We start from the raw sequence: 57,671 nt of genomic DNA on the forward strand, positions 1-57,671 counted from the left end.
TTGACGAGAAGGCGCTGGAGATAGGGTATGGTTGAGATACAGTGACACTCTCGGAGGAAACGGAGAGAAACGGGGAACACAAACATCAACCTGTAGCCACTACGCCAGTGCTTTACTCTACAGTTATAGGCAGACTACATACAGAAATAGCAAATGGAAACTTTATGTAGTGCGATTTAGTTGCAGGTGAACTCAGCAACAAGATATTCTTGTAAAAACCACTCCCTCATTGCTACTCGCCCGTCGCCACCCTTCCTTTTTTGTATTGACACACACCCATAAGAAAGTGTAAAAAGAGCCTACTATTTTCACGGAAGGAACGAAAACGCCTATGGCAGCTGAACCGAACAAGATCATCTACTCCATGGTGGGGGTAGGCAAATTCTACGACAAGAAGCCGGTACTGAAGGACATCTATCTCTCGTACTTCTACGGCGCCAAGATCGGTGTGCTGGGCCTGAACGGGTCGGGCAAGAGCTCGCTCCTCCGGATCATGGCGGGTACGGACAAGGAATATGTCGGCGAGGCAGTGCTCTCTCCGGGCTACACCGTCGGTTTTCTTGAGCAGGAGCCGAAGCTCGATCCCGCGAAGACCGTGCGCCAGGTTGTTGAGGAGGGCGTGCAGGACACCGTAAACCTGCTGAGCGAGTACAACAAGATCAACGAGAGTTTCGCCGATCCCATGTCCGATGACGAGATGAACAAGCTCATCGAACGCCAGGGCAAGGTGCAGGAAAAGCTCGACCATCTGAATGCCTGGGAACTGGACAGCAGGCTCGAGATGGCCATGGACGCCCTGCGCTGCCCCGCCGGCGATACGGTGGTGAAGGTGCTCTCCGGCGGCGAGAAGCGGCGCGTGGCGCTCTGCAGGCTGCTGCTCCAGAAGCCGGACATCCTTCTTCTCGACGAGCCCACGAACCATCTCGATGCCGAGTCCGTTGCCTGGCTCGAGCACCATCTCCAGAAATACGAGGGCACGGTCATCGCCGTGACCCACGACCGCTACTTCCTCGATAACGTCGCCGGCTGGATCCTCGAACTCGACCGCGGCCAGGGCATCCCATGGAAGGGGAACTACTCTTCCTGGCTTGAACAGAAGGGCAACCGGCTGAAGCTCGAAGAGAAGTCCGAGAGCGAACGCCAGAAGACGCTCCAGCGCGAGCTCGAGTGGATCAGGATGTCGCCCAAGGGCCGGCACGCAAAATCAAAGGCGCGCATCACTTCCTACGAAGAGCTGCTTCGCCAGCAGACGGAGGCGCGCGGCAAGGAACTGGAGATCTACATACCGCCGGGACCGCGGCTCGGCAAGGTGGTGATCGAGGCCGACAACGTGACCAAGGCCTACGGCGACAACATCCTCGTCGAGGGCATGAGCTTCATGCTCCCGCCGGGCGGCATCGTGGGAGTGATCGGGCCGAACGGCGCGGGCAAGACCACGCTGTTCCGCATGATCACGGGCCAGGACAAACCGGACACCGGCACGATCAGGGTCGGCGAGACCGTGAAGCTCGGGTATGTGGACCAGAGCCGCGACGTGCTCGACCCGAACAAAACCATCTGGGAGGTGATCACCGGCGGTCAGGAGCAGGTCCAGCTCGGCAAGCTTTTGATGAACTCCCGCGCGTATGTGTCGCGCTTCAACTTCGGGGGCACGGACCAGCAGAAGAAGGTCGGCGTGCTCTCGGGCGGGGAGCGGAATCGCGTTCATTTGGCGCGAGTCCTGAAGGAAGAAGCGAACGTGCTGCTGCTCGACGAGCCCACGAATGACATTGACGTGAACACCATGCGGGCGCTCGAAGAGGGGCTCGAGAACTTCGCGGGCTGCGCCGTGGTGATCAGCCACGATCGCTGGTTCCTCGACAGGATCGCGACGCACATGCTTGCCTTTGAGGGCGAGAGCAAGGTGGTATTCTTTGACGGGAACTATTCGGAGTATGAGGAAGACCGGAAAAAACGGCTCGGCGCGGACGCGGACCAGCCCCACCGGATCAAGTACCGGCATTTGACGAGGTGAGACGAGTGCGGAATGCGGAGTGCGGAATAAAAAGCTGTTGGTATCTACTCCGGAAAATCTATTAGCCGCGAATGGCCTAAAAAATGAACCGGCCACTTAGAGAAGCACGCAAGGACCGCAGAGAGAATTAAAACCGAAATACATGGTTTCATGTTTCTTCTTTGAGTTCTTTGCGATCTTTTGCGGCCAATCTGAGTAGTTACGGCTGTTGAAAATATTGTATTGGCTCTTTGAGGGAGGATCTCATGTCTGAATTCAGGAACGTTACCGTAATTAAAAAGGCGAACATCTATTTCGACGGCAAGGTGACCAGCAGGACCGTGATCTTTCCCGACGGCTCGAAGAAGACCCTCGGCGTGATGCTGCCCGGCGTGTACGAGTTTAACACGACCGACAAGGAGATCATGGAGATCATATCCGGCGATCTTGAGGTGCTCCTGCCGGGGGAGAAGGACTGGATGCCGGTCAAGGACGGCGGGTCCTTTGCCGTGGCCGTCAACTCCAAGTTCACGATGAAAGTAAAAAGGCTGAGCGATTACTGCTGTTCGTTCGTCAAGAAATAAATTCAGAAGGCGAAACCGACTAAACGATAAGCTTCAGTCTTTCGCCTGTCATCGCTATCAAGGAGGAACCATGAACAAGATCATTGTCGTCGCGGTTGTGTCGTTCATAATGCTGGTGACCATCGGGTGCCGGCAGCAGGAGCAGAAGCAGAAGCAGCAGCAGCAGCAGGTAACGTATACGCCCGCGGCACCACCAGTGCAGTTTCAGGTCGACCGGCTGGAGCAGGCGGCAAAGATGGCGCCGAAGAACGCGCAGGTCTGGATCGATCTCGGCAATGCCTTGATGGATGCGCAACGCTTCAGCGAGGCAATCGACGCTTACGAAAAGGCGCTCGCTCTTGAGCCGAAGAATGTGCCCGTACTGGTAGACCAGGGGACCTGCTATCGCGGGGTCCGTAAGTTCGACAAGGCGGTTGAGCAGTACCGGAAGGCGCTCAAGATCGAACCCAACTTTCCGAACGGACACCGCAATCTCGGCGTGGTGCTGGCGTATGACCTGAACAAGAAGCCCGAGGCCGTAAAAGAGTTCAATCGGTATCTTGAATTAGCGCCGAATGCACCCGATGCGGCCGAGATAAGGCAGACAGTCCGGGAATTGACTTCAGGAAAATAGGATGGAACAAACAGGTTCTTTTCTTGAATGCGCAGGGGCGACCCTTAAAGCTTTTCTCCCCGCCTCACCCGCCACCATCCGATGCCGTACACACGGTCAAACGTAGCTTTCAACACACTCATGTCCGGCAGATTATCAGGCAGTGGTTTGCCCGGGAGCGGATAGAACTGCGGAGCCCCGGACAGATCGAGGATGAAGTCCTTCCCGATCACCCGGAACCAGCCGATGCCCAAGAATTCCTTTCTCGGGGCGAGCAGGTCTTGTCCGACTGAATAGTAGGTGAACCCTTTTGGGGCGGTGAGCTCGACGAGCGTGGGTCCGATGTCGATATGAGAGCCCGCAGCGCCCCGCGGGAGCGCGATCCCGTTCAGCGCGTCCCTGCCATAGAGGATGAGCGACACTCCCGAACGTTCGAAGAAGTCCGGGTTTGCGTTGATGAACTTGCGGCCGAAATGGTCGCCGGTGAAGGCGAAGAGCGGGCGCTTAAGTTTGCTTTCAGCCTTCTTCACGAATTCGCCGAGGCATTTGTCCGAGTACCACAAATGGCCGAGCATCTTGAGGCTCGTGGTGTTGTCGAACAGGGGAGCGATATCGGTCGGCACCTGTTTCAAGGGAAAGCCCTTGCTCTCCACATCCACGTTATAGGGCGGGTGGTAGCTCGTTGTCATGATGATGTTGAGGCTCGGTCGGCTGTCATCCACCGTGTTCACGACAAAGTCGAGCAGATATTCATCATCCACTCCCCATTCATGGGTTGCCGCGCCCAGGCTCATATGCGGCGCTCCGTAGATCTCCTCCACACCCTGGTCTTTGGCGAAATCCCCGAACCGCTGCCAGCTCAAATACCCTCCATAGAACAGCCTCGTGCGGTAACCGAGACGCTTGAACGTCTCGAACAGCGAAGACGGATAGGGCTTGCGGGCCGTGAACTGATAATTGATCTCAACGTGAGAATAGGGGATGCTCGTCATGATCGCGGTGAGCGACTGCATGGTCCCGTCCGAGGCAGGCACGAAGTTCTCGATGGAGATTCCGTTCTTCGCGAGACGGGAGAGATTATCCGTCAGGCCGAGGGACGCGTACTTCTTGATGAACGGCCAGGCATCGTAGCTTTCCATCACGACCAGAAAGATATGGCGCGGCGGCACGGACTTCGGCCCCTTCGCGTGCTTTTCCAGATATGCATCGAGGTCATTGAAAGACCGATGATCATTGAACAGCTCCTGCGCCGCCGCCCGCACATCGCGGTCCGGCAAAAATGTTTCCAGTCCTGCCAGGCCGGTCTGAAGAACATGGTCCTGAACAGCAAAAAGCAGCGAAAAATAAGGGTTCACCACCGCTTTGTTCAGGAAGGCGTCCCTGGTGCTGCCCGCGTCCTTGCGCTGCGCAGGCCTGCGGCCGATGGAGCCGCGCGCCGCTACGAAGAGCAACGACAGGATGATCAGGGAGATCGCGATGCGGGATACCAGTGAATAACGCCAGGTTGCGAGCGCGTCCGGTGAAACAGATCTCCTTTTCAGGAAGTATTTTTTTACCAGGAGCGCTATGGCCGAGATGCTGCCGAGAACCATCAGAACGGGGATGGGATGGTAATCAGCCCAGATCGTCTGCATGATGGCCCCGGTGTCGTCATAGTACAGGTTGAAAATAAAGTAATTGAACTGCTCGTTGTATTCTTTGAAATAGACGAAGGTGAAGACCCAGGCGATGGATGTCAGGAGAATAAACAGGAAGCCGAACGCTGCGCGGATACGGTCTGCCATGCGGTCGAAATTCGCGAAGCCCGTAACAATGCCCGCCAGGAGCGGGACCAGGATCCACCAGGTGGAGACCATGGAGTCGTAGCGGAGTCCGTTCAGCGCGGTCATCAGAACATCGGAGATGCCGGTGACGGTTTCGATCTTGCTCCGGAAATAGAGGATGAACGAGATGCGGAAGAAAGACAGGTAAAGCATGAAGAAAAGCCATTGCTTTACGTCTTGCCGGAATTGGAGGAGAAAGCGGTTAAAGCCTTTCATCGTGGTATCACCATGAATGAAGAAACCTTTGACAGGATTACGGGATGAACAGGATTAAAGCCTTGAGCTCAGGCTTGTCTCACACAAAGCCACGAAGCCACAAAGAGAGGCTGCGGATCTTGTGTTTAAACCAAGTTAATCTTTTTGAACTTCTTCGTGTCTTTGTGCCTTCGTGTGAGAATATGATTTTAAGTTCCTGAGTAGTGACAAGATTTTTTAAGATATCTGCGCCAGCTCGTTCAGCTGCTGGTCGAACTCTTTCGCTTTTTCGTCGTGTTCGGTGGTGATGGTCTGGAGTTCCGCGAAGCGCGCATCGATCCGCGCCTTGTTGTCGCGGAGTGATTGCGACAACCGCTTGATGGACAGGGCCTCGCCCTTGACCGATACTGCAAGAAGTTTTTGCGTGTCCTGCTCCGCATCAAATTCGAGCTTCGTGATCTCTTCTTCGAGCGCGGAGATCTTTTTTTTGAGCGCGCTCAGGCTTCGTGATTTATCCGTGAGGATGGCGGCGCGGATCTTTTTTGAATCTTTTCTGTTGCTGTTCCTATCAACGTCCTGCTTTTTCCCCTTCTTGATGCGCACCCCGCCTTCGTCGCTCCAGCCCACGCGCTCGAGGAAGTCGAAATACGTTCCTTCGAAGACCGATACGGTATCATTATCGTAGATGATCAGCTTGGTGGCCACGGCCTCCAGAATCAGCTCGCTGTGGGTCACGATCACGACGGCGCCGTCAAAGACCTCGATGGCCTCGATCAGCGAGTCAATGGATTCCATGTCCAGGTGGTTCGTGGGTTCGTCGAGGAGCAGGAGGTTGGCCGGCGAGACAAGCAGTTTACCGAGCAGTACGCGGCTCCGCTCCCCGCCCGACAGAACGCTCACTTTCTTGAGCGCATTATCTCCCTCGAACATCATGAGACCGCAGATCGCGCGGGACTCGCCCTGGGCATAGTCCGGATGCGCGTCCATGATCTCCTGCAGGGCTGTCTTGTCGGGGCGCAGGCGGTCGATATTGGTCTGTCCGAAGTAGGCGATCTTGGTATTGGGGTGCAGCTTGATCTCTCCGCCCGTGAGAGACATTTCCCGCGCCAGCAGGTTCAGCAGCGTGGTCTTGCCCTTGCCGTTCTTTCCGATCACGGCAATGCGGTCCTTCTTGCCCACGGCAAAGGAGAGTCCGTCGATCAGCATCGGGCCGTCCTGGTCGAACCCAAAGGACAGATCGTCCACGGTCATCAGCCATTTCGCTTCAAAAGGCGCGGACCGGAACTTGAAGTCGAGGTTTTTGATCTCGTCGAGCTTGCCGAGCGTCTCGTGCCGTGCGAGCGCCTTGACGCGCGACTGGACCGCGCTGGCCTTGGTTGCCTGCGCGCGGAACCGGTTAATGAACTGCTCAACCTCTTTGCGTTTCTTTTCGTCATTCTGGCGCGTCTTCTCGTAAATTTCCTCTTCCATCAGGATCTGGTCGTAGAGCTTCTGAGTGCCGCCCGCGACCTTCCGCATCTTGCAGCGGTGGATGATCATGGTATGGGTGGTGACGCTGTCCATGAAGTCGCGGTCGTGGGTGATGATGATGAGCTCGTTCCTCCACGCGCGAAGGAACTGCGTGATCCAGCGGACCGAGACGATGTCGAGATAGTTCGTGGGCTCATCGAGAAGCAGGAGGTTCGGCCCCGACACCAGTACTTTTGCGAGGTTCAACCGCACCTGGTATCCGCCGGACAACGAGGAGGGCGGCCGGTCGAAGTCATCGTTGTCGAACCCGAGTCCATGCAGGATGGCTTCCGCCTTGTACGATTCATCAATGTGGTCATCATTCTTCGGAAGTGCCAGGCAGGCTTCCTGGAGCACGGTGTCTTCGGTGAAATGGATGTGCTGGGACAAATGGCCGATGGTGTATCCCGACGGCGTTGTGATCGTGCCGGAGTCCTGATGCTCTTCCCCGAGGATCATGCGGAAGAGCGTGGATTTGCCGTGGCCGTTCCTGCCTACGAGCCCGACGCGTTCGCGCGGGTTGACCGTGAAGCTGACGCCGTCGAAGAGCAGTTGTTTGCCGTAGGATTTTTCCAGGTTCGTGATCTGCAGCATGTGTTTTCCTTGCTGATTGATAAATAAAATAATAAGTTGCTAAAACAGCTTAGCATAATAACGCGGGAGCGCAGATATGGCAAATGATATTTTCTTCGGGGCAGGATTATGAATCAGGAAAAAGGGGATATATCCGTTGCAGCGGTGAACCCGCATCTTCGTAAAAAGATATCTCGGCACGGTATTCGTCGAGGGCTACTTTCCGGAGCGCACGGGCCACACATAGAAGTAGTAGTACATCATATCTTCCATGTTCATACCGCTGTCGTACATGGAGTGGTTCCCTACGGTCATAAGCGCGGCATAGGGATACGCATTAGGTTCCCAGTAGCTGTCCGCCTGCACATTGCTGAAGCCCTGTGCAGGATCGTTTAACCAAGAGGCGGATTTTGCCATACCGTCGTTTATAAGGCTTGTCAATTCCTTTCTGCTTGGTATCCGCCAATCGGTCTTGCCGTCCCCGCAGTTGGGATATTTCCCCGCATTTATTCCGGCGACAAAGGCGAGGACGTGCCGCCAGGTAACAGCGCCGTCTCCTGTCTTGCCGTCTTTGTCGAACGACGCGTAGTTTGTCTTGATGCAATTGGCGTCCCTGAGCCACATCAGTCCTGTCTGCTGGTCCACAACCACGCTGCCGGTGATGGGCGATGTGCCGTCGGGATTGGTGAACCTTTGGTTCGGCCGAACTTCGTCGTTCCGCGAGATTCCATCATTACCAGCGCTCTTGCCTGTACTCTGACCGGTCCTGGGCAGGTCCGCTTGTTCAGCATAGACGGGACCCGACATGATAATCGCTGTTACGATTACAGCCATATAATAGATCCTATTTACCACGGTTTCCTCTCGGACTGGGGGTGCGTTTCAGGTTCATGATGTTTTCGGTTTTTTGATCTTCCTCGTTCCCTCATACAGCTCATACTCAAGCAGCCGGCACTCGATCCCGCTGTTAAAGAATTGAAAGGTCCTCGTCGGCTTCAAACTCACCTTTTTGGCGAGACCCGGATTGCCCGTGAACACATAGCCGGTAAATCCCCTGCATTTCTGCTTATAATAATCTCCGATGTCCTTGTACGTGGTTTCGAGTTTCTGGACCTCACCCATCCGTTCACCGTACTCGGGATTCATCACCATGACACCGCCGTTTTCGGGCAGGGGTGTGTCGGAAAAATTGCAGACGCTGAACTCGATGATATGCTCAACGCCGGCGGTGGTCGCGTTCTTCTTCGCTGCTTCGATTGCCTGAGGGCTGATGTCCGTGGCGATGATCTTCCCGGGCAGGCTTTTCTTTGATTCCTTCCGCGTCTTCTCGCGCAGCTCGTTCCAGCGGGCTTCGTTGAAGCCCTTGAGGTGCATGAACCCGAAATTTCCCCTGAGGAGCCCCGGCGCGCGGTCCAGACCGATGAGCGCCGCCTCGATCGCGAGCGTGCCGCTGCCGCACATGGGGTTGATGAAGTTCCCCGAGCCGTTCCAGCCCATGGCAAGCACGACAGCGGCGGCAAGCGTCTCCTGCATGGGTGCTCCCAGCGGGATCTTCCGATAGCCGCGACGCGAGAGCGGTTCTCCCGAGGTGTCGAGATACACCGAACACCGGTCTTCCTTCCAGTAGAGATGCACCACGGACCGGTCTCGTTCGGGGCCGGAGTCGGGCCGTTTCCCGCATTTTTCTTTTATGCGGTCGACAATGGCGTCCTTGCATTTCAGGCTCGCGAAGCGGGAGTCCTTGATCGTGGGGTTCTCAACGCTCGAGGTGATGCAGAGATACCCGTCCTCGGGGATGTGCTGCTCCCACGCGATGTCATGCAAGGCATGATACAGCTCGTCGGCGTTCCTGGCAGTGAATTCCTTGAGCACGAAAAGCACGCGGTGGCCCGTGCGAAGTGAAAGATTCAAACGCATGGCGTCGTCGAGGCTGCCCTCGGTCTCAACGCCGGCGATGTTCTCGGACAGCACCGGGAAGTTCCCGACGATCAGTTCCTGCTTCAGAAAAGGGGGTATGCCTTTGGGGCAGGTGATGAGGATTTTGGATTTGAGCATTTCGGGGGATACAGGAAAAAGTATTTACCGCAAAGGTGCAAAGGCGTTGTTATGCCGGTTACTGAAAATAAGGACCGATTTGTTCGACGTCCTCTGCGTCCTCTGCGGTAAAATAACGGGGTTTACTGGTTTGCCGACGCCATCAGGCGCTCTTTGTCCTTGAAGAGCATGTCGCACTTGTTCAGATAGAGCTTCCTGACGATACCTTTGCCAAAGGTGCTATGGAGTACGATATCACCTACCCGGTATTTTCCGGACATGTCGTATGCACGCTCTTTGCCCTTTGTCTCGGACAGGCTGGTTTCCCACAAGGTTTCGGCTGTTTTCACGGCATCTACCTTCTTTTTCACTGTCCGGGGCTTTTTAACATCCGCGGGGTCCTTGAACTTGTGCACACTGCTGCAGGTCTTGCATTTTACCTTGACGATGGTATCGCCGGTCACGGCCACGATCGCATGATCGAGGTTCAACTTGCACTTGGTGCAGTACGAAGCAATGTTCTCCCCCGCTTTAACTTTTTCGAGCATAGTGTTCTCCTTTTCATTGATTGGAATTATCTGCTTGCAGTGAACTGCGGCTTGTTTGTCGAGAGGGATGATCCGAAGGACCTGTCTGAAACAGACATCTTCTCAACAAGTGGATATTATACACCTTTTTGAAATAAAAAGCGCTATCTCTTTTTGAGGACATGCAGGGCTAAATCATAGCGCATGACAACACCATGAAGGATAAGCAAAAAATCCATGGTTCCGCATGAGCCGCCACCCTACCGCCATTCCGGACGTGCAAGCCTGCCCCATACTTGACACGCGGGAATCCAGCGTTTTGTTTTATCTGGATTCCCGTGAGACAAACGCATCCCCACCCCTGCACCTTCCCTTCAGGGGAAGGGAAACAGGGGATGGGTGTACATTCGGGCATGACGTTACCATAACGGGCGACGTTGACGGGACCGTGGGGGCCAGGCGCATCATCGTTCATCGAATGGGTGGCGCGCAGGGCCCTGTTTTAACCCTCTCTTGAGGACCCGGGCTTTTTTAGTCTTGAAATACATTTTTTATTCTGATAGTATGAGTATGAGCACGTTCAGGAGGCTCATTGCAAAGGGCAGACCTTACAACCAGGGCAGTCGCAGGACTTGTCGATCTACTGCTTATCATCGGCCTGGCAAGACTGCCGGATGTCATCGGTTTTTTGTCCGCGGCAGGATATATCCTCATTCGCGATGGGCTGTTTGATCGCCGCAGCATCGGGAAAAAGCTCATCGGGCTTCGGGTGCTTTCATTGGAGGATTCCGGGCCCTCGGCTACCTACCGGGATTCGATCATCAGGAATGTCCCGATCGTTCTGGCCTATTTCCTCTTTTTAATACCCTACGCGGGCTGGATACTCTGCCCGCTCGCTCTCGGCATGGAAGGCCTTATCGCCCTCGGTGACAGGGGGGGGATGCGGATAGGCGACATGCTGGCAAGGACGCAGGTCGTTCCGGAGGCGCTGGTCCAGGGAGAGAAAAAGCCCGCGCCGGAACAGCGGCCCGAAGCCTCTCCAACTGGCACGAACGGTCCTCTCGACACGCAGCAATAAGTGTTCCCGTTAGGGAAACAAAATTCAGCCACGAAGGACCTCGACGGGTTCAGTCGAGCCGCTCCAAGACTCAAAGAGAACGCGAAGAATTAAGAACTCAGTAAACCACAAACCTCTGCATATCACCTCCACGGCGTGACCCGTGGTTGTCATTCGGTTGCTGCGGTTAGCCCGGTCCTGGATTTTTTTCATCGAAAGGAGTTTCTGAAAACAATGTTTATCAACACTATCATGGGTTGGTTTTCGAACGACATGGCGATCGATCTGGGCACGGCCAACACCCTGGTCTACGTGAAAGGGAAGGGCATCGTCTGCAATGAGCCGTCTGTCGTCGCCATTTCCGTAAAATCCGGGAAGGTGCTCGCCGTGGGTGTGGAGGCCAAACGGATGCTCGGCCGCACGCCCGGCGACATCAAGACGATCCGGCCGATCAAGGACGGCGTCATCTCCGATTTCGACATCACCGGCGAGATGCTGAAGTACTTTATCCGCAAGGTGCACAACCGCAAATCGTTCATGCGGCCCCGCATCGTCATCGGCGTTCCCTCGGGGATCACGCAAGTGGAGCAGCGGGCGGTCAAGGACGCGGCCATCACCTCGGGCGGACGGGACGTCTTCCTCATCGAGGAGCCTGTGGCCGCGGCCATCGGGACGGGGCTGCCCATCTCGGAGCCCTCGGGCAACATGATCGTCGATATCGGCGGCGGAACCACGGACATCGCCGTCATCTCCATGGACGGCGTGGTCTACAGCAAGGCAATCCGCGTGGGCGGCGACAAGATGGATGAGGCGATCATCAACTACATCAAGCGCAAATACAACCTCCTGATCGGCGAGATGATGGCCGAGTCGATCAAGCTCGAAATCGGTTCGGCGTACAAGACGGACAACGAACGGCATACGATGGAGATCAAGGGCCGCGACCTGGTCTCCGGCATCCCCAAGACGCTCGTCCTCGATGACGACGAAGTGCGCGAATCGCTTTCGGAAACGGTCAGCCAGATCCTGAACGGCATCAAGCTGGCGCTCGAGAACACGCCGCCGGAGCTCTCGGCCGATATCGTGGACAAGGGCATCGTGCTGGCAGGCGGAGGCGCGCTGCTGAAAGGTCTCGACGTGTTTCTGCGCGAGGAGACCTCGCTGCCCATTATCATCGCCGAAAACCCGCTGACCTGCGTGGCGCTCGGGGCCGGCATGGTCCTCGATGATGAGGATATCCTGAAAAAGGTCATGATGTAATCCCCATGAGAGTCCGTATTTAACCGTCCTCTTTCGTCATGCCGGACTTGATCCGGCATCCAGAGTCTACTGAAAAGACTGGATTCCTGCCGCAGCCTGCACCAGCATGATTGAGGCAGGGGCAGGAATGACGGTCTCAAGTGAAACGGCAATTTAAAAATACAGATTCTATGTAGTGGAAAGTAGCTGAAGCGGATGCCCGGGTATATTGCAAAACACAAAAAATTTCTGTCCATTCTTTCCCTCTTTATCCTCCTCTTCTGGCTGGTCACACTCCAGGTAAAGAACGGGCGGTTCACGTTCATGGAAAGGCCGGTACTGGCCATCTCGGGTTTTATCGAACGGATCATACGCTGGCCCTTTAACACCGTGGTGTCCATCGGAAAGGGGTATGTTCTTCTCGTCGGCACCCAGCAGGAGAACCAGCGGCTCCGGACCGAGAATGAACGTCTGCTGCTCGAGAGCGCGGTCATGAACGAGCTGCAGCTCGAGAATGAACGGCTGCGGGATGCGCTGGATTTTAAACGGCTCTATCCGCCGACGGACGTCATGGCCCAGGTGATCGGCAAGGAGTCTTCACCGGCTTCCAGCACCGTTACCCTGAACAAGGGTGCCGACCACGGCATCCGGAAAGATATGGCCGTGATCACCGCGCACGGGGTGGTTGGGAAGGTCCATGCCGTGCTTCCCGGCACGTCGAAGGTCCTTCTCCTCACCGACCCCGGCTGCACGCTCGCTGTCCGAGTCATGCGGAACCGCGAAGAAGGGCTGCTCGAGGGCAAGCTTGTCAATTGCGCTCTCAAATACGTCTCGTACTACGCCGATATCCAGACAGGCGATCTGCTCATCACGTCGGGTCTCGACGGCATCTATCCCAAAGGTCTTGCCGTGGCAAGGGTAATCAGCGTATCGAAACATGAGGCCAATGCATTCCAGACCGTGCTGGCGAAACCCGCGGTCAGCTTCTCCCGCCTGGAAGAGGCGCTGGTGCTCCTGAAATGAAACCCCTCGTATATTTCACCATCCTGCTTTTGATCATTCCTGTGCAGGCAAGCCTGCTCGCCCCCCTGTCGCTCGGCGGGATCAAGCCGGACCTTGCCCTGGTCCTGCTCTATATCATCGGGCTGCTGACCGGACCTTCGGAGGCCGCCCTTGCGGGCATGGCCATCGGGCTGGCCCAGGATATCGGTTCCGCAAGTTTCATCGGGTTTTCCGGATTGACGAGGGGACTGATCGGTTTTTCCGCGGGACTGCTCGGCAGGAGAGTGCTCGATCTTACCAGCCGGTCGAACAGCATCTTCGTGGCCGCTTTCAGCCTGCTGGAAGGGATCTTTATCGCGTTCTTTCTGCAGATGTTCTACGGGTCGGTCCCCTTCTTCAGCCTGCTGGCGGGCCGCATCCTTCCCCAGGCTCTCTACACGGGCCTGTTGGGCGCGGTTGTACTGAAGCTGATAGTCAGAAAGGACGTCATATCGGTGCTGGTGAGACGGGACGTTCAAAAGGAGTTCTAGGTGGATCAGCAGCAGGACAACTTAACCGGCATCCAGCGAAGGCTTCCGTTCCTGGCGGCCTTCATCATCCTTCTTGCCGTGGTCCTCTTTATCCGCCTCTGGTATCTTCAGGCGATCAAGGGAGCGTTTTACCATGAACAGGCGGAGAACAACCGCATACGACCCGTGAAGCTCAGGCCTCCGCGGGGCATCATCTACGACCGCAGCGGCAGGCCGCTCGTCGAGAATGAGCTGGTGTTCGATGTCTCGCTGATCCCGGAAGACACCCTGGACCTTGACGCCACGATCGAGAAGTTGTCGGCAATCGTCAAGATCGCTCCGGATTCCATCAGGAAAGTGCTTGACGACGCGACTGCTGTCAGGACAACGTATGATCCCGTGAAGATCCGGGAAGAGGCGCCCTGGGACGAGGTGGCCAGGGTCGAATCCCATCAGGATGACCTGCCCGGGGCGATCATCGAGCCTGAGCATCGCAGGCATTATCCCTATGCGGGACTGGCTGCTCACCAGCTCGGCTATATCGGCAAGGTATCGCCCTCCCAGCACAAGAAAGAGCAGACGGATCTCGGTATTTTGACGGGCCAGGGGGGGGTGGAAAAGGTCTATGATAAGCTGTTGCGCGGGGTTGCGGGCAGGCGCATGATCCAGGTGAACGCCGCGGGCAGGAAGGTGAAAGACCTCGGTATCGAGGAGCCAAGACCCGGCACGGACATCTACCTCACCATCGACCTCGATGCGCAGAAAGCCGCCGAAGAAGGGCTCGGCAGCCGGGCCGGGGCCGTTGTGGCGATGGACCCGAACACCGGTGAGATCCTCGCGCTCGCAAGCCACCCTGCGTATGACCCGAACATCTTTCCCCCGGGGATCTCGCCAAAGGACTGGGTGAAGCTTATGAACGACCCGAGTCACCCGATGTACAACCGCGCGATCCAGAGCGTGTATCCGCCCGGCTCCACGTTCAAGATCATCGTGGCGCTGGCCGGCCTGGATTCCGGCGTGATCAAGCTTGATGATTCCGTAACGTGCAAGGGGTTCCTCATGGGTGGCAGGCGCGCTTTCCGGTGCTGGAAAAAAGGCGGGCATGGTCCGGTATCGTTCCACCAGGCGCTCGTCGAGTCATGCGATGTCTACTTCTATACCATGGGAGAGCGCATCGGCTGGGACCGCGTAGCCGAGTACGCGCGAAAACTCGGCCTTGGGAGTCTGACCGGCATCCTTTTGCCTGACGAAAAACCGGGGCTTATTCCCACGACAGCGTGGAAGAAGAAACGGACCGGCGAAGCCTGGTATCCGGGAGACACGTTCATCAATTCCATCGGCCAGGGCTTCGTCCTCGTCAGCCCCATCCAGGCCTGCCAGATGATGAGTGCGGTTGCGAACGGCGGTCATTTCTATCGCCCCCTGTTGCTTAAGCGGACCAGGAACCGGGAGACCGGGGAAGTGCACGTGTTTTCTCCGGAACACACAAGCTCGATCACGCTCGATCCCGGTGCGCTCCAGGAAGTGCAGAGTGCGCTGGTCGGCGTGGTCAATGAACCAGGCGGTACCGCTCATGGGGCTGCTACTCCGCTCGCCGTTGTCGCCGGCAAGACAGGCACGGCCCAGGTCATTGCGCAGAAGGTTGCCGGCCGCAAGCTGTCGGCAGAGACGCAGGACCACGCATGGTTCATTGCCTACGCGCCGGTCGTCCGCCCGAAGATCGCCGTGGCCGTGCTCGTGGAACACGGCGGGCACGGTGGCAGCGCCGCGGCTCCCATAGCGAGAAAAGTCATTGAGGAGTACCTGAAAAATGTTGACCCAAAGACGGTTCGATAATCTGCCCTGGGGAATGGTGTTCCTTGTGTTTATTATCGCGCTCATCGGCATTGCGGCGGTGTACAGCGCTACCTACACGTCGAGGGGCCCATCGTCCCTGTTCACCAAACAGATCGCATGGGTTTCCATCGGCCTGCTGGTCATGTTCCTCGCGCTCATCCCCGACTATCACACCGTGGGACGCTATGCCTATGTGCTCTACGCAGTCTCGCTCGTGCTCCTGTTCCTTGTCATGGTCATGGGCAAAGCCGGCATGGGAGCGCAGCGCTGGCTCGCCATAGGTCCTTTCGCGTTCCAGCCCTCGGAGCTCGCAAAACTTTCGCTCGTGCTTGCCCTCGCGCGGTACTTTGCCGAGGACCCGAAACAGGGAGACTATGAGCTCAAGGACCTGGCCATTCCGGCGGTCATGGTCATGGTTCCGCTCATGCTCGTGCTCAAGCAGCCGGACCTGGGGACCGCGCTCATGCTGTTACTGTCGTCGTCCATCATCATTCTGCTCGCCGGCATCCGCCTGCGGTCAGTCGTGGTCGTGCTTCTCATCGGGGCAATGGTCGCGACCCTGGTTTTTGCGGTCTCGCCGGTGCGCCACAAGATCTGGGGTTCGCTGAAGCCATACCAGCAGAACCGGATCAAGGCATTCATCGACCCGAGCTCGGACCCGCTCGGGAGCGGCTACCACGCGAACCAGTCCAAGATCTCCGTGGGTTCGGGCCAGATCACGGGCCGGGGTTACCGCAAAGGCACGCAGAGCCAGATGGCGTTCCTGCCGGAGCGCCATACGGACTTCATCTTTGCCGTGATCTCTGAAGAGACCGGATTGGTCGGCAGCAGCAGCTTGCTTTTCCTGTATGTGCTCCTGCTGCTCAATGGCGTGGACACGGCCAAGAAAGCCAAAGACCGGATCGGCGTGCTCATGGCCGGCGGCATCGTATCCATGCTCTTGTTCTATGTGTTCATCAACATGGGCATGTCCGTAGGCATCGTGCCCGTTGTGGGAGTGCCGCTTCCCCTCGTGAGCTACGGCGGGACCTCCATCATCACGACCTTTCTCTCGCTCGGAATTCTCTTGAATATCCAGGCACGGCGGTTTATGTTGTTCTACTAAATCAGGGTGTAACGTCAGGGTTCAGGGTTCAGAAAAGTCCGGACCTTCGGGACGTTGCCTGCTGTACCCTGAACCCTGTACCCTGGCCCCTGTCGTTTAAGGAGTTCCATGTACGAAGACTTTCTCCCGCTGGTCGCCAAGCCCGCACGGTATATCAACACCGAGATCAATGCAATCCACAAAGACCTGGCCCAGGTCAAGACCAGGATCTGTCTCTTTTTTCCCGACACGTACGAGATCGGCATGTCGCACCTCGGCATCCGGATCCTGTATCACATCCTGAACAACAGGCCGGACACGGCATGCGAGCGGGTCTTCTCGCCCTGGACAGACTATGAGGACCGGCTCCGCGCATCGGGAAGGCCGCTCACCAGCCTGGAGTCCAATCTGCCGCTTGCGGAATTTGACATCATCGGCATCACCCTTCAGTACGAACTCTCCTACTCAAACATCCTGACGGGGCTGGAGCTCGCCAAGATCCCGATACGGTCCGAGGACCGCACTGATAGCCATCCGGTCATCATCGCCGGCGGCCCCTGCGCGGTGAACCCGGAGCCGCTTTCCGATTTTATCGATGTTTTTTTCATCGGCGAGGCAGAGGAGTCCGTGCACGAGATCGTGGCTCTCCGGCAGAAACATCCGGGCAGACAGGAATTTCTCAATGCCATCTCGAAGCTGGAAGGCTTTTACGTACCCTCGCTCGGAAAGGCGATTGTCCGCAGGCGGTATCTCAAGAGCATCGAAACCGCGCCGTATCCGGACAAGCCCCTCGTGCCGCTCATGAAGCCGATCCATGACCGGGTGACCGTCGAGGTTGCGCGCGGCTGCATCCGCGGCTGCCGGTTCTGCCAGGCCGGGATCATCTACCGGCCGTACCGGGAGCGGGGTGCCGAAACCGTGAAAGGCCTGCTCGATGGGTCGCTTTCCTGCACCGGTTATGACGAGCTTTCTCTCGCGTCACTCAGCACAGGCGACTACTCGGAGATTCAGCCGCTGATCATCGAGCTGATGGAACGGTACCGGGACAGCCGCGTTTCGGTCTCGCTCCCGTCGCTCCGCGTGGGCACGCTCACGCCGGAGATGATCAGGGCCATTGCCGGCACGCGCAAGACCGGCTTTACGCTCGCGCCCGAGGCAGGCACCGAGCGCCTGCGCAGGGTCATCAACAAGCCCGTGAGCGATCGCGACCTTCTGGACGCCGCGGAGACCATTTTCAGGAGCGGATGGAATACGATCAAGCTCTACTTCATGATCGGCCTCCCAACCGAGACCGACGAGGATCTTGACGGCATCATCAGGCTCGCGAACGAACTCTTCAGCGTCGGCAAGCGCACGTCGAAGCGCCCGATACAGCTTAATATCAGCGTCTCGACCTTCGTACCCAAGCCGCACACACCCTTCCAGTGGCATGGCCAGGCGTCCATCACCGAGGTTCGGAGAAAGCAGGCCTATCTCGAAAAGGGATTGAAGAGGCGCGGCATCACGCTGAAGGGCCACAACCCCGAGACGAGCCTGCTGGAAGGGACATTCGCGCGCGGCGACCGGAAGCTCGGCAGGGTGATCGAGGAGGCTGTGCGCCTCGGCTGCCGCTTTGACGGATGGACCGAGTGTTTTGATTTCAAGAAGTGGACCGAGGCTTTTCAGAAATGCGGACTCGATGCCCCGACGTATGCCTCGCGGACGTTCGGGTTGGAGGATAAACTGCCCTGGGGTTTTGTCAAGAGCGGCGTGACCAGGGAATTTTTGAAGAGGGAATATCACCGCGCGGTGGAGGAGAAGATCACGGAGAATTGCAGGGTGGTGTGCGAACATTGCGGCATCGGATGCGCGGACGGCGGAACGAATGTGCTCGGAAGGCCGGCGGTGTTGACGACAACGAAACCGATGACGGAAGGGACCGCGTCCGCTGATCGAAAAAAACCCGCAGGAGTACCGGACATGACCAGCCGCGTCAGAATGAAGGTCACCAAGGCCGGACGCATCCGCTTTCTTTCCCATCTCGATTTCATGACCCTGTTCCATCGTGCCGTGGTCCGCGCGCAGGTGCCCGTGGCCTTTTCCCAGGGCTTCAACCCCCATTTGAAGGTCGCGTTCGGCCCGGCGCTTCCGGTGGGCATGGAGAGCGGGACGGAATACCTGGACCTGGAGATCGATCCGTTCGCGGATTTGCTCCAGATCACCAGGAGTCTGAACAGCACCCTGCCGGAGGGCGTCAGGATCCTTGAATCAAAGGTTGTTGCGAAGAAAGCGCCGTCCCTGTCAGGCAGCATCAGCAGATACACGTACGAGGTCGCCGTTGGAGCCCAGCATCGGGATGGGACCTCCGAGCGGGTGAAGGATTTTCTGTCCCGGACATCGGTGATCGTTTCAAAAGAGGGGAAGCAGAAGGACATCCGCCCGTGCATTGAGTCGATCACCGAGGGTCTTGGAAGCCTCGTCTGCACGCTGGTCGATCACGACCAGCTCAAGCCGCGCATGCAGGATGTGATCGAGCGCCTGTTCAACATCGGGAAAGATCAGTCCGTGCTCTTCAGGGTAAAACGCGTCGGAATGTACTGCAAGGAAAAGGACCAGTGGGTAAGCCCGATGTCGTTTTAAGGACCGGTTCAGTTACAGATTGATGATTCGTAATAAGTCGAAATCTTGTTAATTCCGTCATTCCCGCCCCTGCTTGAATCTTGCTGGGGCAGGTTCCAACGGGAATCCAGTCTTTTCATGCAGATGTTTGACCCTGGATACCCGCGTTCGCGGGTATGACGACTTCTTATTTTTGCAACGCTCTCAATTTTCCTCCTTGTATTCAATCCTCACCTATTATAAAATAGGTTTTACAAAGAACCGTCATGAAGGAGACACAATGTCATCTGAGATCATCGTAAACGCGGGCCGTGAGGAGACGCGCGTCGCGCTTCTGGAGAACGGCCTGGTCACGGAAATATACATAGACCGCAAGAAGGACCGCGGCGTCGCAGGCAATGTGTACAAAGGGCGCGTGATGAAGGTCCTCCCGGGCATGCAGGCGTCTTTCGTTGACATCGGGCTGGAGAAAGCCGCCTTTCTCTACGTGGGCGATGTGTTCGACAGCACGTCGGAATATACGCCCCTGATGGAGGACGAGGGTCTTGAGCTCGAGGTCGAGCCCAAGCGGAAACGCTCTCACGCCACCCAGATCGAGGACCTTCTGCAGGAAGGTCAGGATATCCTGGTCCAGGTCTCGAAGGAACCGATCAGCACCAAGGGCGCGCGTGTGACGACCTACATCAGCATCCCCGGCCGCTATCTGGTCATGATGCCGGGCGTCAACCACATCGGCGTCTCTCGCCGGATCGAGGACGTCGAGGAACGGAACCGGCTCCGGGAGATCGTTAGCAGGCACCGGAAGCCGAACACGGGCTACATCATCCGGACCGCAAGCCAGGGCAGAAGCGAGGATGATTTCATTGCCGACGTCGAGTTCCTCTCGCGGCTGTGGGAGACCATCCTGAGGAAAAAGGAGAAGACCTCGGCCCCGGCGCTGATGCACAACGAGCTCGACCTTGTCTTTCGGGTGATCCGCGACGTTTTCACCCGTGACGTGGACAAGCTGGTCATCGACGCCCCCGAGGAATACGATCGGGTGAAAGAGTTCGTGGACTCCTACCTCCCCCAGCTCGGAAGGCGCGTGAAACCCTATGAAGGCGACGACCCAATCTTCGAGCACTACGGCGTGGAGATCGAGATCTCGCGGGCCCTCGGCAGAAAGGTCTGGCTCAAGTCAGGCGGGTACATCATTCTTGACCAGACCGAGGCCCTCACCACGATCGACGTGAACACCGGCAGGTACGTGGGCAAGCGCTCCCTCGAAGACACGATCCTCAAGACCAACCTCGAGGCGGTGCGGGAGATCGCCTACCAGCTCCGGCTCCGGAACATCGGCGGGATCCTCATTCTCGATTTCATCGACATGGAACGCGAGGACAACCGGCGCAAGGTGTACGCGGCCCTCCAGGAGGCGCTCGAGAACGACAAGGCCAAGACGACCATATCGCACATCTCGCCCATCGGGCTGATCGAGATGACGCGCAAGCGCATTCGCGAGAGCCTGGGACGAACGCTGTGCGACACCTGCCCCTACTGCGAAGGACGCGGATACATCAAGTCCAGCCGCACCATCTGCTACGAGGTCTTTCGCGAGCTTCGCAGGGCCTTTGCCGGAGCCGAGGAAAAGAAGGCGCTCGTGACCGTAAACTCCGTGGTCGCCGATATGATGTACGATGAAGAGCGGCAGGGCGTGGAGGAACTGGAAAAGGAATTTCAAAAGAAGATCGTGATCAAAGCCGACCCCAACCTGCACCAGGAACAGTACGAAGTGTTGATGGTGTAGTTCCGAGTGTCCGCTTTTCAGGAATAGCCTTTGTTGCATGACATTTCTCTTGATTTTTTCACCCAGTAATACGATAATGGCCGCCGTTACGCACACATTCTTTTTTAATCCGGGGAGGTAAGTCACCATGAGGATCATTCTGTTAGGAGCACCGGGCGCGGGCAAGGGCACGGTGGCAAAACTGTTGACAGCACTGGACGGCTCGGTCCAGATCTCGACAGGAGATATTCTGCGCGGCGCGGTAAAGGCCGGCACCGCGCTCGGCAAAGAAGCGCAGGGCTACATGGACCGGGGCGACCTGGTGCCCGATTCATTGATCATGGGCATCATGGAGCAGCGGCTCAAGGAGAAGGACTGCCAGAAGGGTTTTCTCCTCGACGGCTTCCCGAGGACGATTCCGCAAGCCGACGCTCTCGATGCGATCCTGAATAAGCTGAACATCAAGCTCGATCTCGTGGCGAGCATCGAGGTCCCGCGTGAGGTGATCCTCGACCGATTGACCACGCGCAGGACCTGTTCCAATTCTTCCTGCCAGGAGATCTACAACATCAAGAGCAATCCGCCGGCCCCCGGCGACAAGTGCAAGAAGTGCGGCAGCCCCACGATCCAGCGCGCTGACGAGACCGTGGAGGCCATCAGCAAGCGTCTCGACGTGTACAATGAGAAGACCGCGCCGCTCATGGGCTACTACCAGAAGAAGGGCATGCTGCTCACCATACGCGAGTCCGGCAGCGATGGTGTGGTGAAGGCGATTCAGAAGGGGATCGCGGCGAAAAAATAGCGCGCATTGCGCGCTATCCTGAGCGCGTCGAAAGACTCAGGGCGCAGAGCAGAGCGAAGGATATTGGTTACACAGCAAAGGCGGGATGAAAGCATCCCGCCTTTTTTATTTTTATTGCGCGGCCACGGTTCTGAGTTTCACCGTCAGATTAAAAGCGCCTATTGTGGCAACACGTGATCGAAAACCTGCGTCCAGCGCCGTATGTCTGATGGAGCCTCTATTTTACTTTGACAGTGTTTCGCCGATCTTTTTCACGAGGCGTTCATTGAGCTCTTCGGCGCATTTGGTCCAGTCTCTCGTGGTGCTGTCCTCATCATCATACGACAGGGCCACCTTGCCGCTCGATCCAGATAGTTCATAATGGTTCTTGAGTATTGTGGTGCCGGCCATCATGCCGACCCAAAAGCGCGCCGCCCCGCTTACCATCCGCAAATCATTGATCCTGACGGTTACGAGATAATTTGCAGAGCCGGGGACATATTGGTTGCGTTTCTGGATCAGCGTCGGATTATAGCCTGCGTCCTTCAGCATTTCGATCAGATTCTCTTCCATGAACTGACCCATTTCATTCCGGTCCTTGCTTTCGTCCTCTTTCATGTCGCTCTTGATCCCCCGGTCCAAGAGCACAAAGATCGCTACCTGCTTGCCGTCCTGAATGACAGGTCCTTTTGACGCACACCCGAAGACGAGTGAGGCAACTATTGCAACCACTGCGACTGCAACAAACTGTCTTTTCATGACAATATCCTCCTCATAGAGTAGTTTCTGAAACAACATGACGATCAGAAAATGCGTATGTGTGAATTACCAGGAAGCATATCATACATAACACGAAACGCGCTGATAATCTTATCGCTGTCGACCGGTCATATAGATACGCTGTTCTTTGTTATCAAACGAATAGCGGTATCATATGGAAAACAATATAGCATAAAATGATCATCAGGGAAATAATATTCATGAAAGTGATATATGATGTTCAGAAACGATTTCTCGATAACATTGCTGACGCCCTGTCATGTCCGACCCCGTTTAAAGTGCTGCCTCACGAACCTAAATTGCGGCCATGCTTCTCGAGGAATTACTTGCCTTTGAAATAACTTTATGGAATAATCCACTCAAAAATACCTCGCATGTCCCTCCTGGAGAAACTATGGCACAAAAAACAGAAATAATGATCATTGCAAAAGGCAAGGATGAGGCGGGGATCCTGCCGCAGATGGCGAATCGGCACGGCCTGATCGCCGGCGCCACCGGCACGGGCAAGACCGTGACGCTCCGGGTGATGGCCGAACAGTTCAGCAGGATCGGCGTGCCGGTCTTCTTGGCGGATGTAAAAGGAGATCTTTCCGGCATCGCGAAGCCCGGCGGGGACCGGCCGCAATTCGCCGACAGGGCAAAACAGCTTGGCGTCGATGATTTCTCTTTTGAAGGTTGTCCCACGGTGTTCTGGGATCGATTTTCGGAGGGGGAGGAAAGAGGCGGTAATTTGTTGTGAGGCACATTGGCCTACAACCGCACGGGCACACCGCGCTTCTGTAAATATTCCTTTGCCTGCCTGATGGTATATTCCCTGAAATGAAAGATCGACGCAGCGAGCGCGGCATCGGCTTTGCCTTTTGTAAAACCGTCGTAGATGTGTTCCAGATTCCCCACGCCACCGGATGCGATGACGGGAATGGTGACCGCCTCGGCTACAGCCCGCGTCAGCGCCAGGTCGTAACCATTTTTCTGACCATCCTGATCCATGCTTGTGAGCAGGATCTCACCCGCCCCGTACTCTTCCATCTTCTTTGCCCACGCTACGGCATCAATGCCCATGGGTCTTCTGCCGCCGTGGGTGTAGACCTCCCATTTGAGTGCGGAATGCGGAGTGTGGAGTGCGGATTGAGACAGAAACAATGCTGCGTACCGGGGGTCATCGGCCCATTTGAGCGGGGGTTTGAAGTCCTTGTCGTGGGCAACAACCTGCTTTGCGTCGATGGCGACCACGATGCACTGGCTGCCGAAACGCATGGACGCGGCCTTGATGAACTCCGGATCGTGGACCGCCGTGGTGTTGATCGATACCTTGTCGCACCCGGCGAGCAGGAGGTTGCGGATATCGTCGAGGACCTTGATACCTCCGCCCACGGTAAGGGGCATGAACACCTGCTCCGCCGTGCGGCGCACGATGTCGAGGATGATGCCGCGCTCCTCGTGCGATGCGGTGATGTCAAGGAACGTGAGTTCGTCGGCACCCTGTTCGTCGTACACTTTCGCGATCTCGACCGGATCCCCGGCGTCGCGAAGGTTAACGAAGCTGACGCCCTTTACCACTCGTCCCGCTTTTACATCAAGGCAGGGTATGATGCGTTTGGTTAACATAACTGAAAAAAAACTCCACAAATTAAAAAAATCATGAAAAACCTTCTCTCGCGGAGGCGCGGAGGCCGCAGAGTACTACAAAAAACTTTTAAGTTTTACATACAAAAAATACTTATAGATCTTTGGTACTGCCTTTCTCTGCGAGCTCTGCGTCTCTGCGAGAAACCTGCTTTTACCTTGAGCACTGATTATCATTCATCTTCACAAACGTTATGGCTTCCTTGAGATCAAGCGATCCGCTGTATATGGCTTTGCCGGTGATCACGCCGCTTACACCGGAGTGCCGCACCGTAAGAAGTTGTTCAATATCCTTCATCGTGTGGACGCCGCCGGAGGCAATGACCGGGATATGGAGCGCCCTTGCAAGCGCCTGCGTGGCCTCGATGTTCGGGCCCGACAGCATGCCGTCGCGCTTGATGTCCGTGTAAATGACGGCGATGACGCCATACGCCTGCATTTGTTTTGCGAGGTCGATTGCCTGCACCTTCGTGACCTCCGCCCATCCTTTGATTGCCACCATGCCGTCTTTGGCGTCAATTCCGACGATGATCTTTCCCGGGAACGCATTACAGGCTTCCTGCACAAAGGCGGGGTTCTCGATCGCGGCAGTGCCGAGAATGATGCGGTCTATGCCGATCGAGACGAGGGCGCTGATCGTGGCCATGTCACGGATGCCGCCGCCGACCTCAATCGCGATCTTGATGGCGGCGCGTATCGCTTTGATGGCATCGAGGTTTTTCGGTACGCCTGCAAAAGCGCCGTCCAGGTCCACGACATGGAGTATCTCCGCGCCCTGCGACTCCCAGTGCTTTGCCGTGGTCGCGGGATCGTCGGAATAGACCGTGGCCTTGTCCATGAGACCCTGTTCAAGGCGGACGCACTTGCCTTCTTTCAAGTCTATGGCGGGAATGATTAACATGAAAACCTCAAAACCTATTTACCGCAGAGGGCGCAGAGAAAAATTATAGATCTGTATTGCTCTTCTCCGTGTCTCTGTGTCTCCGTGGTGGATGTTATGTTTTCTGTTCTCCGAATCTTTTCAGGATCGACAACCCCAGCGCCTGGCTTTTCTCCGGGTGGAACTGGACCGCAAGGATATTGTCCTTCCAGATGCTCGAGACGAACTCGATGCCGTATGGGGTGGTGGTCGCGATCACGCCCTTGTCCTCCGGTACGACATGGAATGAATGCACGAAGTAGACATGGCTGTTCTCGGGAACGTCTGTTAACGCAGGCGGCCGCCTCTTGAAGGTAAGTGAGTTCCAGCCCATGTGCGGGACCTTCAAAGTGCCGAGTTCCCCCGATTGAGACGTTCGAGGGCAGGCTTCATGCGGAGTGTCGAATGCAGGGCCTTTGAAGCGAACGACGCGGCCCTTGATGATGTCCAGACCCTTCGATATTCCGAACTCTTCGCTTTCCGTGAACAGGAGCTGGAGGCCAAGGCAGATGCCGAGAAAAGGTTTGCCGACGCTGACGCTCTTCTTCACCGCGTCGATGAGGCCGTATTGCTCCAGATTCTTCATGCAATCAGGGAACGCGCCCACGCCGGGCAGAACTACCTTGTTCGCATTCAGGATCGTCTTCGCGTCGCTCGTGACTACGGCCTCATGGCCTGTGTGTTCAAAGCCCTTCTGGACGCTCCTGAGATTGCCCATTCCGTAATCAATAATAGCGATCATAAAAGACCTTAACCACAGAGGGCACAGAGGTGAAGCGGTCAAATATCTACGCTGTGAACTCTGTCAAACCTCCGAGTCCTCTGTGGTGAATAATTAGATTTTCCCTTTTGTTGAGAGCACGCCCTTGATCCTCGGATCGAGGCTCGTGGCCTGGTCCAGGGCGCGGCCGAAGGCCTTGAAGATGCCTTCGAGCATGTGATGGACATCGCGGCCATATAAAATGCGGATATGGAGGTTCATGCCTGCGTGATTGGCAACAGAGCGGAAGAAGTCCTCGGCAAGTCCGGGATCGAAGTCCTTGAGCTTGTATTTCTTCGGCAGGTCCAGCTGGTACACAAGATACGGCCTGCCGGAGAGGTCCATGACCACCTGCGCGAGCGCCTCGTCCATGGGTACGGTCGCTTCGCCGTACCGCCGGATGCCCTTGCTGTCCCCGAGCGCCTTCTTGAGCGCCTGGCCGAAGGCGATGCCGAGATCCTCCACGGTGTGGTGATCGTCGATCTCAATATCGCCTTTTGCCTTGATCGCAAGGTCGAAGAAGCCGTGTTTGGCTATGTGCGAGAACATGTGGTCCATGAACGGCACCGAGGTCTTGATGCCGTACTTGCCGGTCCCGTCAAGGTCCAGGGAAATCCTGATGTCCGTCTCTTTGGTCTTGCGTTCGATAGTCGCTTTGCGTCGCATTTACTACTCCTTCTTCTCCCGTCATTCCCGTGAAAACGGGAATCCAGTCTTTGTGGGCAATGGCTTGAGCCCTGGATACCCGCGTTCGCGGGTAAGACGACTTTTTACGAATGTGTTATTGCTGATTCGCAGTCAAAATTAGTTTCAGCGTCTTCAGAAACTCCTTGTTCTCTGCCGGCGTCCCGATGGTCACCCGAAGGCAGTTCTTGAGCGGTCCTGGTTTGTTCAAATTCTTGATAAGGATGCCGGCCTGCTTGAGCTTCTGATGAATTCGCGATGCGTCCGCAGCAGTCCTGATCATGATGAAATTGGTCTCTGATGGATAGGCGGTGACGCCCGGAAACTTCGACAACGCATTATATAATCTTTTCCGCTCCAAAATCAACAGGGAAATCTGGCGTTCGATGACGTCCTGGTGTTCGAGAGCGGTTATCGCAACCGCCTGGGACAGGCTGTTGATATTATACGGAAGCCTGATCTTATTCAGTTCATCGATGATGTTTTGCGAGGCAGTCAGTACGCCGATGCGAAGCCCGGCAAATCCGATCTTCGAAAGCGTCCTGAGTATGATCATATTGGGATGTTTTTTCAGGAGCGGCAGCCAGGTCTTGCCGGAAAAACTATAATACGCTTCATCGATCACAACCGCGGCATCGGCATGCTCCAGGATATTCCTGATCTCCGTGTCCGAGAAACGGTTTCCCGTAGGATTGTTCGGGCAGGCAAGGAAGATCACTTTCGCTTTGCGCTCTTTTGCCTTCTTGAGCACCAGGTTCGCGTCGAGGTCAAAGTTGTTGTCGAGCGGTACCGTGACTACGCTCTGCGCGAGCGCGCGGGAGGTGATCTCGTACATGGCAAAGGTCGGCGCCGGGGCCAGTACGGGGCCGCCGAAGGCGAGGATGACCGCCTGGATCAGTTCGTCCGAACCGTTGCCGAGGATCATCTGTTCAGGCTTTATCCCCCACATCGCAGCGATGGCCTTCTTGAGCTTTTTGGCCGACGGATCAGGATAGAGGTTGATCTTCGTATTCCTGACAACGGCGGCGATCTCGCGACGGAGCGCATCGGGCAGAGGGAAGGGGTTCTCCATGGCGTCGAGCTTGATGCGAACGGGCGTTTCGTCGACGTGGTACGCCGCAAGCTTGCGCACCTGGGGCCTGATAAGGGTCACGATGTCTTTTGTTTTCGGTGATTTCGTTCTCATGATAGGGGGAATATACAAGAATCACGCGCGATGTACAAGCGAAAATTATGTTAAAACAACTGAGGCGGCCGTTTGGCCGCCTCAGTTGGTCGTGTCATTACGCAATGACCTTGTTCAGGGGATACTCCACGATTCCCGATGCGCCGCGGCGTTTGAGCCGGGGGATCAGGTCGCGCGCCTGCTTTTCGTCCAGGATCACTTCCAGGCTTACCCACTCGGGATCGGTCTGATGCGAGATCGTCGGCGCGTGCATGGAGGGCAGAAGGCCGCAAATCTCCTTCAGGTTCTTCTTGGGGGCGTTCATCTTGAGCCCGACCTTTTCCTCGGCAGACAGCGCGCCCTGGAGCAGCATGGCCATGTTCTCGATTTTCTTCCGCTTCCATGGATCGCTCCACGCCTTCTTGTTTGCGATGAGCCGCGTGGTGGACTCGAGCATCACTTCAACGATGCGAAGATTGTTCGCGCGGAGCGAGCTGCCGGTCTCGGTGAGCTCCACGATCGCATCGGCGAGGCGGGGAGGCTTCACCTCCGTGGCGCCCCAGGAGAATTCGATCTCGGCAGTGACTCCCCGGGACTTAAGGTAACGCTTTGTATAACCCACGAGCTCGGTGGCGATGCGTTTGCCCTTCAGGTCCTTGAGCGTTTTGATCTTTGAATCCTCGGGCACGGCCACGACCCAGCGCACCGGGTTAAGGCCTCCCTTGGCATAGCGAAGCTCGGCGACCTCGACCACATCGGCATTCTGCTCGAGGATCCAGTCCTTGCCCGTGAGGCCGACATCGAAGATGCCGATATCAACATAGCGCGCCATCTCCTGCGCCCGGACCAGGGTGCAGTCGATGTTCGGGTCATCGATGGTCGGGTAGTAGCTGCGCGAACTGACCTGTACGCGGTACCCTGCCTTGTCGAAGAGCTTGAAGGTTGCTTCCTGCAGGCTCCCCTTGGGCAGGCCGAGCTTGAGCTTTTGACTTGCGAGAGCAGTTTCTTTCGGCGACGACTTTTTGGATTTTACAGGCATGTGGCCTCCTCATGCTATTATTCCTGACGCAAGTAATTGGAAAGTGAAGGTTGAAAATTTTAAATTTGAAATTTCCAACTTCCAATTTCCAATAATTATTTCTTCGCCATCCTCACCCGGATGGTATTCCCGTGCGCCTCCAGCCCTTCCACGTCCGCGATCTGCATCACGGCTTCGCCCACCTTGTCCAGGCCCTCTTTTGTATAGAAGATAAGGCTGGATTTTTTCATGAAGCTGTCCGTGGACAGGGGCGAAAAGAACCGGGCCGTGCCGCCCGTGGGGAGCACGTGGTTCGGGCCGGCGATATAGTCGCCCACCGACTCCGGCGTGTAGTGGCCGAGGAAGATGGCGCCCGCGTTCTTGATCAGCGCAAGGAGCTCAAACGGCTTCTCAACAGCAAGCTCCAGATGTTCCGGCGCGATGGAGTTGGAAACCGCGGCAGCCTCCTGCAGGTCGCCCACGATCACGATCACGCCGAACCGGTCGATGGCCTTGCGGGCGATCTCTTTCCTGCCCAGGTTAGCAAGCTGACGCTCGACCTCGGCATCCGTTTTTTCCGCAAGCTCACGCGAGGTGGTGACGAGGATCGAGGATGCCAGTTCATCGTGCTCCGCCTGCGACAGCAGGTCCGAGGCAACGAACTCCGGGTTTGCCGATTGGTCGGCGATGACTAGGATCTCGCTCGGCCCTGCGATCATGTCGATGTCCACCTGGCCGAAGACGTACCGTTTGGCTGTGGCCACATAGATATTGCCCGGTCCCACGATCTTGTCCACCTTGGGGATCGTGGCAGTGCCGTAGGCCATGGCCGCGATCGCCTGCGCGCCGCCGATCTTGTAGATCTCGCTCACACCCGCGATATCAGCGGCAACGAGGATGTACGGGTTCATGGTACCACCCGGCACGGGAGAGCACATCACCAGATGCTCCACACCGGCTACCCTGGCCGGGATCACATTCATGAGCACCGTAGAGGGGTAGCACGCCTTGCCGCCGGGCACATAGACACCGGCACACTGGATCGGCCGCGCGAGCTGGCCGAGGATAACACCGTCGGCCTCCTGGCTGACCCAGGAGCTGATCTTCTGTTTTTCATGGAAGGCGCGGATGTTCTGCGCCGCGAGCTTCAGCGCGTCCACCTTCTTTGTTTCGACGTTGGTATAGGCATTCCTGATCTCCTCGGGAGAAATCTTGAGGTCCTTGAGCGCGAGGGTCACCCGGTCGAACTTCTCGGTGTATTCGAGCACCGCGGGGTCTCCATGCTTGCGAACGCGCTCGACGACCTCTTTCACGACAATGGCGACTTCCTCAGTCGCGGTCTCGCCGCGGTTGATGATCCGCTTGAGTTCAGCGACGATGTCTTTTTGCTGTGAGTCGATGATCTTCATACAACCTCTTTAATTTCGGATTTCGGATTTTAAATCCGCATTCCGCAATCTGCAATCCGCAATCGGCTTACACTCTCTTAATGTCCGCCCCCAGCGCCGAGAGCTTCTGCTCAATATTATCATATCCCCGGTCCAAATGGTATATGCGCGATATCACGGTCTGTCCTTCGGCGGCGAGGCCGGCGAGGATGAGCGAGGCGCTTGCGCGCAGGTCCGTCGCCATCACCGGCGCCGCGGAAAGCTTCGGTACTCCCTTGATGATCGCGGTGCGTCCGTCGGTCTGGATGTCGGCCCCCATTCTCCGGAGTTCCGCCACATGCGTGAAACGGTTCTCGAAGATGGTTTCGTTGATGACGCTCGTGCCTTCCGCCAGGGACACCAGGCTCATGATCTGCGCCTGCATGTCCGTGGGAAATCCGGGATACTCCAGGGTGGTGACGTTCACGGGTTTGATCACGCGCTGACCAGTGACCTGGATCGTGCTGTCATCGGTCTTTATCAGTGCCCCTGTCTCGGATACTTTCGCGAGCACGGCATCGAGATGGCCGGGAAAACAGTTTTTGATCACGACCGTTCCGCTGGTTATGGCCGCGGCGATCACGAAGGTCCCGGTCTCGATCCTGTCCGGCATGACGGTGTAGTCCAGGGCATGAAGCTTCTCGACACCCTGTATCCTGATGATGTCCGTGCCCGCTCCCTCGATCTTCGCGCCCATCCGGACAAGGGCGTTCGCGAGGTCCACGATCTCGGGCTCCCGCGCTGCGTTCTCGAGGACCGTTTCCCCCTCCGCGAGCGAGGCGGCCATCATGATGTTCTCGGTGCCGGTCACGGTCACGGTGTCGAAATAAATATGCGCGCCGCGAAGCTTCTTCGCGCCGGCCACGACATAGCCGTGTTCGATCTCGACGGTCGCGCCGAGCTTTTCCAGGCCCATGAGGTGCAGGTTGATCGGCCGGGCTCCGATGGCGCATCCGCCGGGCAGCGACACGCGCGCCCTGCCCATGCGCGCCACAAGCGGCCCGAGCACCAGGACCGATGCCCGCATGGTCCGCACAAGATCGTAGGGCGCCTCGGGATTCGCCAATGCCGTGGAATCGATCAGGACATCACCGCCCTGCCGCTCGAAGGACACCCCCATGTTCTGGAGGATCCTGCCGAAGGTCGTTACATCGGCCAGGCGCGGGACATTCGCTATCCGGTGTTTTCCTTCACAGAGAAGCGCTGCCGCAAGGATCGGCAGGGCGGCATTCTTGGCCCCGCTGATGAAGACTTCGCCGCTCAGTTTTTTTCCGCCGTTGATGTATATTGATTTCATGGTATTTACTCAGGTTGTCAGGTTCACGGTTCAAGGTTTATGGTTTAGGCTGAATAAACGTCAAACGGGGTTCATGATTATCCAACCCTGAACCGTGAACCTGAAACTTTGAACCTGGCTCTTATGCCTTTCTTGCCACGATCACTCTTTCGATTCCCGCCAGGTCCTTCAGGACCCCGGGTTTGTCGTATGCGCCGGTTGTTTCAATCATCCGCGTGAGCGCCTCTGCCTGACCCAGTCCCATTTCCATAATGAGCGCGCCGCTCTTCTTCAGATACCCGGTCGCGTTCCTTATGATCCTCATCGCGATCTCCGTGCCCTCGTGACCGGCAATAAGCGCCATGGCAGGCTCGTACTCTCTCACCTCGGGCTGGAGTGTGGGCAGGTCGCCTGTCCGAACATAGGGCGGATTCGATACCATGATATCAATGTGCCCGCGAATGTCCAGCTCTTCCAGCGGTTCGAAAAGGTCGCCCTCAAGAAATCGGATGCGATTTGCCACGCCATGATGACGGGCATTTTCTCTGGCAACTGCAAGGGCCTTCTCAGACGCATCGGTCGCGATAACGCGGGCAGAGGCCAGTTCTTTCGCCAGGCTCACGGCAATACAGCCTGAGCCGGTGCAGAGATCAACGATCCTGACCGGACTGTTCCGGTCCTGGACGAGCGCGAGTGCCGCTTCAACGATGAGTTCGGTCTCGGGCCTGGGGATGAGCACGTCAGGCGTGACCGTGAACTCAAGGCCCCAGAATTCCTGGTTGCCGATGATATGCTGAAGCGGTTCGCGCTTTGTTCTGCGTCGGATCGCTTCGTCAAAATCCCGCCGAGCTCTATCATCGAGCATATCGTCTCGATGGGTGATGAGCCAGACGCGGTCTTTCTTGATGATATGAGCGAGAAGCACTTCAGCGTCGAGCCGGGCATGGGTTACGCCAGCTGCGGATAACCGGTTTGTCGCGTTGAGTATGGCTTCGATGATGGTCACTTGTTCCCAGTACGGAGCGTAGCGTGCGGAATTTGGAATATTGGGTGTTTGATTTTCACGTCGCATTCCGCACTCCGAATTCCCCGCTGCACTCAAAGATTTTTCAGCCGCTCCGCGTTCGCCGCCGCGGTCAGGCCGTCGATGAACTCGTCGATGTCGCCGTCCATAACGGAATCGAGCCGGTACAGCGACATCCCGATGCGGTGGTCCGTTACGCGGGTTTGCGGAAAGTTGTAGGTCCGGATCTTTTCACTGCGTTCTCCGGAGCCGACCTGTGACCTGCGGTCCTGGGCTGTTTCGGCGTCCTGCCTGGCCCGCTCCTTCTCCAGCAGCCGGGCCTTCAGGATCTTCATGGCCTTGATGCGGTTCTTGAGCTGCGATCGCTCGTCCTGGCACGCGACCACCTCGCCGGTGGGGATGTGGGTGATCCTGACGGCGGAGTAGGTGGTGTTCACACTTTGCCCGCCGGGACCGGATGAGCAGTAGGTATCGATGCGCAGGTCCTTCTGCTCGATGTTCACTTCAACGTCGTCGACTTCGGGCAGCACGGCCACGGTCACCGTGGAGGTGTGTATCCTGCCGCTGGATTCGGTTGTAGGCACACGCTGGACCCGGTGCACGCCGCTCTCGTATTTAAGCCTGCTGTACACTCCCTTGCCCTGGATCTGGGCGATGACCTCCTTTGCGCCGCCGACGCCGGTGGTGCTCATGTCCAGAAGGGTGACCTGCCAGCGCTTCTTCTCCGCATAGCGGGAATACATGCGGAACAGCTCGGCCGCGAAAAGCCCCGCTTCGTCGCCGCCCGCGCCGGCGCGGATCTCGAGGAAGATATTCCTGTCGTCCCGCGGATCCCTGGGCACGAGCATGAGCCGGAGTTCCTGTTCCAGGCGCTCGCTTTTCAGCGTGAGTTCCCTGAGCTCGGCCTCGGCCATTGCGCGCAGCTCGGGGTCCGACTGCTTGTCGTTGGTGATCTCCCCGGCCTCATGGACCTGCTTTACCAGGGCCCGGTAGGCACGGTAGTGGCTTACCACGTCCTCGATGTCCGACCGCTCCTTGGAGTACTTCTGGTATTGCAGGTGGTCGGCAGCGACGACGGGATCGGACAGGAGCCTGGTCAGCTCGTCATATTTTTCCGCAACTGCTTCTAATTTTTTGAACATAATAAGTAAAGGCATTTACCACAAAGGCACCAAGTCACGAAGAGAAGCCTTAAAATATTTTTTTCTTAGTGTCTTTGTGCCTTTGTGGTGAAAGGTATTTAATCCGGAAACAAAAAACCCCGCTTCAGCGGGGTTCCATCGCGAGGGCCTCATTCAGCGCCCTGATGGCGACCTCTATCTGGTCATCCGACGGCTCTCGCGTCGTGAGGCGCTGAAGCCAGAGTCCGGGCAGCATCAGGGTTTTGATCAGAGGGTTCCCGCACTGCTTCGCGCTGTACTTGATGAATTCATATCCCAGCCCCGCGATCAACGGCAGCAGGACGATCCGCGAAAGACCTTTTGCCCAGAGGGGCCAACTGCCCGGAATGAGCGAGAACAGGAGAATGGAAAGCACCATGACCGCGATCAGGAAGCTTGTGCCGCAGCGAGGGTGGATGCAGGAGTACTGCCGCGCGTTCTCGACCGTGAGTTCTTTCCCGGATTCATAGGCGGCGATGGACTTATGCTCCGCGCCGTGGTATTCGAAGACCCGCCGGATGTCTTTCATGAACGAGATGCCGGAAACATATCCCAGAAACAGCCCTACCCGGAGAACACCGTCCGTAAGGTTGAACACGAGGCTGTTCTTATTGACCGTGTCGTAATACGAGCCGAGCAGGTTGGTCAGCAGGAGGGGGAGCGCCAGGAAGATGCCGAGGGAAAAGGCCAGCGCCACGACCATGGTACCGGCCATGGCAAGGGACCCGATCTCTTCTTTTTTTCCGTCTTCGCTTTCGATCGCCTCGTTCGCCGAGAAATTGAGCGCCCGGATGCCGAGCCACAGCGCTTCAAACAGCGCCGCCGAACCCCGGATGATCTTTATCTTCAAGATCGGGAACCGTTCGCCGAGCGGCTTGAGCTCCTGCTTGAAGACCACGATCCCGGCGTCGGGCTTACCGCCTTTGCGTACGGCCACGGTAAAAGCGCGCGGCGAGCGCATCATCACGCCCTCGAGCACCGCCTGGCCGCCTATGGTTATTTTCTCAGACAAATCCAGAACCTCGTCAAATGAAGAAGTGAAAATAACGCCTTGCGGTGACGAGGCCCGTATCGTTAAGCGTCATGCGGCAACGGAGCGACAAAAACACGATGACGTCACCGCCTGACGAAACGGGCATCGTGACCGTTATCCCGCTCTGAGTGGGACTTGTCCAGTTATGCCTTGGTGTATTTTTTCCGGAACTTGTCGATGCGGCCTTCGGTATCGATGAGCTTCTGTTTGCCGGTGAAGAAGGGGTGGCAGACCGAGCAGATGTCAAGCCTGATACTCGGTTTGGTGGACCGGGTCTCGTATGCTTCGCCGCAGGCGCAGTGGACCGCCGACAGCTTGTAGTCCGGGTGAATTCCCTGTTTCATGGTTCAACTCCTCCTGATTATTCTTATGAAGCCACAACTGTCCTAATTTGGTTTCCAAGTCTTGCCGCATCATCCAAGGTTACGGTAAGGTCGGAATAATATACCAAAATACATAAAAATACAAGTAAAAAAATGACGGTAAAAAAATGACGGTTTCCCCTATCGGGGGAAAATCATTTGTTCATCGAGTCAAGGAAATCCCTGTTCGTTTTGTTCTGTTTGAGCTTCTCGAGCAGGAACTCCATGCTCTCCACGGTGGAGAGCGGGTTCAGGACCTTTCTGAGGATCCACATGCGGTTCAGATCGTCCTTGTCCACGAGCAGTTCTTCCTTGCGGGTGCCGGACGCGTTGATGTCGATCGCCGGGAACACGCGTTTTTCGACCAGCTTCCGGTCGAGATGGAGCTCCATGTTGCCGGTGCCTTTGAATTCCTCGAAGATCACATCGTCCATGCGGCTTCCCGTGTCCACGAGCGCCGTTGCCAGGATGGTGAGGCTGCCGCCGCCCCCTTCGATGCTCCGGGCCGCGCCGAAGAACCGCTTGGGCCTCTGGAGCGCATTGGCGTCCAGACCGCCGGAAAGCACCTTGCCCGACGCCGGGATGATCGCGTTGTGCGCCCGCGCGAGACGGGTGACGCTGTCAAGCAGGATCACGACGTCCTTCTTGTGCTCAACAAGCCGCTTGGCCCGCTCGATGACCATGTCCGCGACCTGCACGTGCCTCTGGGGCGGCTCATCAAAAGTGGAGCTGATGATCTCGGCCTTGACCTGGCGCTGCCAGTCCGTGACTTCCTCGGGCCGCTCGTCGATCAGCAGCACGATGAGCTTGATGTCTTTATGGTTCTTCAGTATCGCTTTGGCGATTGACTGGAGCAGCATGGTCTTGCCGGTCCGGGGAGGGGCCACGATCATGCCGCGCTGACCCATGCCGATAGGCGTCACCAGGTCTATGGCGCGCGTGGTATATTCCGTCGGGATCGTTTCAAGCTTTATCTTTTTTTCAGGGTAGTAGGGAGTGAGGTTGTCGAAAAGGATCTTGCTTCGGGATATTTCGGGGTCCTCGTAGTTGATGGCGTCGACCTTGAGGAGCGCGAAATAACGTTCGCCCTCTTTCGGCGGCCGTATCTGGCCGGAGACCGTGTCCCCGGTCCGGATGTTGAACCTTCTTATCTGGGAGGGCGATACGTAGATATCGTCGGGACCGGGGAGATAGTTATAATCGGGCGCCCGAAGGAAGCCGAAGCCGTCGGGCAGGATCTCGAGCACGCCTTCCCCGAAGATCATGCCGTTCTTTTCCGTCTGCGCCTGCAGGATGGCGAAGATCAGCTCCTGTTTTCGCAGACCGCTGACACCTTCGACCTTGAGGTCGTTCGCCATCTCGGTCAATTCGGCGATGTTCTTTCCCTTCAATTCTACTAAATTCATGGTTTTTGCTCCTTGGCCCGCGGTTTGCCGGGGCGTGCGCGGTCTGTACCTGGTGAGAGGTGGGTTATACTGCTCCTGTGGTTGTCATATGTAAGCGTTGTGTATGGCGTTCTGTTGGTTTTTTGCAAGGAGGCTGGTTCCGTCAGACCATCTGTCGGCGGTTTGCTTACGTGATAAAAAGACCTTTCTGTGTAAACGGTATGCTGTGTTTTTACCTGGTTATTATTGTGCTGGGTTTTGCAATAACACGGAGTTTTTGGTCAGGTTTACTCGATAACTCTAGGAAAGATACCCCAGAAAGCCGGATTTGTCAATGATTTTATTTTGTATTGTTGCGGAATTCGTTTTTTTGTGATAACGTTTAACAATTCAGGTTCAAAGTTCCAGGTTCACGGTTCACGGTTGGAAAGCCGTGATGAGCGGTCGATTTGAAGAGTAGACATCGATGAACGAATTTCAAAATGATGTATAAAAGGTTCAAAATTCCGGTGTAGTTTATTCAGCCTTAATCTTGAACTGGTTCGACTCATGCTCACCATCATGAGCGAAAGTCGAATGACTTGAACCGTGAACCTGACAACCTGAGTAGTTTCGTTTGTCCTCAGTAGTCTGAAGTCTGACGCATGATGTGGAGATTCGTACATGCCGCTGTATCAGTATAGAGCCAGGGATAAAGACGGAGCGCTTCGCACCGGTACGATGGAGGCTGCGCGCAAGGATGGGGTGGCGGACCAGCTCTCGGGCATGGGATTCATCCCGGTGATGATCGAGGAGCAGGGACCGGCGCGGACCTCGGGGTTCGACCTTGGCGCAGTGTTCGGCAAGATCAAGCCGCAGGACCTCATTATTTTCAGCAGGCAGCTTGCCACGCTCATGAGCGCGGGCATCCCCTTTATCCAGGGCCTGGTAACGCTCGAACGGCAGTCGGAAAATCCACGGCTGAAAGCCGCGATCTCCCAGGCCCGGCGTGATATTGAGGGCGGCAGTTCGTTCTCCGATGCCCTGGCCCGGCAGCCAAAGATATTCAGCAAGCTGTACGTAAGCCTGATCAGGGCAGGGGAGACTGCCGGTATTCTCGATGAGATCCTGAATCGGCTGGCGCTCCTTGCCGAGCACGAAGCCGAGACCCGCGCGCGGGTGAAAGCAGCGGTACGGTATCCTCTGATCGTCGTGGTCGCCATCTCCCTTGCATTTGCATTCCTCGTCACCTTCGTGATCCCGAAATTCGCGTCGATCTTTGCCCAGTTTAAAACCGCATTGCCGCTGCCCACGCGCATACTGATCAGCATCAACTACGTGGTCCAGAATTACTGGTACATCATCCTTATCAGTATCGCCCTGCTTGTATGGGGGGTGATAGGGTATCTGGGCACACCGGGGGGCAGATGGCAGTGGGACCGGCTGAAGCTCAAGCTGCCGGTGTTTGGCCTCCTTTTTCAAAAAGTGGCGCTCTCGCGGTTCGCGCGCATATTCAGCGCCATGCAGAAGAGCGGCATCTCCATGATGCTGACGCTCGAGATCGCGGGCGAGACGGTGGGCAATGTGGTGATCGCCCGGTCGGTGGAGACCATGAGCGACAGTCTCCGGGACGGCAAGGGGCTGACCCCTCCGATGGAGGCCTCAGGGCTTTTTCCTCCGATGGTGATCCAGATGATGTCGGTGGGCGAGGAAACGGGGCAACTCGACACCATGTTGAACAAGGTCTCAGATTACTACGACATGGACGTGGAGTATACCCTCCGCAACCTGGCGACCATGATCGAGCCGGTACTGCTTCTCTTTGTCGGCGGCATGGTACTGTTCCTGGCATTGGGGATATTCCTGCCCATGTGGAACCTGATGAGTCTGTTCAAGCACTGAACGACAAGCCGACATCCATTTTCGGTCACACCTTGTAAAGGTTTTTCCCCTGCGTGTTTACGTGGGGCTATCTTTAATGGTTTTGAACAAAAATATACTTTGACACTACATTACAAAGAGGCTATACTTTGTTACAGGCCGTCTCGGAGGCAGCGTGAGGACCTGGTTCAAGAATGCAAAAGGGCTCACGATCATTGATGCTGTCATCACGCTTTTCCTTATTGGCATTCTGATCGGCGTTGTGATTCCGAAATATCAGCGAGTGGCCCGCGAGGCCCAGGAAGCGGCCCTCAGGACAGAGCTGGCCAACATTCGGACCAGTATCAGGCTTTTTAAAATGCTGAATACCAGAAATCCGGCAAACCTCAGGGAGATGATCGAAAAGAAGGTAATGTTACCGGGGCGCGTGGGGTCCGATATCTACACCGGTTCATTTTATAAGGAAAGTTACTTGATGAAGAATGCCGTAGATGCGGAGGGTAACAAGGTGGATGCATACGGCAATCCGTTTCTGTACGATAGTAGGCGAGGGGAGGTGAGATCGTCCACGAAAGGATATGAGAACTGGTAGCCTGAAACAGTTATTGAATATTTAATTTGAATTATTGACCCAATAAAAAACTTAAGGAGGAAACAAACATGGTAAAGACCCCAAAAGGTTTTACACTCATCGAGCTGGTCATGGTCATCGTGATTCTGGGCATCCTGGCGGCGGTGGCGATCCCGAGGTATATCGCGCTCCAATCCGATGCCCATCAAGCCGCGGTTAAGGGCATGTACGGCTCTGTACGTTCCGCAGCCGCAATGGTGCATGCAACGTACCTTATCAGAAATACCAATCCGGTAGTTGTTGAGGGCTCATCTGTAGCTATTATTTTTGCCTATCCCTCAACGGCTGGTATTTCAAATGCCGTGCAGTACGACACTACCGACTTTACATTTGCCGGCGGCGTCTTTACTAAGGTTGGCGCATCAAATACTGCTTTTTGCACTGTTAACTATATGGAGCCGGGTGCTCTCAACAGTCCGCCGACTATTACCGTAACGACCACAGGCTGTTAAAAGGGGTTTCGCAGAGTGAGGCTGGGCTTTTCAGAAAAGTCTCGTGCTGCCAGTGTGGAGTGAAAAAAGCCGCCCCCCCCCAGACCGAGGGGCGGCTTTTTGTTTTCATTGCCGCTCTTCAGGTTGTTCGGCACGGCAAAGGACAATTCGGTTGAGATGACGTTCTCCGCCTGTGTTCAAGATGGTGAAATAACAGCACGAAGCGTTCCCGTAAATGCAGGAGGAGCTTGCTGGGTGAGAATAAGATGAGTTCAATGTGGTCCATTTCCGTGAGAACCAGGACGGTCTTCATTTTACTCTTTTTGATCGGCCTACTGGTCTATGTTAATTCCCTAGAGGTCCCGTTTCACTTTGATGATATTTATTACCTGAAAGAGAACCTGCAGATTAAGTCCTTTTCGACATTTCAGCGCTGGCTCACCGAGAGCTACTCCGGGTTCTTTACCAATCGGCCCGTTCTTTTATTCACCTTTTTACTCAATTATTCAATCGGCGGTCTTGATACATTTGGATACCATTTCTTCAATGTGCTGGTACATATCCTTAATGCTTTTTTCTTCTATGTTCTGTTTGCTCGGTATGCCGATCCGGACAGCAGAACGGGTTATTCGATACCGTATGTTCTCGCGGCAATTATCTTTCTCATCCATCCGGTAAACACTGAGAGCGTAACCTATATATCAAGCCGTTCCTCGGTTCTTTCAACGTTCTTTGTCCTGGCATCGATGCTGAGCTTCTTCCGTGCCACGGAAATGCGTCTCCGGCTGCCGTTGTACCTGCTCAGCATCCTTTTTTTCCTAACCGGACTCTTCACCAAGGAAGCCGCAATTGTTCTTCCCGCTCTCCTCATGCTCTTTGACTATTTCTTCGTATCAAACAGCGGGAGAGGGCTCAAGGCCCGCCTGAAATATCATGTTCCTTTTTTTCTGCTCACGCTTGCTCTTTCCCTGGTCTATCTCTCGTATTTGACCAGGCCGGAAGCTGACCGACCGTGGGCAACGCATATCCCCACAGAGCTGAATGTTTTTGTTGAATACGGCAAATTGCTCTTCGTCCCCCTGGGCCTTACGATAGACCACGATGTTACGCTGTTGGGCCTTTTCTCCGGCCGCGCCCTTTTTTCGTTGACCGCGCTGATGACGCTGATTGCTCTCGCGCTGTTCTTAAAAAAGAAGAACCCCGCGATTGCCTTCTCGATATTCTGGTTTTTCATATCCCTGGCCCCGTTTCTGGTTATACGAGTGAAAGATTTTATGGCTGAGCGGTGGCTCTATACGGCAAGCCTCGGCTTTGCCGTCGGCGTTTCCGGGGTCGTCATGTTCGCATCGCAGTCTTACCGGAAGACCGTGCGTGCCGTGGTAGCTCTCTTGCTGGTACTGCTCGGCGTGCTGACCATCACGAGAAACCAGGTATACTCAAGCCCGATTCTCCTGTGGCAAGATGCCGTCAAGAAAGCACCGGAGAAGTCCAGACCTTATATTAATCTTAGCGGCGCCTATATGGAAAACGGACAGGTGGCATTGGGTGTGGCGAACATCCAGGAAGGGATAAAGCTCGGTAAAAAGAATGGGGGGCTCAAGGGCACACAGCTCGTGGCAGCATACATGAATTTGGCAGCAGCCTACCAAAATGGCAATGACCTGCAAAAAGCAGAGGGGGCTTTGAAAACGATTGAGCGGGAAGCTGCTGGTTTTCGTGAATATCACCACAGTCTCGGGCTGATCTACATGAAAACACGGCGCTACGATCAGGCGCTTGTTGAATTCAAAAAAGCCCTCGCCATCCGCCCCAGCTCCCCCACGTATCTCTACCTCTTAGGCGACTGTTGTGAAATGCTCGGGCAGCACAAGACCGCGCAGGAATACTTTTCGCGCGCAACAGCCGGTGTCCCGCAGAGCGGTTCGGACTTCATCCATCAGGGTCTGGCGTTTTACAAGCTGGGAGAAAAGGACCGGCTGCTCTCGTTGCTCTTTGAAGGGGTGAAAGCTGACCCTCTCGATCTTTCTACGAGGCTCTATCTCGCGGACACGTTGCTCAGCAGGCAGTTTTTCGACGATGCATGGAAACAGTATGCAATAGCAGCCGCGTTTTCCCCGCGTTCTGTATCAGCATACCGGGGCATGGGGATCATTCTCCTGTCCCGCGGGGAACGCAGAGAGGCGAGCATGTATTTCGAGAAAGCATTGGGTTTTCTGCCGCCTGAGTCCCCCGAAAGAAAGGGCTTACTGGAACTTTTGGACAAGGCGAAGGGGTAAAGGCGAAGATGTCTTTAACGTTGCCCAGCATTGAATCGCGCTCGTGGTGATGTTATAATTTGGTGACCAATGAACCGAAAGGGTTTCACCCTTATAGAGCTTGTCATGGTCCTCGTGCTGATCGGCATTATCGCCATGTTCGTGGCGCCGAGGATGGTGGATGTGGCTGGCACGAAGGCTGGCGCTTTTAGAGACAAGTTGCGTGCGGATATTCGCTATGCCCAGAACCTGGCCATGACGAGAAATCTAAGGTCCAGGGTTGATTTCAGCACCCTCAACCAGTATTCCGTGCAGAGTAGTACAACGAGCACGTGCAGTGCTTTTCCCGCTGCAATAGATCCGGCAATCAGCGCCGCGTTCACCGTTGTCCTTAACACGGGTGACTATGTCGGCATTACGCTGACACTGCCGGCCCCAATGAACTGCCTTGAATATGATTCCCTCGGCCGGCCCTATGACTGTACCGGGCTCGGGCTTGCTTGTGCTGGGCCCGCGCTCTTATCGGGCATGACTGTTACGGTTAATGCGAACGCGGTTGCCGTGGACAACGTGACGGTTACAGCCCAGACCGGGGCGGTGAACTGATGATACAGAACAAGCATTCAGGAGTCGGGAGTCAGAAGTCAGAAGAGAAGGGCTTCACCCTGATCGAGACCATCATTACTCTCATTGTTCTTTCGATCGCGGCGGTGGGCGTGCTTTCGGTGTTTACCACTGGCATGAAGGGAAGCGCAAATCCGCTGATTTTGAATCAGGCGGTCTCACTGGCGCAGGAGAGGATGGATACGATCATTGGAGACAGGATGAATCCAGCGAGGGGATACACGTGGATTACGACCGCAGTATCACCCTATCTGCCGGAGACACCGGTAACAGGATTCCCTGCTTTTAATCGGAGTGTAACGATCTGCTGTGTATCGGATGTCAATTTGAATTATACCCCTCCCTGCGCGTTGTTTCCACCATGCGCTTCGGGATATGCCCACATCACGGTAACGGTGTCGAATACAACGGTTGGGGATATCGATCTTGATACGGTTGTGACGAATTATTAGCAGGAGCCTCGAATGCGGATTACGGAACGCGGAGCGCGATATGAAAAACGGGACAATATGCGGGATGCGTATTGCGAACGCTCAACTCCGCACTCCGCACCCCGCACCCCGAACGCAAAAGGCTTCACCCTTGTCGAGATCGTTATAACCATTGTGCTCGTCAGCATCCTCTCCGGCATCGCCGCCATGATCATCCTGCAGGGCGTCAGGGCGTATTCTGATGAGTCCTCCCGCAGCGACGTTCATTACCAGGCGCGGCTTGCCGTGGAGCGTATGGCAAGAGAAATACGCCTGATCAGGTCAAGCAGGGTTGCGGACATCCCGACCATGAATGGAACAACACTGCTTTATAATGATATAAACGGGACGCAAATGGGTTTTTGGCTGACTGCCGGGAACCTTCAACGCACGCAAGATAACGGGGCCACTTGGGAGACGCTTGCAACGAACATTCCCGGCGGTCCGGTCTTTACCTATCTTGACAATACAGGCGTGGTTACCGGAGCCCAGACCTCGCTCTGGCTTGTTCAGATAGAGGCTGCCGTTACGCAGGGTACGGAAAGTGTGACCATGCGGACAACCGTTCACCCGAGGAATTTTTAAGATTCGGTGAATGGGTAAATCGGTATAACGAATATGATGACCAGAAAACACCAAAAAGGCGTCTCGCTCATCGCGGCGATATTTATTATCGTCATCCTGGCATTCATGGGTCTGATGTTTGTTTCGCTTATCGGCACAGGTAGCCTTACCTCCGTCAACGACCTCCAATCCGCGAAGGCGCTGTATATCGCGGAGGGTGGAATTGAGAGGACGCTTCGGTTTCTGCAGGAGGGGAACAATTGCGGGGCTATCACCGCAACCTTCAGCGCCGCAACGATCCTTGGGGAGGGAACATTCACCGCGACCGGAACGCAGTTCCGGCCCCTTCCCCAGGCAAGACTGCTCTTCGCCATCGGTCTGAACGACACGACCATACAGTCAAATGCCGCAGACCTTATCGCCGCGGGCTATGCACCCGCGGGCAGGATAACGATCCAGGACCCGACCGTTGCGGAGGAAATCATCGAGTATGCATCGATCACCGGCGACAGTTTCACCAATTGCCGCCGCGGAGTTGCCGGCACCGTAAATCAGGCCCATGCGGGGAACCAACGCATCATACAAAACCAGTGCGATATAACCGCAACGGGAATAGTCGGGTCGGGCGCATTGAGCAGCGCCCAGAGAAAGGCGAAGGTGAGCGTATGGCAGTAAACATGAAAAAGACGATCCTGATCATGGCCATGCTGGCGGCCGGCCTGCACTTGGCCCCTGATCTTTTTGCCGCCAACTTGTTCACGCTTGCGGTCGCCCCGGGAACGACCGTTACGATGGGAGATGCGAGCGCCGTGATCCCCGTTACGATCACGAATACCGGCAACACCGATTATATCGGGTTCGTCAGGATATCCGTTGACGCCGGCATCTATTACATCAGCAACAACACGCCCACTCCGGCCGGCTGGCAACTGACGTTCCCCGTCACCAACGGCGCCGGCCAGGCGTATGCGGAATTCACCGTCATTAATCCCACAGACTCGACATACCGGATTGATCCCGGAGAGAGCCTGATCTTCTCCGTGGCTGTCACGGGCACGAAAACAGGAAGTGATTATCCGCCCATTTATGCCGCAGCTGCCGATACGATCGATTACGTCCTCGATACATGCAAAACGCCTTCCAAGGCCTCGGAGGTGAGCAAGACCAAGAACAGCACGGCCTTCTTTCAGGGTGGGACCTGCACCCCGCTCCCGACCCTGACCTGCGCAGCAGGAAATATTCAGGATTGTTTCACAAGAAAAGCGCTGTACGGTTCCATGAACGCGTCGCCTTCCGCGGTAGGGAGCAACGGAACGATTATCGTCAATTTTACGATCACCAACAGATCCAGCACCAGTCCCCAGGCAACCATCCTACCCGCGAGCGACTCCCTCACGGTGAATGCTGTCGGGGCAAGCGCAGCCTGCAGCGGGCCGACGCCTGCTTCGGCGAGCAATCTCAATCAAGGGGAATCGGCAACGTTCCAATGGGTCTGCACGGCAAGCGGCAGCGGCAGCCTGCAGTTCTGCAACTCCGCCAGAAACGGTTCCGGCAACGCAACGTCTGTGACCGTCTGTTCGAACACGGTGGCGGTAGGCGACTTTACCGGGTCCCTCTCACTTTCGCCGAACCAGATTATTACCGGCCAGAACGTAACGGTTTTACTTCAGGTGACGAACAACGGCACTTCGAGCAGGCATATTGTCTCGCCGGCCGCCCTTACATTCCAGCAGCTTTCCGGCAGCGTGGTGAGCAATTGTTCCGGGACGACGCCAGGGTCAGTCGGGAATATAGGGCCCGGGGCTTCGGCGACATTTCAGTGGACATGCACAATCACTTCGACGCAGGTCGGGAGCACGTTCCGGTATTCCGGGTACGCTGTCGATGGGGATGGGCAGAGCTCGAACCCAAACCCCTCGTATTCGAATACGGGAACCGTTTCGGCGTATTCCGTGGTCGGTTCTCCCGCTACGTCGTACTATTTGAACACCAATGTCCCTTTTGTGTTCACGGTCAGGAACGGAGGTGGATATCCCGTTACCTACCTTAAGATCTCCACACCGGACGCCGGCTTCGTTTATTCTTCCGCATCCGGCGGTTGCGGAGTAAACTGGACGGCGGCGCAGGCCGGTCCGCCATCCATCGTAACGTTCGATTCGGGCGGCTGCGCCAGTTGTGCGTCTCCTGCCAGGTGCATTCCCTGCGCGACGGGCGAATGTTCTTTCACCATTACGTATGCGTCCCTTCCGAATGTGAGCCAGAATGTGAATTCGAGTACGGACTTCAATTTCAAGGTGGATCTGTGGGACACCCAGACGCCTACGAACAAGGACCCCCGGGCCTCGATCGGAGTTATTTTCCGCATCACGAAGAACAACATTACGATTATGGGCATTCCCGACACCGTGAATCCCGGCTGCACCTCCGAACTCATCGCCACCGTCACGCCCCCTGTGCCCAACGGAAGCGTGGTGGGCTTCGGTTCGACCGGCGGGACGCTATCCAACATCACCACAACCACCACGTCTACCGTGGGCGGCGTGGGAACCAGCGAGGCGTGCGCGACTCTCAAGGCGCTCAAGCCCTATAATCTCGCGATACCCACCGCGACCGTGACTGCCTCATATCAGGACGTCTCCTCATCCGCGACCATTGTCTATCCCAATGCTGCCGAATGCGGTAATGTTCAGCGGTTCCGCTGGCAGGAGGTCGTCCAGTAGGGACGCGGACCGGCAGGCGCTTTCTTCGCCCGCGCCAATGATAAAAATATTTTTTGGTCATCCTCCTTGACGGCGGATAGGGCACAGGCCGAACTCCGTAGGGTTTTCTCTTTTAACCCAGCCCTATTTTGTGGACTTTCATGAGGCTGCATTTTTCGTTAATAAAAAAATAATCACTAAAAAACACTTTTCTTCTTGACAACCGCTCCGATATCAGCTATTTTTTATTCAATCTATAGAAAACTAAACTCAAACTCAAACTCAAATTCAACCTTATTTTTGAATCCAGACCCTGTTGGGGAGAAGCCGCATGAAAACGTCAGAAATCATCAGCAAACTCGATATCCCGAGGCACAAGCTCTACTACTTGGAGCAGAAGGGATATATCAAGCCCACGCGCATCCCCATGGGCGACCTGGAGGCGCGGGAATACAGCAAGCAGGATTTCGAGCGGATCCGGGTGATCTGGAAATACCTGCGGCGCGGGTACAAGCACAAGATGGCGTTCCAGATGGCATCGGAAGAACTCAAGTCGGAGAAGGCGGGGAGTTGATGCGAACGAAGGACGAGAGACGAAGGACGACGGACGAATAGACGTTGCGTCCCTCGTCCCAGTGAGCGACGCGAACGGTCGTCCATCGTCCATCATAATGTAAACTATGCGATTCTTTTCTAACGACATAACAGGGGTCGACATCGGCGCGGGCAGCATCAAGGTCGTGCGCCTTTCGCGGGGCGGAAATCGGCCGAAGCTTCTGTCGGCCATGCTTGTGGAATTATCCCCCGATCCGGCCCTGGCTGCGAGCATCAGCGGCGACCTCCGCCAACTCCGGGCCGACAAGAAGATCGGCGGCGCCAATGTCGTGACCCTGATGCCCGGCAAGCATCTGACGATCCGCGCGCTTACGCTGCCCAAGATGCCGCCCAACGAACTGCGCGAGGCGGTCCGCTGGGAGGCGAAGCGGCATATTTCCTATTCGGTGGATTCCGCCCAGGTGGAATATCTTATTGTCAATGAAAGGCAGGAGGGCGTGCTGGAGAAGTACGATATTGTCATGGTGGCCGCTGAACGGGCGAAGGTGCTTGAGCAGCTGGCGCCGTTTAATGCCGCAAAGATCAAAGTGTCCGCCGTTGATGCGAACGCCCTGGCCCTCCGCAATGTTCTCCGGACCCGCGAGATACCCGCTGATGAAAATACCCTTGTCGTGGACCTTGGCGCGGGCAAAACCGAGGTCACTATTTTCAAGGGAGGCGATCTCCGGTTCAGCCGCTGCGTGGAGAGCGGAGGTCTGGACATGACCCGCGCCGTCGCCGAAGCGTTGAACATCGGTTTTCAGGAGGCGGAGGACAAGAAGCGCGCCCTGAATATTCTGACGCCGCCTGATCAGGACCCGGCAATCGCGGCGCTCCAGCCGCGGGTCGACGGCCTGCTGATGGAGATACGGCGGTCGGTTGAATACTATAAGACCACGTTCCGTGAGAAAAGCGTGGAGGGCATGATCTTGAGCGGCGGCGTATCGCTCATGCCGGGGCTCAAGGACTATTTCGCCCAATCGCTCGAGGGCGCGGTGGAGCTCGACCGGCCATTTGACGGCCTGACCTGCAAGAAGAACATGCTTGATGAGTTCGGACCGGTTGCGCCGCGGTTTTCCGCAGCCATCGGGCTGGCGTTGAGAAAAATGTGATCGTTACCCGGTAGTCAATAACGAGTAACGACACAGGTTCAAAGTTCCGGGTTCACTGTTCAAGGTTGGAAAGCCGTGAAGAGCGAACGATTTGAAGAATTGACATGAACGAATTTCAAAAAGGTGGATGATAGGTTCAACGTTCCGGTGTTGCTTATTCAGCCTAAACCGTGAACCTTGAACCTTGAACCGTGAACCTGACAACCTGCGTAGTGACACGATCAGCATCAGGATGAATTTAAAAACATCATGAAATCGATAAAAGACTACATCAATCTGCTGCCCCAGGAGGAAAAGAAGCCCTTTTCCTTGGAGACGTGGGGCATTATTCTGTCCCTGGTGTTCATCGTGGTATGGCTGGGATTGTTCGGCCGGCAGGTGTGGCAGTACCGGTTGTTACAAAACCGGATCACCACCCTGAACGCGCAGAAACAGACCCTCCAGGTGCAGGCAGACGCCTTGCGTAAAGAGCTTACGATCGCCTCTCCGTCGGGAATGACGCGGGACAAGGCCGCGTTGATCCAGGATATTTTGCAGGAGCGGGTGCTGTGGTCGGAGGTATTCAAGCAGCTCTCGCGCATTGTCCCCTCGGGCCTGTGGTTCGATTACCTGGAAGGCATTTCCGACGGCAAGGTGGAGATCAAGATCAAGGGGGGCGCGTTCAGCTATATCTCGATTGCCGATTTTATGGCTTCCATGGAAAAATCGGGATATTTCGAACATCCTCAGCTTTCTTATGCCCAGAAGGCCGTGGTCCAGGGGCAGGATATGGTTGGGTTTGAGATCATCTGCGGCATGAAGAAATCGCAGGGGGCGCAATGAAGGTGATGGCTGATCTATACTCACGCATTGTTGTCCTATGGCGAAAGCTCACGAATCGCGAGCGTATTATCGCGGCGGTCACCCTGGCATGCGTTCTTTCAGGATTCCTTTATCAATTTCCGTATTCCCTGCTGGCGCGATCACTGAGTTCCGTTCAGACGGGCATCAGGGCCATGGAGAACGACATTGTCGACCAGACGGTGCAGATCGTTGAGCTCAAGCGGCGCGCCTCCATTGACATCTCGGCCTCGGCAGGATGGGACCTGGCGGACCAGAAGAGCGCGGTCCTGTTCCTCGAGGATGTGACCGGCACAGCTCGGCGCATGGGGGTCAGTCTTGTGGCGGTCCATCCCGCCCAGGAGATCAATAAGGAGAAGTACAAAGAGATTTCGATGAACCTCGACCTGAAAGGCCGTTACCGGGAGCTTGGAGAATATTTCAAGCGCCTTGAGAGCCTGTCAAAGGTCGTTAACGTCCGCAAGATCCGCATCGAATCCTGTCCGGATTCGTCTTCCGTGTGCGCGGCCCAGATTGAGGCGGTCACATATATGGCGAAGTGACGGGAAGGAGGGGCAGGGGAGGAAGGACGGGCGGTGAACCATCGTCAATCTTCCCCGCGGGCGGTCGTTCGTTGTTCTTCAAGCGAGAGCGAAAGAACAGTTTATCTATGTGGAAAAGACTGGTAATCATATCCATGGCGGTGACTGCGTGTTCCCTGACTACTGCCCTGGCGCAGGAAGGCACTGCGGAGAGGGACCCTTTCTATCCCTCCGCGGACCGGCCGGGCGTTACAGCGCTCCGCCCAAGCGGGGCTGGTGAGAGCTCATGGGGGAGGGACCCGTTCGACAACCCCCTTGCAGGCAAGGCGGCCGCTCAAAAGGGTCCGTCTTCGCCGGGTAGCCGAATGCTGACCGGCATTATTTACAGCAAGGACGTCCGGTTGGCCATCTTCGGAGGTGAGACGTACCTGGTGGGTAGCAAGATCGGCGACAGGAAGCTGCTGGACATCCGAAGGCGGAGCGTGGTGTTCATGAGCTCCGCCGGCGAAAAGGAAGAAGTGTTCCTCGAAGATTTTACCATGAACAGGTGAAAAAGAGAGTGTATCGAGTCTGTTGAGTTTATGGGGTCTTAAGGGTCTGAAGGCGATGCCGTCTCAACCCCCCGGACTCCCGAGATTCCGTCAGCTCGCCCGGAGGTGACTATGGTTCCTTGTACAGCCAGATCCCTGATTCGTCTGGCGACGCTTGCGAGCGTTGCCCTATGGTTGATCGCCACGCCGGTCCCCGCACAGACGGTCGACATTAAGAAAACGCATGCGGAGTTTTCCATGGAGTTCAGGGACGCCGAGATCAAGGACGTGCTGAGGGCCGTGGGACAGGCGGCGAACCTGAACATGATCGTGAGCGATGCGGTGAGCGGAAAGGTCTCCCTGAGCATCAAGGACGTCGATATCTGGTACGCGCTCGAGTCCATTCTCAAGACCAAAGGGCTCACCTATGTCCGCGACGGGAACATGGTTCGCGTCCTCTCCGTGTCCGAGGCAAGAGATCATGACATGGATACCAGGGTCTTTCCCCTGCATCACGCAAAGAGCAAGGACATTCTTCCCATCATAAAAAGCGATAATCCGTCAGCGAAGATCTCCGAGGACAGCAGAATGAACGCGCTTGTCATCAGGGACCTTTCGTTGAATCTCGACCGCGTGGCGCGGCTGCTCAAGGACCTTGATGTCAAAATGCCGCAGGTCCTGATCGAGGCGAAGATCGTGGAGGTGTCGAGTAATTACATTCGAGAGCTTGGCGTGCAGTGGGGAGGACAATATTCAGGCACCAGCACCAGGGGGACCACGGTGATGAGCGGCGGCACAACCGGCGGCTCCACCGTCAGCGCGAGTCCGCTGGTCGGCAGTAATGCTTTTTATCCTCTGACCGGCGACATCGGCCCGAGCGGTAATGCCTATGTCGTGAACCTGCCGGCCAACGTGGGGGCTGGTTCGGGCGGCGCGCTCGGCATAAGTTTCGGCAAGCTGGGAGGGAAACTGGCGCTCGATCTCCAGTTGTCCGCCATGCAGACCACGGGCAATGGCAGGATCCTGTCCAGTCCCAAGGTGATGACTATGAACAATAAGGAAGCGAGGATATCGAGCGGTACCGATATCCCGATCAGGACGGTAAGTTCCACCGCCAATACCACCGGAGGGAGCATCAATACCGCCTCCGTACAGATGATATCCGCAAGCCTCGCGTTGTCGGCCGTTCCCACCATTACGAACGACAACAGGATCGCTATGACGATCAAGGTGGAAAAATCGGAGCCGGATTTTTCCCACCAGGTGGACGGCATTCCCACGATCGCGAAACGTGATGCGACCTCCGAGGTTGTCATGAACAACGGCGAGACGATCGTGCTCGGCGGCATCCTCACCAAGAGCGAGGGGGAGTCAGAGTCCGGGGTACCGTTCCTGTCGAAGATACCCATCCTCGGCTGGCTTTTCAAGAAGAAGAGCACGTTCGATAACCAGTCGGAACTCATGATCTTCATTACGACGACAATTATGTCGGAATAGATAAACGAAAAGCTGTTTCCATTGGCGTGTATCACCGACCCTATCCTCATTGTTGCTCTATTCCCGGTTGTCCCCGGAAACAGCAATCGTTCACTATGCCATGGCGGGATTGTCCGGGTTCAGCACTTACTCTCTTTCGGGGTTGACACCACCTCCCTATCGTAGTATAAAAATCCATGGAAACCGGCAGACGGGAATTTATCATAAAGACGCTCACCAGTGTGCTCGTTCTGCTCGGCATCGGATTTCTGGTTCCCGCTGTCAAGATCGTTGCTCCCGTCGGCAGCCGCGATAAGGAGCTGGTCTTTTTCCCGCTCCTTGCCGAGGAGGAGATCCCGCGGATCGGCGTAAAAAAGGCGGAGCTGACGTTTGCCGTCCTGGGCAAAGAAAGGAAAGCCAGGGTCTTTCTTGTGTCTTCTTCCGAGGGACCGGTGGTTTTTTCCGCCATCTGTTCTCATCTTGGATGTCTGGTCAGTTATCATAAAGAAAAGCAGGAATTTATCTGCCCTTGCCACGGCGGGAAGTATGATCTGAACGGCAGAAATATTTTTGGCCCGCCTCCCGCGCCGCTTACGCGCTTTCCTCTGAAAATTCAGGACGGCATGCTGTTCGTCGGGGTCAAGGTGTAACAGGCTGTTGAAAAAGTCTTTTTGTGGTTCGACAGGCTCACCACGAACGGATGACTATGAATAATTTCAAGACCAGTCCCGATCGCCCTGAGCTTGTCGAAGGGTATGCCGAGTGTTTTTCAACAGCCTGGTAATCAGATTACATTTACCGAGCGCCTTATTATGAACCTTATTGATTACTTTAATGCCCGCATGGGACTCACGAGCAGGCACCGGAGAGTAATGGACAGACCGGTGCCGGGGTGGATCAACTATTTCTATTGCTTCGGCGGGATAACGTTCACGCTGTTCATTGTGCAACTCCTGACCGGACTGCTCCTGTCAATGCACTACAACCCCTCGGAGGCGGATGCGTACGCGAGCATCCAGCGCCTGGACCGGACCGTGCCGCTGGGAGGCCTGCTTCGTTCGGCGCACAAATGGGCCGCGAACCTCATGGTTGTGATGGTGCTGCTCCACATGAGCAGGGTTTTCATCACCGGCTCCTATAAAAATCCCCGGGAACTGACCTGGGTCGCCGGAGCCCTGCTGTTGGTGATGACGCTGGCGTTCGGATTCACCGGCTACCTCCTGCCCTGGGACCAGAAGGCGTACTGGGCAACCGTGGTGGGGACCAACATGCTCGGCTCGGTACCGTTCTTCGGGCCGCATCTCACCGCTTTTGTACGCGGCGGGACTGAGGTGACAGGCCAGACGCTCCTCCGTTTTTACAGCATGCACATGCTCTGGTTCCCGGTCTTGACAGCGCTCTTCCTCTGGGTCCATTTCCATATTATACGGAGGCTGGGGATATCGGGGAGGATGTAGGAGTGAGGAGTGAGGAGTGAGGAGTGAGGAGTGAGGAGTGAGGAGTGAGGAGTGAGGAGTGAGGAGTGAGGAGTGAGGAAACCTCTCCTCTCGCACGCAGGAATTATATGATAGATAGTAAAAACGAAAATAAATTTTTTCCTTACTACTTCTTCGAGATCATGCTCGTGGTGATGTTCACGATCGAACTGGTGCTGGTCCTCGCGGTCCTGTTCCCGCCGTCGATCGGCAGGGAGATCGACTTCTCCGCCCAGTTCAGCCCGCGGCCTGAATGGTATTTTCTTTACCTGTATCAGCTCACCAAATACTTTTACGGCGGATGGACATTCGTCGGCGCCGTGCTGCTGCCGGGTCTTGCGTTCATCGTGCTTCTGCTTACTCCCTTCCTTGATAAATCACCATCGACCGGGATCCGGCAGAGGAAAATACCTGCGATTCTCGGCTGTTGCCTGCTCGCAATCGTCATCGCACTGACCATCCTGTCGCTGTTATAAGCAAAGCAGTGAGGGTTATAACAATGTCAAATAGAGGGTTTTTCTTTTGTTAATGTGAAAAAACATAAAACGAGTATTGACAGGAAACGCAGTTTTTGCTAAGTTACTACACCTGCTCGACCCGCCCAAGCTTATTAGGAGAACGGTCACCCTGGTTTTATCACGGGGCGGCGGTACGAGCCTGCGCACGCGGAGGTGGTACCCGGATTTATTACGCTGCGCACCATTGCGGTATACTTGCACAGCAAAGATGTTCATTAACGGGTCGTTTTCGTGAATGCCCCGAAATTTTCGTATATCACTAAGGAGGAAGCACATGTCAATCAAGACTGCAACACCGGACCAGACGCTGGACACCCTGGGCAGGGTATGTCCCTATCCACTGCTCCTGACCAAGAAGGCGATCGAGAAGCTCGGCAGCGGCCAGACGATCAAAGTGCTGTGCGATGCCCCGGCATCGGCCGAGGACAGCATTCCGCGCTACTGCGAGAAGAACAACCTCGGCGTCGAGACCGTGAAGATCGAAGACAAGGGTTTCTGGGAGATCTACATCAAGAAGCCGTAACCACAAGGCTGGAAGCCGCCTTTCAGGGATTCGAGAACCATGTCCGGAAAACCACGGGGGAAATAATTTTCAGGAGGGGTGCGAATGGTTTCCACTATCATGTTTGTGCTGACCGGCCTGCTCGTCGGCGCCGCCGTCGGCTTTGTAATGCAACGCGGACGTTTCTGTATGAACTCGGCGTATCGGGAAGTGCTTTTTCAGGACTACACCATGCTCCGCGCGTATGTGCTTGCCGTGGTGGTCACCATGATCGGCGCGAACCTGATCGAGGACCTGGGGTGGCTCCAGCATGCTGACGAGACCGGGGCAATGGTCGCGGGTACACTCTATCGTCAGGGATTTGCGCCGTGGGCGAACATCATCGGCGGGTATATCTTCGGTCTGGGTATCGTGCTTGCCGGCGGATGCGGGAGCGGCATCCTGTATAAAATGGGGGAAGGGAACCTGGCGTATGTTTTTGCCGTGTTCGGGTTCTTTTTCGGTATCGTCATAACCAAGTACGGACTTTTGAGGCCGGTCTACGATGCGCTGGTCTCAACGATCGTGACCTTGGAAGATGGTGAGACCCCGACGCTGTCGAATATCATCGGTGTGAATAAATGGATAGTCATCGCGGTGGTTTCCGCGGCTTCCTTACCCTTGATCCTCAAGGGTGAACCATTCAGAAAAGTGAAGAAAGGCTACTCCTGGTCGGTCGTGGGGCTGCTTCTCGGTGTAGTGGCCATTGCGGCATGGTGGGCATCGGAGTATTTCGGCGGCAGGGCCCGCGGACTTTCATTCACCGGCCCGTTGCGCGAGTTTTTCCTCGCCGTCGGCTTCGGGAACTATATGAACGATCCCGCGCAGATCGTTGCGACGGAGTCCAGGACGCTTCTGGGGATCACATTTTCGTGGAGCTCGCTCTATGTTCTGGCAGTTCCCTTTGGCGCCTATCTCAGCGGCAGGCTCATGAACGAGGTCAAGATGAAGGTGCCGCCAGCCGATGAACTGCTCAAGGTGCTCCTTGGCGGGACCATCATGGGGATCGGCGCCCAGATCGGCGGAGGATGCAACGTTGGACACGGACTCACCGGGATGTCAACCCTGGCGGTCTCGAGCTGGGTAGCTACCACCTTTATCATTCTGGGCAACTGGACCATGGCGTACTTCCTGCTCATCAGACCGATGAGGGACCTGGAGTAACATACGGATCTGTAGAGAGCCGGGCCGGGATTTCCGCCCGGCTCTCTTTTGTTCGCGCAACCGGTTAAAACAAGCGTTAGAATATTACACTGTCAGGATATGCGGCAGTCGCCTGTACAGACTTCATTTTTTCATGTTGTATTCATTGCGTTAAATTGAAACGAGGTGGAACCATGGCTGATGAGACGCTGGGCATCATGGTTACGAAGTATGAGAACCTGGAGCATATCGCCGGTGTGGTGAAGGCGGCGAGGGCAACAGGGCATCCGGTGACGGTCTTCATGACCGACGAGGGCGTGAAATTCAGCAGGGACCCCAAGTTCCTCGAACTGCTCAAGGTTGGCGGCGTCGAAATATCGGTCTGCGCGCACAGTTGCGAGCGGCTCGGGATCCATGACAAGACCGAGGGGATATCCTACGGCAGCCAGTACAATAACGCCGGGATGCTGCACGACAGCACAAGGGTCCTGATATTTTAAGGAGTGAGACCATGGGAGAAGCAAAAAAGATTGCGGTTATCGTGAGAGACCGGCCGGCTGAGGCCCTCCGGGTAGCGGGCGGGCTCACGCTTGCGGACGATACCATTGAGGTCTTTGTCCTCGACCGCAAGCTTGACAAGGAGGCCCCCGAGATCGCGCAGCCGCTCGAACTGGTCACGGACCTTGAGCTGAAGATGTACTCCAATAACCCGGAAAACGGCTTCACAGCGATCACCCTTGAGGAGATGGCGAAGAAACTCCTTGAGTATGATCAGGTCGTTCCATACTAAGTGAAGGAGGACCGTGCCATGAAGATCCTGCATATTCTGAAAAAAGCGCCGGACGCAAGCACGAAGAAGATCATCGAGGTGCAGGCGTCGGGCAATCAATCGAAGGTTATCGATCTCACCAAGGGTACTATCGCATACGACCAGCTCGTGGCGGACGTGTTCGCCAGTCACAGGGTATTTTGCTGGTAAGGGGTCGCAATCGGTCGTTCATATCAAGCGCCCCGGATAATCAGTGCAGCATTCGCCCGCATCTTGTATTTTCTCCTTTCCCCGCTGTATCAAAAGCCACATTCTGTGTGCGCGTGTCGCGCCTAACTCCTTGATTTTTTACATGTTGCAATCTGGCAATGGTATTGCAATAATATTCCCTGAGCAAAGCAATCTGGAACCAAAAGAAAAAACTTAGAGGCATCTCTCGCAAAGGCGCAATGGCCTACGAAAGAAAAGCGGCCACATAGGGAATCACGCAAAGGAAATCTTTTTCTTGAGTTTAACATCGATAAGCATTTCTCTGCGGAGAGCTTAGGCAGCGGAACGCACAATTACGGAGAGGTACGAAAGGAGCAATCAATGAAAAAATGCATCAAGTGTGGAATTGAAATGGACGATACGTCGATATATTGCAAGGCCTGCAGTATTGCCGTGAAGGCAAACTCAGGGCACGAGCAGAAAAAGGAGCGGGTGATGGGCCGGGATAAGACCTGGATCAAACCAACGGCGATAGCGGCCGTGATCGTTTTTGTAGCGCTCGCGGGCTGGTTTCTGAAAGATGTTGCCTCGGCAAAACATGCGGGCATGCGCCAGAACTTTGCTCCCCAGCGTGAGCAGGCGGCACGCCATATCAATGCCGTGGTGGTGAATGACGAGGGCGGTGTTGTTCGCATCCCTCTCACATCCGTGGAGGACGGCAACGCGCATTTCTTCACGCTCCCCTCGGGCGGGAAAAGAATCTCATTTTTCGCGATGCGCGCGCCGGACGGGAGCATCCATACCGCCTTCGATGCCTGTGTGTCCTGTAATCACGCCAAGCTGGGGTATCGGCAGGAGGGCGACGTCGTGGTTTGCAATAACTGCGGGATGGGCTTCAAGCCCACGGATATCGGGCGCGAGACCGGCGGTTGCAACCCGATCCCGGTCAATATGTCCGTAGATGGGAAGATGCTTATGCTGAAGACAAAAGACCTTGAGGCAGGGGCGCAGTATTTTTAAGGTTGTAAGGGGCACGAGTTTGATCTGATAGGTGCCTATTTAAGGATCTTATCTATGAAGCTGCTTGATATTTCATTGAACAACCTCCTTCGGAAAAAAGGCCGGACGTTCTTTCTGGTCTCTGGTCTCGCGATCGGGATCGGCGCCGCGGTGGCCATGACCTCGGTGGGCGATGCCATGAACAAAGAGGTCATGCGCGCCCTTGACGAGTTCGGGGCGAACATTCTGGTGCTTCCCGCTTCGGAAGGACTTCCGCTTTCCTATGGGGGCCTCACGGTCTCGGCGGTGAACACCGGCGGACGGGAACTCACGACGAAGGATGTGGCAAGGATACGCACCATCAAGAACAAAGAGAACATCAGCACGATCGCGCCGAAACTGCTGGTCCAGACCGAGATCAAGGGGACAAAGGTGCTCCTGGCCGGAGTGGACTTCAAGGCGGAACAACGGATCAAAAAATGGTGGCGCGTAGCGGCCGGCATGAATCCGCAGGAAAGCGGCGAGGCTTTGATCGGAAAGGACGCTGCCGCCCGGCTTCATCTTGCGCCCGGCGACCGTATTGCCCTTGCTCAGGGGTCGCTCCGGGTATCCGGCGTGCTCGACGGGACGGGTTCCCAGGACGACGGCTTGATATTCGCCGATATCCTGTGGGTACAGAAGACATTTCATAAAGGGACCTCGATAAGCCTGATCGAACTCTCCGCCCTCTGCACCGGCTGTCCCATCGAGGACATGGTGGGTCAGGTGAACAGCGCGCTGCCCGGCGCCAGGGCCGTGGCGGTCAAGGAGACGGTGGAGCTCAAGATGCAGGCCATGCACTACTTCCATTCATTCTCGCTCGGCATCTCGGCGCTGCTCCTGATCGTGGCAGGCATGATCATCTTCTTTGCCATGACCGCGTCGGTCAAGGAGCGGGTGCAGGAGATAGGCCTGTTCCGGGCCATCGGGTTCCGGACCGGACATATTATCCAGGTGCTGCTCACCGAGGCCTTCATCGTGAGCCTGCTCGCCGGGATCGTCGGTTATATAGTCGGGACCATCAGCCCCCGGTTCGTGGCGCCCTATTTG

General features: G+C 56.0%; 55 protein-coding genes and 2 pseudogenes (1 of these 57 running past the window's edge). 38 read left to right on the top strand and 19 right to left on the bottom strand.

Features of this window, described 5'->3' with window-relative positions; genetic code table 11:
* The first annotated feature begins 331 nt into the window (after positions 1–331).
* The 3 genes from ettA to M0R70_10980 all read left to right on the top strand — a co-directional run bounded on the left by ettA (position 332) and on the right by M0R70_10980 (position 3,190).
* Positions 332–2,014 carry an energy-dependent translational throttle protein EttA gene (ettA, locus tag M0R70_10970; GenBank protein MCK9419888.1) on the top strand — a complete coding sequence of 561 codons (1,683 nt, stop codon included), beginning with the start codon at positions 332–334 and terminating at the stop codon, positions 2,012–2,014.
* 245 nt (positions 2,015–2,259) lie between these two features.
* Entirely contained in the window at positions 2,260–2,577 is a 318-nt protein-coding gene (locus M0R70_10975; GenBank protein ID MCK9419889.1) for a pyrimidine/purine nucleoside phosphorylase, read from the top strand.
* A 70-nt stretch (positions 2,578–2,647) separates the two neighbouring features.
* Positions 2,648–3,190, top strand: a complete 543-nt coding sequence (locus M0R70_10980; protein ID MCK9419890.1) for a tetratricopeptide repeat protein — start codon at positions 2,648–2,650, stop codon at positions 3,188–3,190.
* Between the two features lie 44 nt (positions 3,191–3,234).
* On the opposite strand, the gene M0R70_10985 is transcribed toward M0R70_10980, so the two are convergent.
* From M0R70_10985 to M0R70_11005, 5 genes are all read right to left on the bottom strand, one after another.
* On the bottom strand, positions 3,235–5,145 hold the full coding sequence (locus M0R70_10985) for a sulfatase-like hydrolase/transferase (GenBank protein ID MCK9419891.1): 1,911 nt from the start codon (positions 5,143–5,145) through the stop codon (positions 3,235–3,237).
* A 279-nt stretch (positions 5,146–5,424) separates the two neighbouring features.
* Complete coding sequence (locus M0R70_10990; GenBank protein MCK9419892.1) at positions 5,425–7,290, bottom strand: ATP-binding cassette domain-containing protein; 1,866 nt, start codon at positions 7,288–7,290, stop codon at positions 5,425–5,427.
* A gap of 195 nt (positions 7,291–7,485) precedes the next feature.
* Positions 7,486–8,103, bottom strand: a complete 618-nt coding sequence (locus M0R70_10995; protein MCK9419893.1) for a DUF1566 domain-containing protein — start codon at positions 8,101–8,103, stop codon at positions 7,486–7,488.
* A gap of 54 nt (positions 8,104–8,157) precedes the next feature.
* The gene (locus M0R70_11000) at positions 8,158–9,324 is read right to left on the bottom strand and encodes a class I SAM-dependent RNA methyltransferase (GenBank protein MCK9419894.1); all 1,167 of its coding nucleotides are present in this window, start codon (positions 9,322–9,324) and stop codon (positions 8,158–8,160) included.
* Between the two features lie 122 nt (positions 9,325–9,446).
* Positions 9,447–9,851, bottom strand: coding sequence for a hypothetical protein (locus M0R70_11005; protein ID MCK9419895.1), 405 nt, complete (start codon positions 9,849–9,851; stop codon positions 9,447–9,449).
* Positions 9,852–10,422: 571 nt separating this feature from the next.
* Here M0R70_11005 and M0R70_11010 point away from each other — a divergent pair.
* The 9 genes from M0R70_11010 to M0R70_11050 all read left to right on the top strand — a co-directional run bounded on the left by M0R70_11010 (position 10,423) and on the right by M0R70_11050 (position 21,722).
* A complete protein-coding gene (locus M0R70_11010) occupies positions 10,423–10,908 on the top strand; it encodes an RDD family protein (GenBank protein MCK9419896.1) in 486 nt (161 codons plus the stop codon).
* A gap of 213 nt (positions 10,909–11,121) precedes the next feature.
* A complete protein-coding gene (locus M0R70_11015; protein ID MCK9419897.1) occupies positions 11,122–12,147 on the top strand; it encodes a rod shape-determining protein in 1,026 nt (341 codons plus the stop codon).
* A 195-nt stretch (positions 12,148–12,342) separates the two neighbouring features.
* Positions 12,343–13,149, top strand: a complete 807-nt coding sequence (gene mreC / locus M0R70_11020) for a rod shape-determining protein MreC (protein MCK9419898.1) — start codon at positions 12,343–12,345, stop codon at positions 13,147–13,149.
* Complete coding sequence (gene mreD, locus M0R70_11025) at positions 13,146–13,658, top strand: rod shape-determining protein MreD (protein MCK9419899.1); 513 nt, start codon at positions 13,146–13,148, stop codon at positions 13,656–13,658. Before mreC ends, mreD begins: the two co-directional genes overlap by 4 nt.
* Positions 13,659–15,473 (top strand): penicillin-binding protein 2, encoded by a 1,815-nt coding sequence (gene mrdA / locus M0R70_11030; protein MCK9419900.1) that lies wholly within the window; start codon positions 13,659–13,661, stop codon positions 15,471–15,473.
* Positions 15,448–16,578, top strand: coding sequence for a rod shape-determining protein RodA (gene rodA, locus M0R70_11035; protein MCK9419901.1), 1,131 nt, complete (start codon positions 15,448–15,450; stop codon positions 16,576–16,578). The genes mrdA and rodA overlap by 26 nt, the downstream gene beginning before the upstream one ends.
* Before the next feature lie 108 nt (positions 16,579–16,686).
* Positions 16,687–19,176: a TIGR03960 family B12-binding radical SAM protein gene (locus M0R70_11040; GenBank protein MCK9419902.1), complete on the top strand. Its 2,490-nt coding sequence runs from the start codon at positions 16,687–16,689 to the stop codon at positions 19,174–19,176.
* Between the two features lie 259 nt (positions 19,177–19,435).
* The gene (locus M0R70_11045) at positions 19,436–20,941 is read left to right on the top strand and encodes an Rne/Rng family ribonuclease (protein ID MCK9419903.1); all 1,506 of its coding nucleotides are present in this window, start codon (positions 19,436–19,438) and stop codon (positions 20,939–20,941) included.
* A 127-nt stretch (positions 20,942–21,068) separates the two neighbouring features.
* A complete protein-coding gene (locus tag M0R70_11050; protein MCK9419904.1) occupies positions 21,069–21,722 on the top strand; it encodes an adenylate kinase in 654 nt (217 codons plus the stop codon).
* Positions 21,723–21,944: 222 nt separating this feature from the next.
* Here M0R70_11050 and M0R70_11055 read toward each other — a convergent pair whose 3' ends face one another.
* On the bottom strand, positions 21,945–22,460 hold the full coding sequence (locus M0R70_11055; protein MCK9419905.1) for a DUF4410 domain-containing protein: 516 nt from the start codon (positions 22,458–22,460) through the stop codon (positions 21,945–21,947).
* Between the two features lie 415 nt (positions 22,461–22,875).
* Between M0R70_11055 and M0R70_11060 the strand changes: the two are divergent.
* Positions 22,876–23,190: pseudogene (locus M0R70_11060) on the top strand (DUF853 domain-containing protein).
* A 41-nt stretch (positions 23,191–23,231) separates the two neighbouring features.
* On the opposite strand, the gene hisF reads toward M0R70_11060, so the two are convergent.
* From hisF to rho, 13 genes are all read right to left on the bottom strand, one after another.
* A complete protein-coding gene (hisF, locus tag M0R70_11065; GenBank protein ID MCK9419906.1) occupies positions 23,232–24,089 on the bottom strand; it encodes an imidazole glycerol phosphate synthase subunit HisF in 858 nt (285 codons plus the stop codon).
* Positions 24,090–24,261: 172 nt separating this feature from the next.
* Positions 24,262–25,008: a 1-(5-phosphoribosyl)-5-[(5-phosphoribosylamino)methylideneamino]imidazole-4-carboxamide isomerase gene (gene hisA / locus M0R70_11070; protein ID MCK9419907.1), complete on the bottom strand. Its 747-nt coding sequence runs from the start codon at positions 25,006–25,008 to the stop codon at positions 24,262–24,264.
* A gap of 94 nt (positions 25,009–25,102) precedes the next feature.
* Complete coding sequence (hisH, locus tag M0R70_11075) at positions 25,103–25,768, bottom strand: imidazole glycerol phosphate synthase subunit HisH (GenBank protein MCK9419908.1); 666 nt, start codon at positions 25,766–25,768, stop codon at positions 25,103–25,105.
* Positions 25,769–25,861: 93 nt separating this feature from the next.
* On the bottom strand, positions 25,862–26,452 hold the full coding sequence (gene hisB, locus M0R70_11080; GenBank protein ID MCK9419909.1) for an imidazoleglycerol-phosphate dehydratase HisB: 591 nt from the start codon (positions 26,450–26,452) through the stop codon (positions 25,862–25,864).
* A gap of 115 nt (positions 26,453–26,567) precedes the next feature.
* A complete protein-coding gene (gene hisC / locus M0R70_11085; GenBank protein MCK9419910.1) occupies positions 26,568–27,656 on the bottom strand; it encodes a histidinol-phosphate transaminase in 1,089 nt (362 codons plus the stop codon).
* Between the two features lie 97 nt (positions 27,657–27,753).
* Positions 27,754–28,674, bottom strand: coding sequence for an ATP phosphoribosyltransferase (gene hisG, locus M0R70_11090; protein MCK9419911.1), 921 nt, complete (start codon positions 28,672–28,674; stop codon positions 27,754–27,756).
* Between the two features lie 95 nt (positions 28,675–28,769).
* Positions 28,770–30,062 carry a histidinol dehydrogenase gene (gene hisD, locus M0R70_11095; protein ID MCK9419912.1) on the bottom strand — a complete coding sequence of 431 codons (1,293 nt, stop codon included), beginning with the start codon at positions 30,060–30,062 and terminating at the stop codon, positions 28,770–28,772.
* A 67-nt stretch (positions 30,063–30,129) separates the two neighbouring features.
* Positions 30,130–31,377: a UDP-N-acetylglucosamine 1-carboxyvinyltransferase gene (gene murA, locus M0R70_11100; GenBank protein ID MCK9419913.1), complete on the bottom strand. Its 1,248-nt coding sequence runs from the start codon at positions 31,375–31,377 to the stop codon at positions 30,130–30,132.
* A gap of 121 nt (positions 31,378–31,498) precedes the next feature.
* The gene (gene prmC, locus M0R70_11105; GenBank protein MCK9419914.1) at positions 31,499–32,428 is read right to left on the bottom strand and encodes a peptide chain release factor N(5)-glutamine methyltransferase; all 930 of its coding nucleotides are present in this window, start codon (positions 32,426–32,428) and stop codon (positions 31,499–31,501) included.
* 26 nt (positions 32,429–32,454) lie between these two features.
* Positions 32,455–33,522, bottom strand: a complete 1,068-nt coding sequence (gene prfA / locus M0R70_11110) for a peptide chain release factor 1 (GenBank protein MCK9419915.1) — start codon at positions 33,520–33,522, stop codon at positions 32,455–32,457.
* A 124-nt stretch (positions 33,523–33,646) separates the two neighbouring features.
* Positions 33,647–34,504: a DUF1385 domain-containing protein gene (locus M0R70_11115; protein MCK9419916.1), complete on the bottom strand. Its 858-nt coding sequence runs from the start codon at positions 34,502–34,504 to the stop codon at positions 33,647–33,649.
* 212 nt (positions 34,505–34,716) lie between these two features.
* Entirely contained in the window at positions 34,717–34,917 is a 201-nt protein-coding gene (gene rpmE / locus M0R70_11120; protein ID MCK9419917.1) for a 50S ribosomal protein L31, read from the bottom strand.
* Positions 34,918–35,090: 173 nt separating this feature from the next.
* Positions 35,091–36,341, bottom strand: a complete 1,251-nt coding sequence (rho, locus tag M0R70_11125; GenBank protein MCK9419918.1) for a transcription termination factor Rho — start codon at positions 36,339–36,341, stop codon at positions 35,091–35,093.
* A gap of 642 nt (positions 36,342–36,983) precedes the next feature.
* On the opposite strand from rho, the gene M0R70_11130 reads away from it, so the two are divergent.
* The 25 genes and pseudogenes from M0R70_11130 to M0R70_11250 all read left to right on the top strand — a co-directional run.
* The gene (locus M0R70_11130; protein ID MCK9419919.1) at positions 36,984–38,201 is read left to right on the top strand and encodes a type II secretion system F family protein; all 1,218 of its coding nucleotides are present in this window, start codon (positions 36,984–36,986) and stop codon (positions 38,199–38,201) included.
* A 154-nt stretch (positions 38,202–38,355) separates the two neighbouring features.
* On the top strand, positions 38,356–38,772 hold the full coding sequence (locus M0R70_11135) for a hypothetical protein (protein MCK9419920.1): 417 nt from the start codon (positions 38,356–38,358) through the stop codon (positions 38,770–38,772).
* 68 nt (positions 38,773–38,840) lie between these two features.
* Positions 38,841–38,933: pseudogene (locus M0R70_11140) on the top strand (prepilin-type N-terminal cleavage/methylation domain-containing protein).
* A 575-nt stretch (positions 38,934–39,508) separates the two neighbouring features.
* Positions 39,509–41,518 (top strand): tetratricopeptide repeat protein, encoded by a 2,010-nt coding sequence (locus M0R70_11145; GenBank protein MCK9419921.1) that lies wholly within the window; start codon positions 39,509–39,511, stop codon positions 41,516–41,518.
* 69 nt (positions 41,519–41,587) lie between these two features.
* Positions 41,588–42,103, top strand: coding sequence for a type II secretion system GspH family protein (locus M0R70_11150; GenBank protein ID MCK9419922.1), 516 nt, complete (start codon positions 41,588–41,590; stop codon positions 42,101–42,103).
* Positions 42,103–42,573 carry a type II secretion system GspH family protein gene (locus M0R70_11155; GenBank protein ID MCK9419923.1) on the top strand — a complete coding sequence of 157 codons (471 nt, stop codon included), beginning with the start codon at positions 42,103–42,105 and terminating at the stop codon, positions 42,571–42,573. The genes M0R70_11150 and M0R70_11155 overlap by 1 nt, the downstream gene beginning before the upstream one ends.
* 12 nt (positions 42,574–42,585) lie before the next feature.
* Positions 42,586–43,176, top strand: a complete 591-nt coding sequence (locus tag M0R70_11160; GenBank protein ID MCK9419924.1) for a type II secretion system GspH family protein — start codon at positions 42,586–42,588, stop codon at positions 43,174–43,176.
* 33 nt (positions 43,177–43,209) lie between these two features.
* On the top strand, positions 43,210–43,830 hold the full coding sequence (locus tag M0R70_11165; GenBank protein MCK9419925.1) for a hypothetical protein: 621 nt from the start codon (positions 43,210–43,212) through the stop codon (positions 43,828–43,830).
* The gene (locus M0R70_11170) at positions 43,821–45,875 is read left to right on the top strand and encodes a hypothetical protein (protein MCK9419926.1); all 2,055 of its coding nucleotides are present in this window, start codon (positions 43,821–43,823) and stop codon (positions 45,873–45,875) included. The genes M0R70_11165 and M0R70_11170 overlap by 10 nt, the downstream gene beginning before the upstream one ends.
* 310 nt (positions 45,876–46,185) lie before the next feature.
* Entirely contained in the window at positions 46,186–46,428 is a 243-nt protein-coding gene (locus tag M0R70_11175; GenBank protein ID MCK9419927.1) for a MerR family transcriptional regulator, read from the top strand.
* 106 nt (positions 46,429–46,534) lie between these two features.
* Positions 46,535–47,560, top strand: coding sequence for a type IV pilus assembly protein PilM (pilM, locus tag M0R70_11180; GenBank protein MCK9419928.1), 1,026 nt, complete (start codon positions 46,535–46,537; stop codon positions 47,558–47,560).
* A 249-nt stretch (positions 47,561–47,809) separates the two neighbouring features.
* Positions 47,810–48,382 (top strand): PilN domain-containing protein, encoded by a 573-nt coding sequence (locus M0R70_11185; protein ID MCK9419929.1) that lies wholly within the window; start codon positions 47,810–47,812, stop codon positions 48,380–48,382.
* Between the two features lie 5 nt (positions 48,383–48,387).
* Positions 48,388–48,942: a type 4a pilus biogenesis protein PilO gene (locus M0R70_11190; protein ID MCK9419930.1), complete on the top strand. Its 555-nt coding sequence runs from the start codon at positions 48,388–48,390 to the stop codon at positions 48,940–48,942.
* Between the two features lie 107 nt (positions 48,943–49,049).
* Positions 49,050–49,472 carry a hypothetical protein gene (locus M0R70_11195; GenBank protein MCK9419931.1) on the top strand — a complete coding sequence of 141 codons (423 nt, stop codon included), beginning with the start codon at positions 49,050–49,052 and terminating at the stop codon, positions 49,470–49,472.
* A gap of 111 nt (positions 49,473–49,583) precedes the next feature.
* Positions 49,584–50,948 carry a type IV pilus secretin PilQ gene (pilQ, locus tag M0R70_11200; protein MCK9419932.1) on the top strand — a complete coding sequence of 455 codons (1,365 nt, stop codon included), beginning with the start codon at positions 49,584–49,586 and terminating at the stop codon, positions 50,946–50,948.
* A gap of 176 nt (positions 50,949–51,124) precedes the next feature.
* A complete protein-coding gene (locus M0R70_11205) occupies positions 51,125–51,577 on the top strand; it encodes a ubiquinol-cytochrome c reductase iron-sulfur subunit (GenBank protein MCK9419933.1) in 453 nt (150 codons plus the stop codon).
* 162 nt (positions 51,578–51,739) lie between these two features.
* Entirely contained in the window at positions 51,740–52,384 is a 645-nt protein-coding gene (locus M0R70_11210) for a cytochrome b N-terminal domain-containing protein (GenBank protein ID MCK9419934.1), read from the top strand.
* Between the two features lie 107 nt (positions 52,385–52,491).
* Positions 52,492–52,878 carry a hypothetical protein gene (locus M0R70_11215; GenBank protein ID MCK9419935.1) on the top strand — a complete coding sequence of 129 codons (387 nt, stop codon included), beginning with the start codon at positions 52,492–52,494 and terminating at the stop codon, positions 52,876–52,878.
* Between the two features lie 316 nt (positions 52,879–53,194).
* Positions 53,195–53,443 (top strand): sulfurtransferase TusA family protein, encoded by a 249-nt coding sequence (locus M0R70_11220; GenBank protein ID MCK9419936.1) that lies wholly within the window; start codon positions 53,195–53,197, stop codon positions 53,441–53,443.
* Positions 53,444–53,527: 84 nt separating this feature from the next.
* Positions 53,528–54,625 carry a YeeE/YedE family protein gene (locus M0R70_11225; GenBank protein MCK9419937.1) on the top strand — a complete coding sequence of 366 codons (1,098 nt, stop codon included), beginning with the start codon at positions 53,528–53,530 and terminating at the stop codon, positions 54,623–54,625.
* A 173-nt stretch (positions 54,626–54,798) separates the two neighbouring features.
* The gene (locus M0R70_11230) at positions 54,799–55,104 is read left to right on the top strand and encodes a DsrE family protein (protein MCK9419938.1); all 306 of its coding nucleotides are present in this window, start codon (positions 54,799–54,801) and stop codon (positions 55,102–55,104) included.
* An 11-nt stretch (positions 55,105–55,115) separates the two neighbouring features.
* The gene (locus M0R70_11235; protein ID MCK9419939.1) at positions 55,116–55,394 is read left to right on the top strand and encodes a hypothetical protein; all 279 of its coding nucleotides are present in this window, start codon (positions 55,116–55,118) and stop codon (positions 55,392–55,394) included.
* A gap of 18 nt (positions 55,395–55,412) precedes the next feature.
* Positions 55,413–55,583: a hypothetical protein gene (locus tag M0R70_11240; protein MCK9419940.1), complete on the top strand. Its 171-nt coding sequence runs from the start codon at positions 55,413–55,415 to the stop codon at positions 55,581–55,583.
* Between the two features lie 381 nt (positions 55,584–55,964).
* Positions 55,965–56,603, top strand: a complete 639-nt coding sequence (locus tag M0R70_11245; protein MCK9419941.1) for a DUF2318 domain-containing protein — start codon at positions 55,965–55,967, stop codon at positions 56,601–56,603.
* A gap of 54 nt (positions 56,604–56,657) precedes the next feature.
* Positions 56,658–57,671, top strand: the 5' portion of a protein-coding gene (locus M0R70_11250; GenBank protein MCK9419942.1) for an ABC transporter permease. The gene runs 150 nt beyond the window's last position; 1,014 of the gene's 1,164 nt are visible here — the first part of the coding sequence; it begins with the start codon at positions 56,658–56,660; its stop codon lies off the right edge, out of view.

Source organism: Nitrospirota bacterium, assembly GCA_023229435.1.
In the GTDB taxonomy this organism is placed as follows: Bacteria; Nitrospirota; UBA9217; order UBA9217; family UBA9217; genus JALNZF01.

Coding starts and splice junctions, on each gene's coding strand:
- M0R70_11170 (MCK9419926.1), top strand. CDS start 43,821: ATGGCAGTAAACATGAAAAAGACGATCCTGATCATGGCCATGCTGGCG.
- M0R70_11005 (MCK9419895.1), bottom strand. CDS start 9,851: ATGCTCGAAAAAGTTAAAGCGGGGGAGAACATTGCTTCGTACTGCACC.
- ettA (MCK9419888.1), top strand. CDS start 332: ATGGCAGCTGAACCGAACAAGATCATCTACTCCATGGTGGGGGTAGGC.
- M0R70_11160 (MCK9419924.1), top strand. CDS start 42,586: ATGCGGATTACGGAACGCGGAGCGCGATATGAAAAACGGGACAATATG.
- mreC (MCK9419898.1), top strand. CDS start 12,343: ATGCCCGGGTATATTGCAAAACACAAAAAATTTCTGTCCATTCTTTCC.
- pilM (MCK9419928.1), top strand. CDS start 46,535: ATGCGATTCTTTTCTAACGACATAACAGGGGTCGACATCGGCGCGGGC.
- M0R70_11150 (MCK9419922.1), top strand. CDS start 41,588: ATGAACCGAAAGGGTTTCACCCTTATAGAGCTTGTCATGGTCCTCGTG.
- M0R70_11000 (MCK9419894.1), bottom strand. CDS start 9,324: ATGCTCAAATCCAAAATCCTCATCACCTGCCCCAAAGGCATACCCCCT.
- M0R70_11220 (MCK9419936.1), top strand. CDS start 53,195: ATGTCAATCAAGACTGCAACACCGGACCAGACGCTGGACACCCTGGGC.
- hisF (MCK9419906.1), bottom strand. CDS start 24,089: ATGTTAACCAAACGCATCATACCCTGCCTTGATGTAAAAGCGGGACGA.
- rodA (MCK9419901.1), top strand. CDS start 15,448: ATGTTGACCCAAAGACGGTTCGATAATCTGCCCTGGGGAATGGTGTTC.
- M0R70_11235 (MCK9419939.1), top strand. CDS start 55,116: ATGGGAGAAGCAAAAAAGATTGCGGTTATCGTGAGAGACCGGCCGGCT.
- M0R70_10985 (MCK9419891.1), bottom strand. CDS start 5,145: ATGCTTTACCTGTCTTTCTTCCGCATCTCGTTCATCCTCTATTTCCGG.
- M0R70_11115 (MCK9419916.1), bottom strand. CDS start 34,504: ATGATGCGCTCGCCGCGCGCTTTTACCGTGGCCGTACGCAAAGGCGGT.
- M0R70_10995 (MCK9419893.1), bottom strand. CDS start 8,103: ATGGCTGTAATCGTAACAGCGATTATCATGTCGGGTCCCGTCTATGCT.
- M0R70_11155 (MCK9419923.1), top strand. CDS start 42,103: ATGATACAGAACAAGCATTCAGGAGTCGGGAGTCAGAAGTCAGAAGAG.
- hisA (MCK9419907.1), bottom strand. CDS start 25,008: ATGTTAATCATTCCCGCCATAGACTTGAAAGAAGGCAAGTGCGTCCGC.
- M0R70_11210 (MCK9419934.1), top strand. CDS start 51,740: ATGAACCTTATTGATTACTTTAATGCCCGCATGGGACTCACGAGCAGG.
- M0R70_11040 (MCK9419902.1), top strand. CDS start 16,687: ATGTACGAAGACTTTCTCCCGCTGGTCGCCAAGCCCGCACGGTATATC.
- hisB (MCK9419909.1), bottom strand. CDS start 26,452: ATGCGACGCAAAGCGACTATCGAACGCAAGACCAAAGAGACGGACATC.
- M0R70_11185 (MCK9419929.1), top strand. CDS start 47,810: ATGAAATCGATAAAAGACTACATCAATCTGCTGCCCCAGGAGGAAAAG.
- rpmE (MCK9419917.1), bottom strand. CDS start 34,917: ATGAAACAGGGAATTCACCCGGACTACAAGCTGTCGGCGGTCCACTGC.
- M0R70_11195 (MCK9419931.1), top strand. CDS start 49,050: ATGTGGAAAAGACTGGTAATCATATCCATGGCGGTGACTGCGTGTTCC.
- M0R70_11190 (MCK9419930.1), top strand. CDS start 48,388: ATGGCTGATCTATACTCACGCATTGTTGTCCTATGGCGAAAGCTCACG.
- hisD (MCK9419912.1), bottom strand. CDS start 30,062: ATGAAGATCATCGACTCACAGCAAAAAGACATCGTCGCTGAACTCAAG.
- M0R70_11175 (MCK9419927.1), top strand. CDS start 46,186: ATGAAAACGTCAGAAATCATCAGCAAACTCGATATCCCGAGGCACAAG.
- M0R70_11145 (MCK9419921.1), top strand. CDS start 39,509: ATGAGTTCAATGTGGTCCATTTCCGTGAGAACCAGGACGGTCTTCATT.
- M0R70_11230 (MCK9419938.1), top strand. CDS start 54,799: ATGGCTGATGAGACGCTGGGCATCATGGTTACGAAGTATGAGAACCTG.
- M0R70_11240 (MCK9419940.1), top strand. CDS start 55,413: ATGAAGATCCTGCATATTCTGAAAAAAGCGCCGGACGCAAGCACGAAG.
- hisH (MCK9419908.1), bottom strand. CDS start 25,768: ATGATCGCTATTATTGATTACGGAATGGGCAATCTCAGGAGCGTCCAG.
- M0R70_11215 (MCK9419935.1), top strand. CDS start 52,492: ATGATAGATAGTAAAAACGAAAATAAATTTTTTCCTTACTACTTCTTC.
- mreD (MCK9419899.1), top strand. CDS start 13,146: ATGAAACCCCTCGTATATTTCACCATCCTGCTTTTGATCATTCCTGTG.
- M0R70_11130 (MCK9419919.1), top strand. CDS start 36,984: ATGCCGCTGTATCAGTATAGAGCCAGGGATAAAGACGGAGCGCTTCGC.
- M0R70_10990 (MCK9419892.1), bottom strand. CDS start 7,290: ATGCTGCAGATCACGAACCTGGAAAAATCCTACGGCAAACAACTGCTC.
- M0R70_11245 (MCK9419941.1), top strand. CDS start 55,965: ATGAAAAAATGCATCAAGTGTGGAATTGAAATGGACGATACGTCGATA.
- pilQ (MCK9419932.1), top strand. CDS start 49,584: ATGGTTCCTTGTACAGCCAGATCCCTGATTCGTCTGGCGACGCTTGCG.
- M0R70_10980 (MCK9419890.1), top strand. CDS start 2,648: ATGAACAAGATCATTGTCGTCGCGGTTGTGTCGTTCATAATGCTGGTG.
- rho (MCK9419918.1), bottom strand. CDS start 36,341: ATGAATTTAGTAGAATTGAAGGGAAAGAACATCGCCGAATTGACCGAG.
- M0R70_10975 (MCK9419889.1), top strand. CDS start 2,260: ATGTCTGAATTCAGGAACGTTACCGTAATTAAAAAGGCGAACATCTAT.
- M0R70_11050 (MCK9419904.1), top strand. CDS start 21,069: ATGAGGATCATTCTGTTAGGAGCACCGGGCGCGGGCAAGGGCACGGTG.
- M0R70_11205 (MCK9419933.1), top strand. CDS start 51,125: ATGGAAACCGGCAGACGGGAATTTATCATAAAGACGCTCACCAGTGTG.
- hisG (MCK9419911.1), bottom strand. CDS start 28,674: ATGCCTGTAAAATCCAAAAAGTCGTCGCCGAAAGAAACTGCTCTCGCA.
- M0R70_11055 (MCK9419905.1), bottom strand. CDS start 22,460: ATGAAAAGACAGTTTGTTGCAGTCGCAGTGGTTGCAATAGTTGCCTCA.
- prfA (MCK9419915.1), bottom strand. CDS start 33,522: ATGTTCAAAAAATTAGAAGCAGTTGCGGAAAAATATGACGAGCTGACC.
- prmC (MCK9419914.1), bottom strand. CDS start 32,428: ATGCGACGTGAAAATCAAACACCCAATATTCCAAATTCCGCACGCTAC.
- M0R70_11225 (MCK9419937.1), top strand. CDS start 53,528: ATGGTTTCCACTATCATGTTTGTGCTGACCGGCCTGCTCGTCGGCGCC.
- M0R70_11015 (MCK9419897.1), top strand. CDS start 11,122: ATGTTTATCAACACTATCATGGGTTGGTTTTCGAACGACATGGCGATC.
- murA (MCK9419913.1), bottom strand. CDS start 31,377: ATGAAATCAATATACATCAACGGCGGAAAAAAACTGAGCGGCGAAGTC.
- hisC (MCK9419910.1), bottom strand. CDS start 27,656: ATGAGAACGAAATCACCGAAAACAAAAGACATCGTGACCCTTATCAGG.
- M0R70_11165 (MCK9419925.1), top strand. CDS start 43,210: ATGATGACCAGAAAACACCAAAAAGGCGTCTCGCTCATCGCGGCGATA.
- M0R70_11045 (MCK9419903.1), top strand. CDS start 19,436: ATGTCATCTGAGATCATCGTAAACGCGGGCCGTGAGGAGACGCGCGTC.